Source organism: Yinghuangia aomiensis (assembly GCF_039542225.1).
Lineage (GTDB): Bacteria > Actinomycetota > Actinomycetes > Streptomycetales > Streptomycetaceae > Yinghuangia > Yinghuangia aomiensis.
Genome location: NZ_BAABHS010000011.1, coordinates 1 through 57,671, shown reverse-complemented (window position 1 = coordinate 57,671; position 57,671 = coordinate 1). Strand labels below are relative to the sequence as shown.

The 57,671-nt window shown below is 72.7% G+C and carries 47 protein-coding genes, 1 tRNA gene and 2 pseudogenes (1 of these 50 running past the window's edge); 29 read left to right on the top strand and 21 right to left on the bottom strand.

Translation table 11 applies throughout. The features are described from left to right. On the bottom strand, window positions 1-546 hold the 5' portion of the coding sequence (locus ABEA93_RS16830; RefSeq protein WP_345676373.1) for a bestrophin-like domain. Its footprint begins 213 nt before the window's first position; 546 of the gene's 759 nt are visible here — the first part of the coding sequence; its start codon is at window positions 544-546; its stop codon lies beyond the left edge, outside the window. An 82-nt stretch (window positions 547-628) separates the two neighbouring features. Continuing rightward, a complete protein-coding gene (locus ABEA93_RS16825; RefSeq protein ID WP_345676372.1) occupies window positions 629-1,264 on the bottom strand; it encodes a hypothetical protein in 636 nt (211 codons plus the stop codon). Between the two features lie 248 nt (window positions 1,265-1,512). On the opposite strand from ABEA93_RS16825, the gene ABEA93_RS16820 reads away from it, so the two are divergent. The 4 genes from ABEA93_RS16820 (at window position 1,513) to ABEA93_RS16805 (ending at window position 5,264) form a co-directional block, all read left to right on the top strand. Beyond that, window positions 1,513-2,928 carry a family 2B encapsulin nanocompartment shell protein gene (locus ABEA93_RS16820; RefSeq protein ID WP_345676371.1) on the top strand — a complete coding sequence of 472 codons (1,416 nt, stop codon included), beginning with the start codon at window positions 1,513-1,515 and terminating at the stop codon, window positions 2,926-2,928. Window positions 2,929-3,003: 75 nt separating this feature from the next. Further along, window positions 3,004-3,768 (top strand): bestrophin-like domain, encoded by a 765-nt coding sequence (locus tag ABEA93_RS16815; RefSeq protein ID WP_345676370.1) that lies wholly within the window; start codon window positions 3,004-3,006, stop codon window positions 3,766-3,768. 139 nt (window positions 3,769-3,907) lie between these two features. Then, window positions 3,908-4,417, top strand: a complete 510-nt coding sequence (locus tag ABEA93_RS16810) for a carboxymuconolactone decarboxylase family protein (RefSeq protein ID WP_345676369.1) — start codon at window positions 3,908-3,910, stop codon at window positions 4,415-4,417. A gap of 118 nt (window positions 4,418-4,535) precedes the next feature. Next, a complete protein-coding gene (locus ABEA93_RS16805) occupies window positions 4,536-5,264 on the top strand; it encodes a TetR/AcrR family transcriptional regulator (protein ID WP_345676368.1) in 729 nt (242 codons plus the stop codon). Between the two features lie 60 nt (window positions 5,265-5,324). Here the strand turns inward: ABEA93_RS16805 and ABEA93_RS16800 are convergent, their stop codons facing one another. The 3 genes from ABEA93_RS16800 to ABEA93_RS16790 all read right to left on the bottom strand — a co-directional run bounded on the left by ABEA93_RS16800 (window position 5,325) and on the right by ABEA93_RS16790 (window position 7,724). After that, entirely contained in the window at window positions 5,325-6,065 is a 741-nt protein-coding gene (locus ABEA93_RS16800) for a hypothetical protein (protein ID WP_345676367.1), read from the bottom strand. Window positions 6,066-6,174: 109 nt separating this feature from the next. Then, on the bottom strand, window positions 6,175-7,140 hold the full coding sequence (locus ABEA93_RS16795) for a terpene synthase family protein (protein WP_345676366.1): 966 nt from the start codon (window positions 7,138-7,140) through the stop codon (window positions 6,175-6,177). Between the two features lie 203 nt (window positions 7,141-7,343). Next, window positions 7,344-7,724 (bottom strand): DUF952 domain-containing protein, encoded by a 381-nt coding sequence (locus ABEA93_RS16790; RefSeq protein WP_345676365.1) that lies wholly within the window; start codon window positions 7,722-7,724, stop codon window positions 7,344-7,346. A gap of 31 nt (window positions 7,725-7,755) precedes the next feature. On the opposite strand from ABEA93_RS16790, the gene ABEA93_RS16785 reads away from it, so the two are divergent. Next, entirely contained in the window at window positions 7,756-8,160 is a 405-nt protein-coding gene (locus ABEA93_RS16785) for a PPOX class F420-dependent oxidoreductase (RefSeq protein ID WP_345676364.1), read from the top strand. Window positions 8,161-8,204: 44 nt separating this feature from the next. Here the strand turns inward: ABEA93_RS16785 and ABEA93_RS16780 are convergent, their stop codons facing one another. From ABEA93_RS16780 to ABEA93_RS16765, 4 genes are all read right to left on the bottom strand, one after another. Then, the gene (locus ABEA93_RS16780; protein ID WP_345676537.1) at window positions 8,205-9,266 is read right to left on the bottom strand and encodes a threonine aldolase family protein; all 1,062 of its coding nucleotides are present in this window, start codon (window positions 9,264-9,266) and stop codon (window positions 8,205-8,207) included. A gap of 74 nt (window positions 9,267-9,340) precedes the next feature. Then, window positions 9,341-10,126: an SDR family NAD(P)-dependent oxidoreductase gene (locus tag ABEA93_RS16775; protein WP_345676363.1), complete on the bottom strand. Its 786-nt coding sequence runs from the start codon at window positions 10,124-10,126 to the stop codon at window positions 9,341-9,343. A 53-nt stretch (window positions 10,127-10,179) separates the two neighbouring features. Beyond that, on the bottom strand, window positions 10,180-11,553 hold the full coding sequence (locus ABEA93_RS16770) for a DUF6421 family protein (protein ID WP_345676362.1): 1,374 nt from the start codon (window positions 11,551-11,553) through the stop codon (window positions 10,180-10,182). 200 nt (window positions 11,554-11,753) lie between these two features. Then, on the bottom strand, window positions 11,754-12,545 hold the full coding sequence (locus tag ABEA93_RS16765; protein ID WP_345676361.1) for a polysaccharide deacetylase family protein: 792 nt from the start codon (window positions 12,543-12,545) through the stop codon (window positions 11,754-11,756). A gap of 185 nt (window positions 12,546-12,730) precedes the next feature. Between ABEA93_RS16765 and ABEA93_RS16760 the strand changes: the two genes are divergently transcribed. From ABEA93_RS16760 to ABEA93_RS16750, 3 genes are all read left to right on the top strand, one after another. After that, window positions 12,731-13,231, top strand: coding sequence for a methyltransferase family protein (locus tag ABEA93_RS16760; protein WP_345676360.1), 501 nt, complete (start codon window positions 12,731-12,733; stop codon window positions 13,229-13,231). 120 nt (window positions 13,232-13,351) lie between these two features. Beyond that, the gene (locus ABEA93_RS16755) at window positions 13,352-14,644 is read left to right on the top strand and encodes a VWA domain-containing protein (RefSeq protein ID WP_345676359.1); all 1,293 of its coding nucleotides are present in this window, start codon (window positions 13,352-13,354) and stop codon (window positions 14,642-14,644) included. Then, window positions 14,641-15,465 carry a hypothetical protein gene (locus ABEA93_RS16750; RefSeq protein WP_345676358.1) on the top strand — a complete coding sequence of 275 codons (825 nt, stop codon included), beginning with the start codon at window positions 14,641-14,643 and terminating at the stop codon, window positions 15,463-15,465. Before ABEA93_RS16755 ends, ABEA93_RS16750 begins: the two co-directional genes overlap by 4 nt. Window positions 15,466-15,565: 100 nt before the next feature. Here the strand turns inward: ABEA93_RS16750 and ABEA93_RS16745 are convergent, their stop codons facing one another. Continuing rightward, complete coding sequence (locus ABEA93_RS16745; RefSeq protein ID WP_345676357.1) at window positions 15,566-16,447, bottom strand: LysR family transcriptional regulator; 882 nt, start codon at window positions 16,445-16,447, stop codon at window positions 15,566-15,568. 652 nt (window positions 16,448-17,099) lie between these two features. On the opposite strand from ABEA93_RS16745, the gene ABEA93_RS16740 reads away from it, so the two are divergent. Genes ABEA93_RS16740 through ABEA93_RS16710 form a run of 7 tightly spaced genes read left to right on the top strand, consistent with a single transcriptional unit; the run spans window position 17,100 to window position 35,086 of the window. Beyond that, window positions 17,100-24,653, top strand: coding sequence for an SDR family NAD(P)-dependent oxidoreductase (locus ABEA93_RS16740; protein ID WP_345676356.1), 7,554 nt, complete (start codon window positions 17,100-17,102; stop codon window positions 24,651-24,653). Further along, the gene (locus tag ABEA93_RS16735; protein WP_345676355.1) at window positions 24,650-29,698 is read left to right on the top strand and encodes a type I polyketide synthase; all 5,049 of its coding nucleotides are present in this window, start codon (window positions 24,650-24,652) and stop codon (window positions 29,696-29,698) included. The genes ABEA93_RS16740 and ABEA93_RS16735 overlap by 4 nt, the downstream gene beginning before the upstream one ends. Next, the gene (locus ABEA93_RS16730; RefSeq protein WP_345676354.1) at window positions 29,695-30,087 is read left to right on the top strand and encodes an acyl carrier protein; all 393 of its coding nucleotides are present in this window, start codon (window positions 29,695-29,697) and stop codon (window positions 30,085-30,087) included. The genes ABEA93_RS16735 and ABEA93_RS16730 overlap by 4 nt, the downstream gene beginning before the upstream one ends. 5 nt (window positions 30,088-30,092) lie before the next feature. Continuing rightward, window positions 30,093-30,944: an alpha/beta fold hydrolase gene (locus ABEA93_RS16725; RefSeq protein WP_345676353.1), complete on the top strand. Its 852-nt coding sequence runs from the start codon at window positions 30,093-30,095 to the stop codon at window positions 30,942-30,944. Next, the gene (locus ABEA93_RS16720; protein WP_345676352.1) at window positions 30,941-32,116 is read left to right on the top strand and encodes a glycosyltransferase; all 1,176 of its coding nucleotides are present in this window, start codon (window positions 30,941-30,943) and stop codon (window positions 32,114-32,116) included. The genes ABEA93_RS16725 and ABEA93_RS16720 overlap by 4 nt, the downstream gene beginning before the upstream one ends. Further along, the gene (locus ABEA93_RS16715; RefSeq protein ID WP_345676351.1) at window positions 32,113-33,987 is read left to right on the top strand and encodes a class I SAM-dependent methyltransferase; all 1,875 of its coding nucleotides are present in this window, start codon (window positions 32,113-32,115) and stop codon (window positions 33,985-33,987) included. The genes ABEA93_RS16720 and ABEA93_RS16715 overlap by 4 nt, the downstream gene beginning before the upstream one ends. Window positions 33,988-34,036: 49 nt before the next feature. Then, window positions 34,037-35,086 (top strand): hypothetical protein, encoded by a 1,050-nt coding sequence (locus tag ABEA93_RS16710; protein ID WP_345676350.1) that lies wholly within the window; start codon window positions 34,037-34,039, stop codon window positions 35,084-35,086. Here the strand turns inward: ABEA93_RS16710 and ABEA93_RS16705 are convergent. Further along, window positions 35,077-35,964 (bottom strand): LysR family transcriptional regulator, encoded by an 888-nt coding sequence (locus ABEA93_RS16705; protein WP_345676349.1) that lies wholly within the window; start codon window positions 35,962-35,964, stop codon window positions 35,077-35,079. The two genes, ABEA93_RS16710 and ABEA93_RS16705, sit on opposite strands and share 10 nt — an antisense overlap. Window positions 35,965-36,326: 362 nt before the next feature. On the opposite strand from ABEA93_RS16705, the gene ABEA93_RS16700 reads away from it, so the two are divergent. From ABEA93_RS16700 to ABEA93_RS16690, 3 genes are all read left to right on the top strand, one after another. Beyond that, the gene (locus ABEA93_RS16700) at window positions 36,327-38,009 is read left to right on the top strand and encodes a putative Ig domain-containing protein (RefSeq protein ID WP_345676348.1); all 1,683 of its coding nucleotides are present in this window, start codon (window positions 36,327-36,329) and stop codon (window positions 38,007-38,009) included. A gap of 98 nt (window positions 38,010-38,107) precedes the next feature. After that, entirely contained in the window at window positions 38,108-39,478 is a 1,371-nt protein-coding gene (locus tag ABEA93_RS16695; protein WP_345676347.1) for an MFS transporter, read from the top strand. Beyond that, window positions 39,475-40,488: a TolB-like translocation protein gene (locus tag ABEA93_RS16690; protein ID WP_345676346.1), complete on the top strand. Its 1,014-nt coding sequence runs from the start codon at window positions 39,475-39,477 to the stop codon at window positions 40,486-40,488. The genes ABEA93_RS16695 and ABEA93_RS16690 overlap by 4 nt, the downstream gene beginning before the upstream one ends. 34 nt (window positions 40,489-40,522) lie before the next feature. On the opposite strand, the gene ABEA93_RS16685 is transcribed toward ABEA93_RS16690, so the two are convergent. Both ABEA93_RS16685 and ABEA93_RS16680 read right to left on the bottom strand, forming a co-directional pair. Beyond that, complete coding sequence (locus ABEA93_RS16685) at window positions 40,523-40,843, bottom strand: helix-turn-helix domain-containing protein (RefSeq protein WP_345676345.1); 321 nt, start codon at window positions 40,841-40,843, stop codon at window positions 40,523-40,525. A 27-nt stretch (window positions 40,844-40,870) separates the two neighbouring features. After that, window positions 40,871-41,230 carry a type II toxin-antitoxin system RelE/ParE family toxin gene (locus tag ABEA93_RS16680; protein WP_345676344.1) on the bottom strand — a complete coding sequence of 120 codons (360 nt, stop codon included), beginning with the start codon at window positions 41,228-41,230 and terminating at the stop codon, window positions 40,871-40,873. A gap of 163 nt (window positions 41,231-41,393) precedes the next feature. Between ABEA93_RS16680 and hrpA the strand changes: the two genes are divergently transcribed. Beyond that, window positions 41,394-45,299, top strand: a complete 3,906-nt coding sequence (hrpA, locus tag ABEA93_RS16675; protein WP_345676343.1) for an ATP-dependent RNA helicase HrpA — start codon at window positions 41,394-41,396, stop codon at window positions 45,297-45,299. 76 nt (window positions 45,300-45,375) lie between these two features. Beyond that, complete coding sequence (locus ABEA93_RS16670) at window positions 45,376-45,861, top strand: low molecular weight protein-tyrosine-phosphatase (RefSeq protein ID WP_345676536.1); 486 nt, start codon at window positions 45,376-45,378, stop codon at window positions 45,859-45,861. Between the two features lie 63 nt (window positions 45,862-45,924). Here the strand turns inward: ABEA93_RS16670 and ABEA93_RS16665 are convergent, their stop codons facing one another. After that, window positions 45,925-46,575: a glycoside hydrolase family 113 protein gene (locus ABEA93_RS16665; RefSeq protein WP_345676342.1), complete on the bottom strand. Its 651-nt coding sequence runs from the start codon at window positions 46,573-46,575 to the stop codon at window positions 45,925-45,927. A 254-nt stretch (window positions 46,576-46,829) separates the two neighbouring features. Between ABEA93_RS16665 and ABEA93_RS16660 the strand changes: the two genes are divergently transcribed. From ABEA93_RS16660 to ABEA93_RS16650, 3 genes are all read left to right on the top strand, one after another. Then, window positions 46,830-47,267, top strand: coding sequence for a VOC family protein (locus tag ABEA93_RS16660; protein ID WP_345676341.1), 438 nt, complete (start codon window positions 46,830-46,832; stop codon window positions 47,265-47,267). 74 nt (window positions 47,268-47,341) lie between these two features. Next, on the top strand, window positions 47,342-47,755 hold the full coding sequence (locus ABEA93_RS16655; RefSeq protein ID WP_345676340.1) for a nitroreductase/quinone reductase family protein: 414 nt from the start codon (window positions 47,342-47,344) through the stop codon (window positions 47,753-47,755). After that, window positions 47,752-48,567 (top strand): HAD family hydrolase, encoded by an 816-nt coding sequence (locus ABEA93_RS16650; RefSeq protein WP_345676339.1) that lies wholly within the window; start codon window positions 47,752-47,754, stop codon window positions 48,565-48,567. The genes ABEA93_RS16655 and ABEA93_RS16650 overlap by 4 nt, the downstream gene beginning before the upstream one ends. A gap of 2 nt (window positions 48,568-48,569) precedes the next feature. Here the strand turns inward: ABEA93_RS16650 and ABEA93_RS16645 are convergent, their stop codons facing one another. From ABEA93_RS16645 to ABEA93_RS16630, 4 genes are all read right to left on the bottom strand, one after another. Next, window positions 48,570-49,049: a hypothetical protein gene (locus ABEA93_RS16645; RefSeq protein ID WP_345676338.1), complete on the bottom strand. Its 480-nt coding sequence runs from the start codon at window positions 49,047-49,049 to the stop codon at window positions 48,570-48,572. 95 nt (window positions 49,050-49,144) lie between these two features. Continuing rightward, window positions 49,145-49,657, bottom strand: a complete 513-nt coding sequence (locus tag ABEA93_RS16640; protein ID WP_345676337.1) for a hypothetical protein — start codon at window positions 49,655-49,657, stop codon at window positions 49,145-49,147. 202 nt (window positions 49,658-49,859) lie between these two features. Further along, window positions 49,860-51,383, bottom strand: a complete 1,524-nt coding sequence (locus ABEA93_RS16635; protein WP_345676336.1) for an MFS transporter — start codon at window positions 51,381-51,383, stop codon at window positions 49,860-49,862. A gap of 77 nt (window positions 51,384-51,460) precedes the next feature. Beyond that, on the bottom strand, window positions 51,461-52,063 hold the full coding sequence (locus ABEA93_RS16630; RefSeq protein ID WP_345676335.1) for a TetR/AcrR family transcriptional regulator: 603 nt from the start codon (window positions 52,061-52,063) through the stop codon (window positions 51,461-51,463). A gap of 187 nt (window positions 52,064-52,250) precedes the next feature. Here ABEA93_RS16630 and ABEA93_RS16625 point away from each other — a divergent pair, with 187 nt between their 5' ends. The 5 genes and pseudogenes from ABEA93_RS16625 to ABEA93_RS16605 form a co-directional block, all read left to right on the top strand. Continuing rightward, entirely contained in the window at window positions 52,251-53,093 is an 843-nt protein-coding gene (locus tag ABEA93_RS16625; RefSeq protein ID WP_345676334.1) for a helix-turn-helix domain-containing protein, read from the top strand. Next, entirely contained in the window at window positions 53,077-53,286 is a 210-nt protein-coding gene (locus tag ABEA93_RS16620; RefSeq protein ID WP_345676333.1) for a DUF397 domain-containing protein, read from the top strand. The genes ABEA93_RS16625 and ABEA93_RS16620 overlap by 17 nt, the downstream gene beginning before the upstream one ends. A 69-nt stretch (window positions 53,287-53,355) precedes the next feature. After that, on the top strand, window positions 53,356-53,952 hold the full coding sequence (locus tag ABEA93_RS16615) for a TIGR03086 family metal-binding protein (RefSeq protein WP_345676332.1): 597 nt from the start codon (window positions 53,356-53,358) through the stop codon (window positions 53,950-53,952). Between the two features lie 548 nt (window positions 53,953-54,500). Beyond that, the gene (locus ABEA93_RS16610) at window positions 54,501-54,995 is read left to right on the top strand and encodes a hypothetical protein (RefSeq protein ID WP_345676331.1); all 495 of its coding nucleotides are present in this window, start codon (window positions 54,501-54,503) and stop codon (window positions 54,993-54,995) included. Between the two features lie 135 nt (window positions 54,996-55,130). Next, window positions 55,131-55,322 (top strand): annotated as a pseudogene (locus ABEA93_RS16605) (hypothetical protein); the annotation flags it as partial. Here the strand turns inward: ABEA93_RS16605 and ABEA93_RS16600 are convergent. Beyond that, complete coding sequence (locus ABEA93_RS16600) at window positions 55,313-55,735, bottom strand: helicase associated domain-containing protein (protein WP_486394422.1); 423 nt, start codon at window positions 55,733-55,735, stop codon at window positions 55,313-55,315. The pseudogene ABEA93_RS16605 and the gene ABEA93_RS16600 sit on opposite strands and share 10 nt — an antisense overlap. Window positions 55,736-56,202: 467 nt before the next feature. Here ABEA93_RS16600 and ABEA93_RS16595 point away from each other — a divergent pair, with 467 nt between their 5' ends. Further along, window positions 56,203-57,012: an SEL1-like repeat protein gene (locus tag ABEA93_RS16595; RefSeq protein ID WP_345676330.1), complete on the top strand. Its 810-nt coding sequence runs from the start codon at window positions 56,203-56,205 to the stop codon at window positions 57,010-57,012. Window positions 57,013-57,219: 207 nt separating this feature from the next. Here the strand turns inward: ABEA93_RS16595 and ABEA93_RS16590 are convergent. Beyond that, a tRNA-OTHER gene (locus ABEA93_RS16590) sits at window positions 57,220-57,338 on the bottom strand. Between the two features lie 110 nt (window positions 57,339-57,448). Next, a pseudogene (locus tag ABEA93_RS16585) lies at window positions 57,449-57,671 on the bottom strand (IS5/IS1182 family transposase); the annotation flags it as partial.

Sequence of the window (57,671 nt, the reverse complement as noted above, 5' to 3'; positions counted from 1 at the left end):
GGCGACGAGGAGCACGTCGGGGGCGACCGAGTCGACGTCGGCGAGGCGGGCGTAGCGTTTGACGTAGAGGTCGTCGAGGGCGGCGGCGGTGGCGTCGTAGGCTTCGCCGCGGCGTTCCTTCGGGATGCCGTTGAACGCCGCCTGCACGGCGTCGAGCCGCCGCCACGCGGTGGGCGACGCCTGGTGCCGGGCCAGGTCGGGCCACTCGACGTCGATGACGGTGCGGGTGTAGTCGGTGATGCGCGCCCGGATCACGTCCCGGTCCTGCGGGGCGAGGTCGCCCGCCCGCGAGTAGACCTTCGCCAGGACGCGGGCCTCGTCGTGCGCATGCCCTCGCACCGTGGACTGGAGCGACCAGCCGCCGACGATGAGGAAGCCGGTGACCAGGATGAACGCCGACAGCACGACACTGCCCGCAAAGCCCACCGCCTGCGGGTTGAACGACCCGTCGCGGCTGCGCTCGCTGCGCCCGAGCCACAAAGCGGCGCCGACCGCCAACGCGGCACCGAACAGGGTGCAGGCGATCCAGAGCAGGGCGATGAGCACTGAGGCCTCCGAAAGGGTCGTGCGGGGCAGGGCGGGATGACCGGACGGCCGACCGGCCGACGGTGGTGGTGGGGCGGGTTCGTCAGCCCTGGCGGTGCGTTCCGCGGCCGCGGCTGTCGGCGCCGCGGCCCAGTGCGGCGAGCGCGGCGGGGACGATGGCGAGGAGCAGGGTGAAGCCGAGCCACGACATGAGATCCCACGGGCCGGCGGTTTCCTCGGGCTCCGGGCGCTTGGCGACCCGCCCCGGCGGGAGGACCTCTTGGACCGGGACGATCGGCAACTCGACGGCGGGCGTGGTCGCTTCGGGAGTCGGCGACGCGGGCGCGCGGGTCGGGGCCTTCGTCGCCGGGGGCGGGGCCGGGGTGCGGCTGGGAGCCGGGGTCGGCTTCGGCTTCGGCGGGGGTGTCGTGGCGGCCCGCGGAGTCGGCGGCGGTTTGGCCGGAGCGCGCGTCGGCGCGAGGTTGACGGTGTTGTTCTGGTTGACGGCACCGGAGCCGTTGCCGGTGTTGCTCTGCTGGATGACCGTGATGCCGGGGCCGGGCATCGCCGTCGGCCTCGCGGCGGGCGAAGGCGGCGGCTTGGGGCGGGAGTTGGCCGCGCCCGAGCAGACGCAGCACCGCGCTTCGCCGAACAGGGGCACCGCGTCGAGGGTGCGGACGACCACGGTCGTGACGTCACACGGCGGCGGCACCGGTAGGGCGAAGAGCGGGAGAACCATGCCCTCAGCGTGCGCGACCAACGGGGTGGCGGGAACGAGTTCGCGGCAAGATACCCCGTTCGTGTCATACGCGGAACGGATCCCCGGTTCGCCGACTCTGGCAACACGGAGAGCAGGGACCCACGTTCACCGGATTTCGGCGTTCTAGTCACACACTTTCGAGTAATTGATCACCCTCGTCCCCACTCCCAGGATGGTTGGCGCCGGCCCGAATTCCCGGGCCCGGCTGTTCAGGGGAGGCATGACTGATGACGGTCGATGCGGGTTACGACATCGAGGCGGACGGCGCCGACGGGCAGCAGAGTCTCGGCACGGCCGCGGCGCGGAACCTTGCGACGACGACCAAGTCCGCACCGCAGATGCAGGGCATCAGCTCGCGCTGGCTGCTGCGGATGCTGCCGTGGGTGCAGGTCGCGGGCGGCACGTACCGGGTCAACCGCCGGCTGACGTACGCCGTCGGCCGCGGTCGGGTGGGTTTCGCGCAGACCGCCGACAACGTCCAGGTGGTGCCGCCGACACTGCGCGAACTCCCGCTGCTGCGCGGCTTCGAGGACGAAGGCGTGCTCGCCGCGCTGGCCGCCCGCTTCACCCAGCGCGAGTTCGCCGCGGGCGACGTGCTGACCGAGGCGGGCGGCCCGGTCGACCAGGTGTTCCTGGTCGCGCACGGCAAGATCAACAAGATGGGCGAGGGCAAGTACGGCGACACGACCGTGCTGGGCGTCTTCGCGGACGGCGACCACTTCGGCGACGAGGCCCTCGTCGACGACGACGCCCGCTGGGCGTACGCGGCAACCGCGGTCACGTCCGGCACCCTCATGGTCCTGCCGCGCGCACAGTTCCAGTCGCTGGTCGACCAGTCTCCCGAACTCCTCGTCCAGATCGCCCAGTTCCTCGCCAGTGCCCAGCAGTCCACGAACAAGCACGGCGAAGCGGCGATCGAGATGTCCGCGGGCCACGAGGGCGAGATCGACCTGCCCGGCACGTTCGTGGACTACGAGCTGTCGCCACGCGAGTACGAGCTGAGCGTCGCGCAGACCGTGCTGCGCATCCACAGCAGGGTCGCGGATCTCTACAACCAGCCGATGAACCAGATCGAGCAGCAGTTGAAGCTCACCATCGAGGCGTTGCGCGAACGCCAGGAGCACGAGCTGGTCAACAACAAGGAGTTCGGCCTCCTGCACAACGCGGACCACGAGCAGCGGATCCACACGCACCACGGTCCGCCGACCCCGGACGACATGGACGAGCTGCTCTGCCGCCGCCGCGACACGTCGCTGTTCCTGGCGCATCCGCGCACCATCGCGGCGTTCGGGCGCGAGTGCAGCCGGCTCGGGCTCTACCCGGCCACCGTCGATCTGCAGGGCAGCCAGGTGCCGGCCTGGCGCGGGGTGCCGGTGCTGCCGTGCAACAAGATCCCCATCACCGACGGGCACACGTCGAGCATCATCGCCATGCGGCTCGGCGAGCACAACCAGGGCGTGATCGGCCTGCACCAGACCGGCCTGCCGGACGAGGTGGAGCCGAGCCTGTCGGTGCGGTTCATGGGGATCAACGAGAAGGCCGTCATCTCCTACCTCGTGAGCGCGTACTACTCGGCGGCGGTGCTGGTGCCGGACGCGATCGGGGTCCTGGAGAACGTCGAGATCGCGCGGCCGCGCGACTAACGGCCGACCGGCCGACATTCGGGGTACGGCCGGGGATGTCCCGGCCGTACCCCCGTACCGCCAGGGGGCGCTGCCTTGAGTTGGTCGGACATTCTCATCATCGTCGGCTCGCTGGTCGGCGTAGCCGCCTGCATCTATGTGGTGCAACGTTTCGTCCCGCATCCGCTGCGTGAACGGCACAACGACGTGGCGGGTTTCATCTTCGCCGCGGTGGGGGTGTTGTATGCGGTACTGCTCGCGTTCGTGGTGATCGCGGTGTGGGAGAACCACGACGCGGCCCGCAAGACGACGTTCCGGGAAGCGGACGAGCTGGCCGGCCTGTACTGGGTGTCGCGGGAACTCCCGCTGCCGCTCGGTGCGGAGCTGGAGCAGCAGACGCTGCAGTACGCACAGACGGTCATGCACCAGGAGTGGCCGCTGATGAAGGACCACAAATCCAGTCCCGCGGCGACGCAGTTGGTGTACAAGCTGCGTGCCGGGGTCATGTCCTACGCGCCGGGCAACGAGCGTGAGGCGGTGCTCTACCACAACGCGGTGGACCACCTGGAGAACCTCGCCTCCGCCCGCCGCGAACGCCTCAACCAAGTCGACGAGGACGTGCCCGCGCTCCTGTGGGTCGCCCTGATCGCCGGCGCCGTGCTCACCGTCGGCTTCACCTTCCTCTTCGGCTTGTCGAACACGCTCTCGCACACCGTCATGGTCCTCATGCTCACGGGACTGGTGGTGGTGTCGCTGGTGGTCATCAAGGAGATGGACTTCCCGTTCGCGGGCGTCACCAAGATCGATCCCACCGCCTTCGAAGTGTTCCTCGACCGCCTGCCACCACCGCGCACGATGTAGTGCCGAAACGCAGGGCGCCCGGTCTCGCCGGGCGCCCTCGCCGCGCGTCCGGCGGGGCACCGACCCGCCTTGCAACCTGACGAGCCGTCACTTACCGTCCGGACAACGGCACGGACGCGCAAGCACCTTGGAGGCACCGATGGCACGGATCGAGATCCCCGACGGCGACGGGCCCGAGGTGATGCGGGCGCTGACCCTGGTGCCGCACTTCGCGGACGCGGTCATGGCGTACGAGACCGCGGTGGCGCGCAGCCGCCTCGACCGCCGGCTGCACGAGCTGGTCCGCATGCGCATCGCGGTGATCAACGAGTGCGTGGTGTGCCTCAACTGGCGCAACGCGGACTGGGGCGCGAGCGAGGAGCAGCTGGCCGCCGTCGCCGACTATGCGGACAGCGACCTGTTCACCCCGGCGGAGAAGGCCGCGCTGGAGTTCGCCGAGCGTTTCGCCACCGACTCCGCCCGGATCGACGACGACCTGCTGGAGCGCCTGACCGGGCATCTGACCGCGCCCGGCGTCGTCGACCTGACCCTGGTCGCCGGGAAGTACCTGGCGCTCGGCCGGTTCATGCAGGTCCTCGGCCTCGATCAGGCGTGCAACATCACCTTCGACGGCAGCGGCGACCTGGTGGTGACCGGCGCGGAGAGCTGAACCGGCCGGAACCGAGCCCGGCAGGACCGCACCGGCCGGGACCGGACCGGCTGGAACCGAACCGGCTGGAACCGAACCGCAGGGAACTGAACCACACCGTTCAGTTTATAATGGGCGCATGGCGCCCACTCCCCCCTCTGGCACATCCGGCTCCACCGGTTCCGGCTCCGCCGAGCGGTCTCCGCACGGAGCCGTCGACGAGTTCGGCATCCCGGTGCTCGCCGAGCCCGTGAACGCGTCTCAGCGCAAGCGGGCCGCGATCATCGCCGCGGCGCTCGCGGTGTTCCTCGACGAGGGCTACACCGCGGCGTCCGTCGACGCGATCGCCGCGAAGGCCGGCGTGTCCAAGCCGACGATCTACAACCACTTCGGCAACAAGGAGCGCCTGTTCCTCGCGGTGATCGCGGGCACCCTGCCCACGTCCTTCGCGCCGCTCGTGGAGCCGCTCGCGGAGCTGCGGGCGACCGACGACGTGGCGGGCGGGTTCCACCGCCTCGGCCTGGCGATGGCCGTCACCGTCACCGACGACGCCGTGCTGCGGCTGCGCCGCCTGGTCATCGGCGAGGTCGACCGGTTCCCGCAGCTGGGGCACCTGTGGCACCGGCTCGGGCCGTCCTGGTTCAACACCGAGATGGCCGCCACGTTCGAATACCTGATCGAGCGCGGCGTCCTGCGGATGGACGACCCCGACCTGGCCTCGCAGCAGCTCACCGCGCTGACCGTTGGCGTCCCGCAGCTGATCCGCACGTTCCAGCCGGACGTCCCGCTGCCCGAGGAGACCGTGCGGCGCATGGTCGAGTCCGGCATCGAGGTGTTCCTGGCCGCGTACGCGGTGCCGGCGTCCTGAACTCCCCTGGCCGCATAATCCCGCCGGTCACGTGATCCGCCGGTCGTGTGCTGTCGGCGGTCAGGTGCCGTCGGCGGGCGGCTTCGGCGGCTCCGACGGCGGGTCCGGGCGTCCCGCGATGGCGTTGATCCACCGCTGCGCCCGGTCCCCCGCGCGCCGTGCCGCGCGGGCTTCCGCCTTGGCGAGTTTGGCGCTGCCGGGCTTGTAGAACCGGCGGGCCCACGGCGAGTGGGGCCGGGCGAGGCGCAGCGCGCCGACGAGCGCGAGGAACGGCACGACGATTCCGGCGACGCCGAGGAAGTACCGCCCCTTGAACACCGCGATGAGGGCGAAGACCAGGGTGATCACGATCGACACCGCCCACCCGCCCCGGCTCTCCCCCTTGTCGGGCGAGAACGGGTTGGAGCCGACGAAGAGGAACAGTCCGAGCCCCGCGGCGTAGACGACGGCGTCGACGGACTGGCGGCCCTCCTGGGTCCAGTACACGTCGTCGAGGTGCAGCCACAGCGCGAATTCGTCGAGGGTGAGCGCGGCGCCGACGGCGAACGCGCAGGCGGTGACGATGTGGCCGACGCCGTGCGGGTCGAGGGTGAAGCCGATCGTCGCGGAGATCATCATCAGGAAGATGCCGGGCACCAGGTGGTGCACGTGCACGCTGCCGACCTCGACGTTGCCGAACGGCCCGCGCCCCGACCGGATCAGGTGCACGACGAGCCGGGTGATGGCGAACGTCGCGATGAACGCGACGAGCATCCACAGCAGGGTGATGCGGGCGTCGTCGGCGGTGATGTGCACGTTCACGAGCGTCTCCCCGGCGGACGGTCACGGGATTTCGGTGCCGGACGGCCGGCCGGGTGGCCGGTCGAGCGACCGGACGGGTGGCCGGACAGCCGGCCGGGGACCAGGCGGTTCAGCCCACGGCCGCGGCCGCGGACATCGCGGCGGCGTCGCCGCGGGCCAGCGCGGCGGTACGGCGGTGCAGCGCGCACGCCCAGTCGCAGGCCGCGTGAGCCTGCCGGACGGTGCTCGCCGGGACGCCGGTCAGGTGTTCGATCTCCCGGATGCCGTGGTCGAGTTGGGTCTTCCAGGCGCCGAACAGCACCATGCCGCTCTGGAACGCGGCGGGTACCGAATAGCCGTACTCCCGCATCAGCACCGCGACCAGCGTCAGGCGCCCGGTCTCGACGGCCTGCCGGTAGCCGGCCAGGTCGGCGTCGACGCCGCTGAGCAGCGCGGCGAGTTCGTGCAGGGGCGCGACGCCGGGCGCGGGCGGCCCGGACGGTCCCCCGAGCCGCGGGTCCAGGCGGTGCAGCGTCGCGTACAGCGGCAGCGGGGTGCGGTCGGCCAGGTTGTCGAGGAACTCGGCGAGCGGCGGCACGGTGTCGGCGGCCCGCCACTCCTGCTCGCGGCGGCAGGCGCCCGCGTGCCGGTCGAGAGCGTCGGCGAGTTCGGGCAGCAGCGCGGCGCCGTCCAGGACGGTGATCCGCTCGTACAGGTCGGTCAGCGCGAAGTGCAGCGCGTCCGCACCGGTGGTGTAGCCGTCGCGCAGGACCCCCACGAGGGAGGCGGTGTAGGCGGGTTCCCAGCCGGACGCCTCGGCGCGTTCGGTGAGCACGCCGAGCCACGCGGCGAACAGGCTCGCGATGCGGAGCGCGCCGAGCGGGGCGTCGTGCAGGGCGTCGGCCACGGGTGCGGTCGGGAAGGTGCGGTCCACGGATCCGCCTTCGGCGGCCGGGTGCAGGCCGACGCGCTGCGCCCACAGGCGGGTCTCGATGGCCGCGGCCGCGGCGTCGGGGTGCGCGGGCGGCCGCCCGCAGCGCACGTCCGCGTGGGCGACGGCTTCGGCGACGAGGGAGGCGATGTCGCCGCGGGGCACCGCTAGCACCCCGCCCGGCGCGGCACGGCCTGCACGGTCTTGGGCCAGGTCATGCGCTTGGCTGTCCCACCCGGCCCGGGAAACCAAACGGGCGCGCGGCCGGATCCACCCGGCCGGCGCAACGGGGGCACCGGGTACGAGCGCCCGCCCCGATCAGCCCGATCAGCCCGATCAGTCCGGTCCCCGGTCGGTCCGGACCCGGGTCAGCCCTGCCGCAGGGTGTCGAGGGCCGCGGCGACGGCACGCGCCGGGCCGTCGTCCCGGCCGAGCAGCGCGTCGGAGAGTTCCACCGCGCGGGTGACGGCGGCCACCGGAAGTCCGGCGTACAGATGGGGGAACTCCGCGCCGCCGCGCGACACCTCCCAGCGCAGGGCCGGGCCGAGTGCCGCGGGGTCGACCACGAGGAGGGTCAGGCCGGTCCGTCCGGCGAAATGCCGGCGTGCGGTCTCCTCGACCTGGGCGGCCGTGGAGAAGTGGATGAACCCGTCCCGCGCGTCCACCTCGGACCCCGCGAACACGCCTGCGGTTTGGGCGGATTCCCACTCTTCCGCGGGCAGGAGCTTGTAGATCGCGGCAGGGTCCATGAGGGGAGCCTAACGGCGTAGGGTTCCGCTCATGGCATTGGACCCGGCGGAGATCGAGCGGCACGTGGCCCGGCTCGGTGCGGCGAAGTATCTGCTCCTGACCACCTACCGCAAGGACGGCAGCCCGGTGCCCACCCCCGTCTGGGTGGCCCGCGACGGTGCGTCGCTCGTCGTGTGGACGGTGACCGGCACGGCCAAGGTGCGGCGGCTGCGCAACGACCCGCGGGTCGAACTCGCCGAATGCACGTTCAAGGGCGCCCCGCTGTCGTCCGGCGTCGCGGGCACCGGCCGCGTCCTCGACGACGCGGGAGGCGAACGCGTGCGCCGCCTCATCAAGAAGAAGTACGGCCTGACCGGCTGGCTGACCGTGCAGGCCAGCGTGCTGCGCCGCGGCCGGACGGGCACCGTCGGCCTGGAGCTGACCCCGACCGGCTGACCCGCCGGCCGGGGCCGTCCCGCGGCACGCTCCGATGCGCCGGGTCAGCCGAGTTCTTCGCGGATCCCGGCCGCGAACGCGTCGATGTCCGCCTCGGTGGTGTCGAACGACGTCATCCAGCGGACCTCGCCGGTGTGCTCGTTCCACGTGTAGAACCGGAACCGCTTCTGCAGCCGCTCGGTCGCCTCGCGCGGCAGCACCGCGAAGACCGCGTTCGACTGCACCGGCCGGGTGATCTCCAGGCCCGGGACGCCGCGCACCGCGTCCGCCAGCCGCGTCGCCATCGCGTTGGCGTGCCCGGCGTTGCGCAGCCACAGGTCGCCCGCCAGCAGCGCCTCGAACTGCACGGACAGGAACCGCATCTTCGAGGTGAGCTGCATGGACAGCTTGCGCAGGTAGTCGATGCCTTTGACCGCGTCCGGGTTCAGCACGACGACGGCTTCGCCGAACATCAGGCCGTTCTTGGTGCCGCCGAACGACAGCACGTCCACGCCCGCGTCGGTGGTCAGCGCGCGCAGCGGCACGCCGAGCGTCGCCGCCGCGTTGGCCAGCCGCGCACCGTCCAGGTGCACGAGCATGCCGCGGTCGTGGGCGTGCCGACAGATCTCGGCGATCTCCTCGGGCGTGTAGACGGTGCCGAGTTCGGTGCTTTCCGCGAGGGACACGACGCGCGGCTGGGCGCGGTGCTGGTCGCCCCAGCCCCACGCCTGGAGGTCGACCAGTTCGGAGGTGAGCTTGCCGTCGGGGGTCGGGACGGGCAGCAGCTTGAGCCCGCCGACCTTCTCGGGGGCGCCGCACTCGTCGACGTGGATGTGCGCGGTGTCCGCGCAGATCACCGATTCCCACCGGTCGGTGACGGCCTGCAGCGCGACGACGTTGGCGCCGGTGCCGTTGAAGACCGGGTAGACGTGCGCGGTGGGGCCGAAGTGCGCGCGGAAGACGTCCTGGAGGTGCGCGGTGTAGGCGTCCTCGCCGTAGGACACCTGGTGGCCGCCGTTCGCCAGCGCGACGGCGGTGAGGACCTCCGGGTGCACGCCGGCGTAGTTGTCGCTGGCGAAGCCGCGGACGCCCGGGTCGTGGTGGCGTACCGCGGACGTCGCCGGTATGGGGGTGTACTCCGGGCCGCGGTTCTGGTCCTCCTCGGCGGCGGTGCGGGTGGAGGTTGCCGGGGTCTCCGGGGTTACTGCGTCAGGCACAGGCGCTTTCCGTTCACGTCGTCGTTGGGGCGGTCCCACAGGGCGGCGATTTCCTCGGCGAGGTCGGCCACATCGGTGTAGCCGGGGAACTTGGCGTCGGGCTTCTCGGCACGCAGCGCGTCCCACACGAGGGCCTTGACCACCAGGATCGCGGCCGCGGGGCCGTCGGAATCCACCGCGTCCCCATCTTCGCGCGGCGTCCCGACGGTGCGGGCCTTGCGGAACGAATCGGCCATCGCGAGCGTCCACGCCTCGGCCGCGGCCTTCGCCGCCGCGTAGCCGGCGTTGCCCGCGGTGGGCTTGCCGGCCGCGGTCGCGGAGATCAGCACGAACCGGCCGTGCGGGGCACGCGCGAGCGCGTCGTGGAAGGCCAGCGAGGTGTTCTGCACGGTGCGGATGAGCAGCTTGTGCAGGAAGTCCCAGTCCTCGAGCGTGTTGTCGGCGAAGACCTTGCCGCCGCGCCAGCCGCCGACCAGGTGCACGAGGCCGTCGATCCGGCCGTGCCGCCGTTCGACCTCCTCGGCCCACCGGCGGGTGTCCGCGGGGTCGGTCAGGTCGACGAGTTTGCCGTAGGCGCGGGCGTCGGCGGCGAGCGCGACGGACGCGTCGAGCCGGTCCTGGTTCGCGTCCGCCGCTTCGACGATCGCGCCCGCCTTCGTCAGCCGCGCCACGGCGGCCTGACCGGCGGGGCCGCCCGCGCCGGCGACGGCGATCACCGAGCCTTCGGGGAGGAGACGGACGTCGGGAGCGGCCGGGAATTCGGAAGTCATACCGTTCTCTCTCGGTTCTCGTGCGGCACGTCTTGAGTTCGGTGCGTGCCGGGTCACGCCGCGGCGTCGCCGACGATGCCGCGGGTCGAGGCGATCACCGACGCGAGCCGGCGCTTGAGGCCTTCGTAGAACATGCTCAGCGGGAACTCGTCGGGCAGCACCGCGTCGACGAGGCCCTTGGGCGGGCCGTCCAGCGGCAGCGCGTCGGGGCCCTTGGCCCACACCGACGCCGGATGCGCGGGCACGTAGGCGGTGACCAGGTCGTACGCGGCGATCCAGTGCGCCACCTTCGACCGGTCCACGCCCTGCCGGTACAGCTCGTCGACCTCGGCGCCGAGTGCGATCACCGTCTGCGTGGCCTTCGGCCAGTCCACTGTGAGCTTGTTGTCGTGCCACTCCACCGCACCCGCCTTGTGCAGGTACGCGAACAGCAGCTGCCCGCCGAGCCCGTCGTAGTTGCGCACCCGCCCGCCGGTGACCGGGAAGCGGAACAACCGGTCGGCCAACACCGCGAATTGCACGTGCCGGGCCGCGGCCACGCCCTGCTTCTCCAGGTCGACGGCCTCGCGGAACGCGGTGAGGTCGCAGCGCAGCTCTTCCAGCGCGTACATCCAGAACGGCTGCCGCTGCTTGATCATGAAGGGGTCGAACGGCAGGTGGCCGCGGGAGTGCGTGCGGTCGTGGATCAGGTCCCACAGCACGAACGCGTCCTGCGCGAGTGCCTGGTCGCCGATCAGCTCCTGCGCGTAGCCGGGCAGCTCCAGGCCCAGGCTGTCGGCAGCGGCGGCGGTGACCCGGCGGAAGCGCGCTGCCTCGCGGTCGCAGAAGATCCCGCCCCAGGTGAACCGCGGCACCTCGCGCACCGCGACGGTCTCCGGGAAGAGCACCGCCGAGTCGGTGTCGTAGCCGTCGGTGAAGTCCTCGAACGCGATCGGCACGAACATCGGGTTGTCGTACCGCTCGGCTTCCAGGGCGGCCAGCCACTCGGGCCAGACCACGCGTACCAGCACGGCCTCGACGTTGCGCGCCGGGTTGCCGTTCTGCGTGTACATCGGGAACACCACCAAGTGCTCCAGCCCGTCGCGGCGGGCCCGCTCGGGGCGGAAGGCGAGCAGCGCGTCGAGGAAGTCCGGCACGCCGAACCCGCCGTCGGCCCACCCGCCGAAGTCGCGCACCACGGCGTCGAGGTAGTCCCGGTCGTGCGGGAGCAGCTCGGCAAGCTCGCCGATCGCCGCGGTGATGTCCGCGACCAGGGCGCGCGCGGTGTCCGGATCCTGCGCCGCGGTGTCGAGCGAACCGTCCTCCGACTGCATCGTGCGCAGTTCGGCGACGGCCGCTTTGAGCTTCGGCCACGCCGGGTGGGCGGCGGCCGGCGGCGACTCGGTGGTGTGCGCCCGCGTGGGCCGCAGCGTCGTAGGTGTGACCATGACCCCTCGCAAGGAAACCGACAGATTCTCGTTAGGGAATCATAAATCCGGAGAATCTTCGGTTTCAAGTGGGCTTGACGACGATTCTTGCTGTCTCATCGGCTGTTGACCGACAAAACCACGCCACACGCTCCGGCCTTTCCGGAGCGTGCGCGGTCTGCTTCTCCCAGTGAACGTCCCCCGGCGGCGGCGCGCCCGCGCTAGGCACCCGTCGGAGCGAACAGCCCCGACGCGGTCACCGGCCGCAGGCCTTGGGCGCGCAATCCCGCCAAGATCTCCGGCAGCGCGGTGATGGTGCCCTCGTGCCCGCAGTGCAGGCTCACCACGTCCCCGGCCCGCACGTGGCCGAGCACGTTCCGGGTCACGGCCGCCGCGCCGGGGTCGGTGTGGTCGAGCGAGTCCAGGCTGTACGACAGCACCGTCGGGTACCCCACACGCGCGGCCTGGGCCTTGATGACGTCGTCCGCGTACTGCGTCTGGGACGGCCGGAACCACCGCCCGATCGACCCGGTGAGCGCCGACAGCCGGGTCGCGCACCCCTCGATCTCCCGGTAGACCTCCGCCTCGCCCATCGCCGGCATGTCGAGGTGGTTCTCGCTGTGGTTCCCCAGCTCGTGCCCGCCGTCCAGCACCCGCCGCGCCATCGCCGGGTGCTGCCCCAGCCATGCCCCCACCGCCAGCACGGTGACCTTCGCGCCGCCCTGCTCGGCGGCACCCAGCAGCCGCTCGACCTGGCCCGGCTCCCCCTGGCCGTGGAACGTCAGCGCCACCTCGGCGCGCCCGGTCGCCGCCCGGCCCACTTCCGCCGGCAGCCGCACGGGCGCCGCCGCCGACGCGCTCGGGGCCGCACCGGACGGCGCCGCGGCACTCCCCGCGGTCGGCGATCCGCCGGCCGCCGGACTCTTGTCACCCCCGTCCCCGCACCCGGTCGCCACAACCCCGGCCGCCACCCCGGCGGCTCCCTTCAGAACACTGCGCCGATCAAGCTCCATGCGGGGACGCTATGGGCCTTGCGGGCAGCGGTCGGGGCAGACACGCATGGAGGCTCGGGAAACCACCCGCGCCATCGACGGCGGCCGACCCGGCGGCGCGGCCGGACCCCGGGTCGCAGCCGGACCGCGGGCCGCGCGCACGCGAATCCCTGTCCCGCACGCCCGGAATCCGACACCCTCTCGTCATGAGGAAAATCAGTGCCGCCGCCGGCAGTTCCCTCTTTTTCGCGGTGGCACCCGGTGTGGTGGCGGGCGTGGTGCCGTGGGCGTTGACCGGTTGGCGTGCCGGTCACGCGGACGGGGCGTGGTGGTTGGTGCGCGGACCTGCGGCGGTGATGCCGGCGGCGGCCGGGGCGGTGCTCGTGCACGCGTTCGGCCGGTTCGTCGCCGACGGGTCGGGCACCCCGGCGCCGGTGGCGCCCACCGCGCACTTGGTCGTCGGCGGGCTGTACCGCTACGTCCGCAATCCGATGTATCTCGCCGTCGTCGCGGTGGTCGTCGGCCAAGCGGCTCTGCTGTGGAGACCGGTACTGCTCGGCTACGCCGCGGGGTTGTGCGTGCTTTTCGCGGCGTTCGTGCGCGGATACGAAGAGCGCACGTTGTCCCGGCAGTTCGGTGCCGAGTACGACGAGTACAAGGCAAGCGTGCCGGCGTGGCTGCCTCGGCGCCCCGCAGCAAAACCATGACAATTGCGGCCGTAGGCACAGGTTTTGCCGACATCAAGCGTGCGGCACGGGCGTTCGTGTCGGCGCAGGGGCATCCGCCGCTCAGCGGGCGGGTGGTGATGATCCGTAGGATCCTCCCCCGTGACGACATCATGGAAACGACGGATCGCGGCGGGCCTGGGCACTCTGCTCGTGGTCGCGGCGCTCGGCGGGGCCACTCCGGCCATAGCCGACCCCGACAACGGGGACGCGCCGCCGCCGAAGGTGGACCTGGTACTGGACCTCAGCGGGTCCATGAACAAGAACGACGCCGGCGGGCAGACGCGGATCGACGCGGCCAAGAAGGCGTTCAACGAGATCCTGGACGCGCTGCCGAACGAGGCGCTGGTCGGTCTGCGGGTGCTCGGCCAAGGCAACCCGGGGAACAACCAGCAGGCCGGCTGCCAGGAGACCCAGCAGCTCGCGCCGGTCGGAAAGCCGGACAAGGGCGCGATGAAGGTCGCGGTCGCGGCGCAGCGTCCGACGACCGGCTACACGCCGATCGGCCTGACGCTGCGCAAGGCCGCCGAGGACCTCGGCAACGACAAGGGCAGCCGCCGCATCATCCTCATCACGGACGGCGAGGACTCCTGCGCACCGCCGGACCCGTGCCAGGTCGCGCGTGAACTCGCCGCGCAGGGCCTGAACCTGGTCATCGACACGCTCGGCCTGGTGCCGGACGACAAGACGCGCGAGCAGCTGTCGTGCATCGCGGGCGCGACCGGCGGGACCTACACGTCGGCCAACAACGCCTCCGAACTCTCGCAGCGCGTCCAGCAGTTGGTGCAGCGCGCGGTGGTGACCGCGGCCGAGGTGACGACGCCGACGCCGGTGCACGGCAGCCCGAACGGCTGCGCGGACGCGCCGCTGCTGGGCCCGGGCGTCTACAACGACCGCGAGGAGTTCGAGCAGCACCTCTGGTACAAGGTGCCGCAGTTGCCCGGTCAGGAGCTGCGCGCGTCGGCGACGGTCGGCCTCGACCGCGCGGTGGCGCGCGACTACGACGTGACGATCACCGCCGTAACCGACGACGGCCGGGACCTGGCGCGCTACACGGACGCGGGCAGCGGCCGGATGGACCTCCAGTCCGCGGGCCTGCGCTATTCGCTGCCGAAGCACGGCGACGACACCCCGGACGCGAAGGACGCGAAGATCACCTGCCTGATGGTGAGCACCGCGTTCAACGTCCCGGCGGGCGGGGTCGCGAAGACCCCGGGCATGCCGGTCGAGCTTCTGGTCGACCTGGTGGCGGCGTCGGACGCGCAGGCGTCGGACACGCACGGGCTCGGGCGCGGCTGGATCTTCCTGGGCGTGCTGGCGGGCGTGGGCCTGCTCAGCGGTCTGCTGTTCGGCTGGATCGTCCGCTTCTTCGCGGGCATGCGGAGGGCTGTGTGATGCGCTCGTTCACGCGTACGCTCCGACGGGCCGCCGTGGCGGCCGCGGCACTGACGCTGGCGGCGACGCCGGCGATGGCGGCGTCCTCGACGGACTCCTCTTCGGGTTCGTCCGGTTCGGGCAAGGGCGCGGCTCCGGGGACGTCGTTCCTCACCGCGGGCAAGGCCGAGATGGACTCGACGTCGACCGCGACCGCGTCGACCGGCGAGTACATGTACTGGTCGTTCCCGGCGCTGTCGGGCCAGGACGTCACCGCGACGGTGACGCTGAAGTTCCCGACGCAGCGCTCCGCCGCGTCGACGTGGCGGGTCGACGTGTTCGACGGCATACGCCGCCACCAGCCGTGCGCGACCGGCCATCCGCAGAACGCGGCGGCGCCGGCCGCGACCGAGGTGAAGCTGGACTGCGGGCCGCGGACGGTCCGGCCGTGGTCGGAGGCGTGGGCGTCCGACCCGCTGCCGGGCACGTACTACGTGCGGGTCGCGGCGACGGACCTGTCGCAGAAGGACGTCGGCCTCAAGGTCGACGTGACGCTCGAACTGTCCGCGGAGGGCGGCGGCGACATCGGCCCCGACGCCGGGCAGGACGACGCGCTCAAGGCGCCGCTGGTGCCGATCACGCGCGGCGGGCAGGTGCTGCAGCCGGGCCAGGTCGCGGACACCCGCAAGGTGACCATGGACGGGTTCGACAACGGCGACGACCGCTGGCTGTCCGGCACCACCGGCCGGTGGGTCTGGACGGTCGGCTCGGGCATCGCCGCGATGCTGCTGGGCGTCGGCGGCTACATGTTCGCCCGGCATCCGCGCCGCTGGTTCCGCTGATCACGTACTGATCGGCACCGGTCCGGGCCGATGCACGCAACACCCGCGGGTGGGGAGCCGATTCCGGTTCCCCACCCGCGGTGCTTCCCCCCTCCGGGTGTCACGTGTCGTCGTCGATGCCCGCGAGTCGCGCGAACTCCAGGAACGTCCGCGCCGGGCCCGAGGGTTCGGCCGAGGCGTGGACGAGCGCGACGGAGCGCACCAGCGGCGGGCTGAACGACCGGATGGCGGCGGACTCCCCGAACACCGCTTCGGCGATGGTGCGGTACCAGAGCATCGAGCCTTCGCCGTTGAGCACGGACGCGATCCAGTGCACCCGGTCGTCGCTCTCCACCGCGGGCACCGGCCGCACCCACAGCGCGGCGAACATCGCCTCCATCTCGCAGCGGCGTCCGCTGCCGCGCGTCGGCAAGGCGAGCCTGATCCCGTCCAGGGCGTCCAGCGGCAGCGGGTCGGGCAGGTCTTCGGACGGCGGCGACACCAGGACGACTTCGTGGTCGGCCACGGGGTGCGCGCGCAGGTCGTCGGGCACCGGCACGTCGACCAGGCCGAGGGCGGCGTCGCCGGTGCGGACCGCGTCGAACACGCCTTCGCGGTCGCCGCAGCGCGCGACGTCGACGGCGACCTCGGGGGCCAGGTCCTCGAAGGCGGGGATGACGCGGCCGGTCAGGTCGACGGCGAGCGTGGGGGTGGTGGCGACGCGGACGCCGTGGGTGCGGGCGGCGACGGCGGCGCGGCCGACGTCCTCGATGGCGCCCACGGTCTCCAGGACGGTCCGGGCGAGGCGGACGACGCGCTTGCCTTCGCCGCTGAGCCGCACGGTGCGGCCGTCGCGGACCAGGAGTTCGGCGCCGAGTTCGTGCTCCAGGGCCTTGAGTGCGCGGGACAGCGCGGACTGCGCGACGTACAGGGCTTCGGCGGCGGCGGTCATGGTGCCGTGGTCGGCGATGGCGACGAGATAGCGCAGCTGCTGCAGAGTCACGCCCGCAGATTAACCCGCCGGGGCCCACGGAGAACCGTTTTCCGGGAATTCCCGTCTCCTTTACCGGATGCTCGGGTGGGGTTCGCCGAGCCGTCCCACCTGCGCGGATTCGGTGCGCCGCGGGGAAACCCCGGCGGGCCCGGCAGTCCTTTTCGGCAACGAACGATGCCCGGAATGCATAGATCGCGGGCCGCACGCCGCGACTGCTGTGCGGTACGGCGCTCCGCAACCGGAACGGTTACATACGCATGCGTATGGTCCGGGCCGCATTCCGCCAGCTCAGCGTACGTTTCCGCACCTTATCGGCCTCGTCACCGGCGAGCCGGGTCAGGTGGGGCGCGGCGCCGGGGGGCCACCGGCCCCGCGGTCGGCCGACGTCTCCCCAGGCCTGCAATGCGCCTTGACACCCCTCGGCGGCCCCCGCACGATACTGCGAGCCCGACCGGGACAGGCAATTCCGTTTTTCCGCCGACCCCGGGAAGGCGACGTTCCGGATATCGCGCACCATCGCTTCCGCAGTCGATTCCCGGGTGTTCGGGCCGAGTATTCCGGCATTTTCCCGAGGACCCGCCGCCCGCGTCCCCGCCGGCGTTTCCCGGAATATTCCGGGGCCCGGCGGGCGGCCGCGCCCGCCCCGGAAGGAGCCGCATTCATGGCGTCGCAGACCGACCGCCGCGACCTCGTCCTCGCGATCGGACCGTTCGAGGAGCCCAACGCCGCGGTGGCCGCGGCAGCACACCGGGCGGGGGCGCAGGGGGTCGTCGACCTCGGCCGGGACGCCGCCGCGGCCCGGGCCGCCCTCGCGGTCCTGGCGCGGCGCCGCGACCGGGCGTTCGGCGTGCGCGTGCCCTGCGGCTGCCCGCTCGTCCCGGCGGAACTCCCGGACGGCGCCGACGTGGTGGTGCTCGCCGCGGACGCGCCGTGGGCGGTGTCCGACGTCGGACCGGGGCGTCGCGTGCTGGCCGAGGTCGGCTCGCTCGCCGAAGCCCGCGCCGCGCGCGACGCCGGCGCGGACGGCCTGATCGCGGTCGGCCACGAGGCCGGCGGCCGGGTCGGCGGCACCACGACGTTCGTGCTGCTCCAGCAGCTGACCGCCGATCCCGGGCTGCGGCTGCCGGTGTGGGCGAAGGGCGGCATCGGCCCGCACACCGCGGCGGCCGCGGTCGCCGGCGGCGCGGAGGGCGTCGTCCTCGACACGCAGCTCGCACTCCTCGCGGAGTGCGCCGCGGCCTTGCCGGACCCGGTGGCCGCCGCACTACGGGCCATGGACGGCGGCGAGACCGCGCTGCTGGACGGGCACCGGGTGTTCACCCGGCCGGGTTTGCCGTTGCGCGAACTGGCCGACACCGCGGCGGCGTCCGGCGGAATCGCGACCGCCTTCGGGGCGCGCGGGCTCGACCGGCAGCTGCTGCCGGTGGGGCAGGACGGCGCGCTGGCCCGGCGGTTCGCGGAACGGTACGGGACGACCGGGCGGGCGGTCGCCGCGGTCCGGACGGCGATCGCCGAGTCGATCGAGGCCGCCGTGCGGCTGCGGGCGTTGGCGCCCGCCGCGGGGGACGAGCCGCGCGGCTCGTCCGCCGTGCGGCGCCCGCGGCTGCCGGTCGTTCAGGGCCCGATGACCCGGGTGAGCGACCGGGCGGAGTTCGCCGAGGCGGTCGCCACCGGCGACGGACTGCCGTTCCTCGCTTTGGCATTGCTCGACGGCGACGCCGTCCGCGCACTGCTCGCCGAAACGGCGGCGCGGCTGGGCGACAAGCCGTGGGGTGTCGGGCTGCTCGGCTTCGCGCCGCCGGAACTGCGGGAGCGCCAGTTGGCCGCGGTCGCCGAGGTGCGGCCGCCGTACGCGCTCATCGCGGGCGGGCGCCCCGACCAGGCGGCGCCGCTCGAAGCCGCCGGGATCGCCACGTACCTGCATGTGCCGTCGCCGGGGCTGCTGGAGCAGTTCCTGCGGGCGGGAGCCAGGCGGTTCGTGTTCGAGGGTCTGGAATGCGGCGGGCACGTCGGGCCGCGGGCGAGCTTCCCGCTGTGGGAGACCCAGATCGACGCGCTGCTCCGGCACGCCCGCAAGCACGGCGCGGCCGACCTCGACGTGCTGTTCGCGGGCGGCATCCACGACGCCCGCTCGGCGGCCATGGTCGCCGCCGCGTCCGCCCCGCTGACCGAACGCGGCGCCCGCGTAGGGGTGTTGATGGGAACGGCGTACTTGTTCACCGACGAGGCGGTGACGGCCGGGGCGATCCTGCCCGGGTTCCGGGATGCCGCGGTCGAGTGCGGCGAGACCGTGCTGCTGCAGACCGCGCCGGGGCACGCCACGCGATGCGCGGACACGCCGTTCGTGACGGCGTTCGCCGCGGCCCGCGCGGATCTCGAGGCACGGGGAGTCCCCGCGACCGACATGTGGGCCGAGCTGGAAGGGCTCAACCTGGGGCGGCTGCGTATCGCCAGCAAGGGCGTGCGGCGCGCGGGCTCCGACCTCGTCCGGGTCGACGACGCGACGCAGCGGCGCGACGGGATGTTCATGCTCGGGCAGACGGCGGCACTGCGCGGCGCGACCACGGACATCGCCGCGCTGCATCGGGAAGTGACCGACGGAGCGGTGGAGTTCTTGGCTTCCCGAGCCGCCGGGTTGGGGCTGGGTGCGGCGGAGGGCTCTGCTGCCGAGCCGCTCGATGTGGCGATCGTCGGGATGGAGTGCGTGTTCCCGGGGGCAGCGGATGCGGCCGGGTTCTGGCGGACCGTCGTGGGCGGCGCGGATGCCGTGTCCGAGGTGCCGCGGGAGCGCTGGGACCACGATCTGTACTACGACCCGGACGCGGTGCGTGATCCGCACGGCCGCACGCCGTCGAAGTGGGGCGGGTTCGTGCCGCGGATCCCGTTCGATCCGACGGCGTACGGGATTCCGCCGGCGTCCCTGGGGTCGATCGAACCGGCGCAGCTGCTGGCGCTGCATGTCGCGGCGCGGGCGCTGCACGACGCGGGGTACGGCGACGGGCGCGAGTTCGACCGCTCGCGGACGGCCGTGGTGTTCGGTGCGGAGGCGGGCACGGACCTGGCGGGGGCGTACGGCTTCCGCTCCCTGTACCCGGCCTACTTCGGCGCGCTGCCGCCCGACCTGGACGCCGAGTTGCCGATGCCGACGGAGGACTCCTTCCCCGGCGTGCTCGCCAACGTCATCGCGGGCCGCATCGCGAACCGCCTCGACCTCGGCGGGGTGAACTACACCGTCGACGCCGCGTGCGCGGCCTCGCTGGCCGCGCTGGACCTGGCGTGCAAGGAACTCGTGCAGGGCGGCGCCGACATGGTGCTGTGCGGCGGCGTCGACACGCACAACGGCATCAACGACTATCTGATGTTCGCGTCGGTGCACGCCCTTTCGCCGTCGGGCCGGTGCGCGGCATTCGATGGGGCGGCCGACGGGATCGCGTTGGGCGAGGGTGCCGCGTGCCTGGTGCTCAAGCGCCTGGCGGATGCCGAGCGCGACGGGGACCGCGTCTATGCGGTGGTCAAGGCGGTCGGCGGGGCGAGCGACGGGCGGTCCCTGGGGCTGACCGCGCCGCGGCCGGAGGGGCAGCGGCGGGCGTTGGAACGGGCGTACGCGAACGCGGGCGTGTCGCCGGCCTCGGTGGGCCTCGTGGAGGCGCACGGCACGGGCACGGTGGTCGGAGACCGCACCGAACTGGAGACGCTGACCGCGGTGTTCGCGGAGGCCGGTGCCGCGCCCGGGAGTTGTGCACTGGGGTCGGTGAAGTCGCAGATCGGGCACACCAAGTGCGCGGCCGGGCTGGCCGGGTTGATCAAGGCGTCGCTTGCGGTGCACCACGGGGTGCGTCCGCCGACGCTGCATGTGAAGCGTCCGAACACGGCATGGGATGCCGAGACCAGCCCGTTCTCGTTCGACGCGCGATCGCGGCCGTGGACCGAGGCGGACCCGGCGCGGCGCGTGGCGGGGGTGAGCGCGTTCGGGTTCGGCGGGACGAACTTCCATGCGGTGCTGGCCGGGCATGCCGGGCCCGTTCCGGTGGACGACCCGGACCTGCTGGGCAGCGCGGCGGTGGCGGAGTGGCCGGCGGAGCTGTTCTGCTTCGCGGGCGCGTCGCGGGAGGACGCCGAGGCGGCGCTCGCCAAGGTCGCGGCGTCGGCGGATGCTGCCGGGCCCCGGAGCCTGCGGGGGCTGGCGGCGTTCGCCGCGGATCTGCTGCCGGCCGGGGCGCCGGTGTGGATCGCGTTGGTGGCGGGCGATGTCGACGACCTGCGCGTCAAGCTGGCGCGGGCCCGGGACGGGGCCGAGGATCCGCGCGGGGAGATCTTCCGGCGGCATACCGACGAGGACGGGCCGGGGAAGGTGGCCTTCCTCTATCCCGGGCAGGGCAGTCAGCGGCCGGGAATGGCCGCGGACTTGTTCGTCGCGTTCCCCGGGCTGCGGGCCGTGCTGGGCGAAGCGCCGGAGTCGTGTGTGGCGGCGATGTTCCCGCCCGCGGCGTTCACCGCGGAGGACCGCGATGCGGCGCACCGGCGGATCACGGAGACCCGGACGGCGCAGCCCGCATTGGGGGTTGCTTCGGTCGCGGTGACGCGGTTGCTGGACCGGCTCGGCGTGCGGCCGGAGTTGGCGGCCGGGCACAGCTACGGGGAGTTGGTCGCGCTGTGGGCGGCCGGGCTGTACGACAGCGCGGCGCTGCTGCGGCTGAGCGCGGCCCGGGGCGAGGCCATCGTGGCCGCGACGGGCGACGACCCCGGCGCGATGGCGGCGGTGGCCGCCGGGGCGGACCGGGTCGCGGAGGTGGTCGGCGCGGGTTCCGACGGGGCTCTGGCGCTGCCGGGCCTGGTGGTCGCGAACCTCAACACGCCGAAGCAGACGGTGGTTTCCGGGCCGACCGCGAGCGTCGACGCGGCGGTGGCGCTGCTGGAGGACGCCGGGATTTCGGTGCGGCGGCTGCCGGTCGCGTGCGCGTTCCACAGTCCGCTGATCGCGGGCGCGGCGGAGACGCTGGCACGGGTGGTCGACGAGGTGGAGTTCGCGGCGGCGTCGTTCCCGGTGTGGTCGAACACGTCGGCGGAGCCGTACCCGCCGGATGCGGAGGCGGTGCGGCGGCTGCTGGCCCGCCAGGTCGCCGCGCCGGTGCGGTTCGTCGACGAGATCGAAGCGATGTACGCGGCCGGGGCGCGGGTGTTCGTCGAGGCGGGTCCGGGGCGGGCGTTGACCGGGATGGTGGGAGCGATCCTCGGGGACCGCCCGCACACGGCGGTCGCGTGCGACGTCGCGGGCGAGCCCGGGATCCGGCGGCTGCTGACGGCCTGCGCGGAGTTGGCGGTACGCGGTGTGCCGGTCGCGGTCCGGGAGCTGACCCGGGGACGGGTCACGCCCGCGGACGTCGAGCCGGGACGGCGGCCCGGGTGGGTCGTCGACGGTCAGCTCGTGCGGACGGCGGACGGGGAGCCGGTGGCGGGCGGGTTGCGGCCGGCGCGGGGGAGCCGGGTGGCGGAGCCGGTGCCGATGCGGGGGGCGGATCCGGCGTTCGGGCACGCCGCGGGCCCCGGCCGGGAGCTCGGCGCTCACCCGCGCGGCGGCCCGGACGCGCGTGGGCCCGGCGATCGGTTCGACCCGTTGACCGGCGGAACCGCCCCGTATCCGGGTTCGCCGCGGCTCGCCCCCGGCCCTGCGGTCACCGCCGCGACCGAGGCTTCCGGCGACGCAAATCCCCTCGGCCCCGGCGGGTCGTATCCGGCGTCGCCGCTCGTCCCTCCTGTTTCCCTGTCCCTCCCGATTCCCTCGGAGTCTGTCTTGGCCGGTCGATACCCCGAGTTCGCGGATCCCCGTGAGAACGCCGTGCTCGCCTACCTCGCCGGGACGCGCGAGTTGATCGCGGCGCAGCGGGACGTGCTGCTCGGTTTCCTGGGCGCGCCGCCGATGACGTCGCCTGTGCCTCAGCCCGCGGTGTGGGGCGGGGCGACGCCGATGACGCCCGTGGGGGCGGTGCAGCCGGTGTATTCGGAGACCGCGGCGCCGATGGCGTACGCGGAGGCGTCGGCGCCGACGGCTTACGCGGCGGAACCGGAGCCGGTCTGGGAGGTCCCGGCCGAATCGGCGGTCGTCGCGCCCGGGCCCGTGTCCGCACCCGCCGCACCCGCCGCGCCTGCCGCGCCGAGCCGTGCGTTGCCGAGCACGGACGACGTGCTCGAAGCCGTCCTGGACATCGTCGGCACGCGCACCGGCTACCCGCGCGAGATGCTCGACACCGACCTCGACCTGGAAGCCGACCTGTCCGTCGACTCGATCAAACGCACGGAGATCATCGGCGAGTTGGCGATGCGGCTGGACCTGCTCGACGAGGCGCTCGTCGAGCGGCTGGCCCGGGTGAAGACGATCAGCGGGATCGTGGAGGGGCTGGTGGCGCACGCCCGGGAGGTGGTGGGCGGCAGCGCTTCGAGTCGGTCGGATGATCCGACTTTTGATGGGGGTCCCCACTCCAACCAAGTACCGGATGCGGGGGGTGGGGCGCGAACGGTTGTCCACAGCCTCGACCAGTCGTCGGCGGACGTCCACGGCTCCGGCCTTTCGGGCGCGCTCGCCACGGGCTCCGCGTTCGACGCCGGCTCCGGCCACGCCCCCAGCCCGGCCCTCGCCGCCGGCACCGGCCCCGTCCCCGACGCCAACCCCGCCCGTACCCCCGAACCCCTGGCCCTCGCCCCCCAACCCCCCACCCGCCACACCGTCGACCTCGTCGCCTTCCCCTCCCCCGCTCACGACCCCGCCTACGTCGACGCCGCGCTCGCCGGCCGGTCCGTGCTCCTCGTCGCCGACCCGCACGGGGTCGCGCTCGCGCTCGCCGCGCTCTTGGAGCGCCGCGGTGCCCGGGTGAGGATCGCCGAGCCCGGGGTCACGCTCGGCGATGTCCCCGACGTCCTCGTCCACCTGGGCGCCCTGCGTGCCGAGGACGTCCCGGTCGTCCTCGACGACTTCCCGCTCCTGCGCGACGCCCTCCGCGGCGGGGTCCGCACCCTGCTCGCCGCCACCGGCTTCGGCGGCGCGTTCGGCCGGGACGCCGCCGCGCGGGCAGCCGGAGCCGCGGGGCTCGGGCTGGCCGGGTTCGCGCGGACCGCGGCCCGCGAATACCCGGACACCGCCGTCCGCGTCGTCGACCTCGATCCGAAAGCCGAGCCCGCGCACCTCGCCGAGCAGCTCCTGCCGCTGCTCGCCGAACCCCCGGCCGGCCCCGACGGCCACGTCGTCGTCGGGCTCGACACCGGCACCAGGCTGCGCCGGGTCCTCGACGCACGCCCCACCCCCACCGACCCCGGCGAACCCTCCGGCACCCGGCCGCTCGGCCCCGGCTCCGTCGTCCTGCTGACCGGCGGCGCACGCGGCATCACCGCGCAGGCCGCCCTCGGGTTCGCCCGCGCGTACGGCTGCCACATCGAACTCGTCGGCCGCACCCCCGCCCCGGGCCCGGAAGACCCCGCCACCGCCGCCGCGCCCGACCGGACCGCGCTGCGGGCCGCGCTCGCCGCCGCCCGGTTCGGGAAGCCCGCCGAGATCGAGACGGCCGTGTCCGGCATCCTCGCCGGGCGCGAGGTCGCCGCGACGCTCGCCGAACTCGGCGCGCACGCCGCGTCCGTCCGCCTGCACGCCACCGACGTCCGCGACCCGGCCGCCCTGCACGCCGTCGTCGCCGACGTGTACGCGCGGCACGGCCGCCTCGACGGCATCGTGCACGGCGCGGGCGTCCTCGACGACCGGCTCCTCGCCGACAAGTCGCACGACGCGTTCGCCCGCGTCTTCACCACCAAGGTCGCCGCGGCGCACACCCTCGCCGACGCGGTGCGCGGCCGCCCGGACGGCACCGGACTCCCCGCGTTCCTCGCCCTGTTCGGCAGCGTCGCCGGCGTGTTCGGCAACCGCGGGCAATCCGACTACGCGGCCGCCAACGACGCCCTCGACACCCTCGCCTGCCGCTGGCACCGTGCCGCCGCCGACGGCGCGCCCGACGCGGTCGCCGAACGCGTCGTGTCCGTCGACTGGGGACCGTGGGCCGCGTCCGGCGGCGGCATGGTCACCGCCGAACTCGAACGCCACTACCAGCGCCTCGGCATGCCCCTCATCGACCCGGACGCCGGCGTGGCGGCCCTGCTCGCCGAACTCGCGTCCGGCTCCACCGCCCCGCACGTCGCCTACCTGTGCCCGCCGCCCGCCGGAGACCACCGGTGACCGCCGACCGCGCCCGCCGGACCGGCGGGCCGCGGCCGACCGACGCGGCGATCGTCGGCATCGGGGCGGTGTTCCCCGGCGCACCCGACGCCCCCGCGTTCTGGGCGAACGTCGCCAAGGGCGTGGACGCCATCACCGACGTCCCGCCGCACCGCTGGGACCCGGACGTCTACTTCGCCCCCGGCGCCGCCACCGGCCCCGTGCACGCCGACCGGTTCTACTGCCGCAAAGGCGGATTCGTCGACGAGTACGCCGCCTTCGAGCCGACCCGCTTCGGCATCATGCCGTCGGCCGTCGACGGCGCCGAACCCGACCAGCTCCTCGCCCTGCGCACCGCCGCCGAAGCCCTCGCCGACGCGGGCGGCGAAGACCGGCTGGCCGACCGCTCCCGGGTCGGCGTCGTGTTCGGCCGCGGCGGCTACATGGGCGTCGCCACCGCCCGCCTCGACCAGCGGGTCCGCACCGCGCACCAGCTCGTCGCGGTACTCCGCGACGTGGCACCGGAGTTCGACGAGGAACGGCTGACCGCGGTACGCACCGCCTTCCAAGCCGCGCTCGGCCCGGAGCAGCCCGACGCGTCGATCGGCCTCGTGCCGAGCTTCACCGCGTCGCGGATCGCGAACCGGCTCGACCTCGGCGGCCCCGCGTACACCGTCGACGCGGCCTGTGCCACGTCGCTGCTGGCGGTCGACCACGCCGTGGCGGAACTCGCGTCGGGCCGCTGCGACGCGGTGATCGCGGGGGCCGTGCACCACTGCCACATCGCGACGCTGTGGAGCGTGTTCACGCAACTGCGGGCGCTGAGCCCCGCGATGCGGATCCGGCCGTTCGACCGGAGCGCCGACGGCACGCTGATCTCCGAAGGCACCGGCGCGGTCGTCCTCAAGCGCCTCGCCGACGCGGAACGCGACGGCGACCGCATCTACGCCGTCGTCCGCGGCGTCGGCATCTCCAGCGACGGCCGGGCCGCCAGCCTCATGAGCCCGCTCGCCGACGGCCAGGTCCGCGCCCTCGACCGCGCCTGGACCGCGGCCGGCCTCGACCCGCGCGCACCCGACGCCCTCGGACTGCTGGAAGCCCACGGCACCGGCACACCGGTCGGCGACGGCATCGAACTGGAGACCCTGGCACGCGTGTTCGGCCCGCCCACGGGCCGACCGGACGTGGTCGTCGGGTCGGTGAAGTCGAACATCGGCCACGCCATGCAGGCCGCCGGCATGGCCGGACTGCTCAAGGCCGTGTACGCGGTCCACCACGCCGTCCTGCCGCCCACGCTGCACGTCGACGCACCCCACCCCGCCCTCGCCCGCACCCGCATGCGGGTAACCGACGCGGCGGAACCCTGGGACGCGCCGGTACGCCGCGCCGGGATCGACGCCTTCGGCTTCGGCGGCGTCAACGCCCACGTCGTCGTCGAACAGCCGCCCGCGGGCCGGGCGGCGGCACTGCCGACGGGGGCGGGGCGGCTCGGGGACGCGTCCGAAACCGCTGCGTCGATGGTGTCCGAGGCCGCGGGTGCGCCGCTCGCCGCCGTGCCCGTCCTGCGGCTGGCCGCCGACAGCACGGCGGCCTTGGCGCTGCGCCTCACCGAGTACGCCGATTCCGCGGCCCGCAGCGACCGCCCCGAAGGGCCGCCCGACCCGGGCCGAGGCGCCTGCCGCCTCGCCCTGCTCAACCCCACGCCGAAACGGATCGACCTGGCCCGCCGCGTCCTCGCCCGCGGCGAGCCCTGGCGCGGCCGCAGCGACCTGTGGTTCACCCCGCGCCCGCTCCTCGGCCCGCACGCCGCCCGGCCGGGCACGGTGGCTTTCCTGTTCCCGGGTCTCGAACCCGGCCTCCAGCCAGAGCTGGACGACGTGGCCGACGCGTTCGGCCTGCCGCTGCCGTCCGGCCTCGGAACGGACGACATCGTCGGACGCGCCCTCGACGCGCTCGGCGCCGGACGGCTGCTGACCGCCGCCCTCGGCCGGCTCGGCATCCGGCCCGCCGTGCTCGCCGGACACAGCGTCGGCGAATGGACCGCGATGGTCGTCGCCGGGATGTACCCGGACAGCGCGCTCGACGTGTTCCTCGGCTCGCTGGGCCCAGGCTCGGTCGCCGTCCCCGACCTGGTGTACGCGGCCGTCGCCTGCGGCGCGCCCCGCGCCTCCGCGGCCTGCGCGGCCGTCGGCGGGGTCGTCGTGTCCCACGAGAACTGTCCGCACCAGTGCGTGGTCTGCGGACCGGAAGACGCCGTGGCCCGAGTCCTGGAGCGGCTGCGCGGCGAAGGCGTCCTCGGGCAGGAGATGCCGTTCCGGTCCGGCTTCCACACCCCGATGTGGGAACCGTACGTGGCACAAGTCCGGGCCGCCTTCGACAAGTTGCCGCTGCGCACCGGCCGGGTCCCGGTCTGGTCCGCGACCACCGTCGCCCCGTTCCCGGAGAAGCCGGGCGCGGTACGCGAGCTGACGATCCGCCACCTGCTGGAACCGGTCCGGTTCGGGGCACTCGCGGAACGGCTGCACGACACCGGAGTCCGCGCCTTCGTGCAGGTCGGCGCGGGCAGCCTCGGCGGCTTCGTGGACGACGCGCTGCCCGGCGCGGACATCCTCACGGTCTCCGCGCACGGCACCCGACGGCCGGGGCTCGCGGGAATCGCGGCGGTGGCGGCGGCGCTGTGGACGGAGGGGTACGAGGCGGCGCCGACTTCGGCGGCGACAACCGCCGCCGGGAAGTCGCGCGCCGACGCGGGCACGGCCACGGGCCCGGGGCCGGCCTCGAGCATCGCCGCCGCGGTGGCGGCACAACCCGGGTCGGCCGCCTCCCGCCGCCGTCCGGTGCCGGCGGTCCGGCTGAACCTCGGATCGCCCCTGATCCGCCTCGATCCGACCGCACTCGCGACGGCCGCCGGACCGTCCGCGGCGGTCCGGCCCGGGACGGTCCCGACCCTGGCGGCTCCCGGCCCCGCAGGGCCGCACCCCGCCGCGCCGCGCCGCGGCACCGGGCATCCCGGCACCGGCAGCACACGCACTCCCCCGGTCCCCCTCGTCGACGCGGCGTCGGCACCGACCGGCCCGCGGACCCGCACCGGTCCCTCCTCAGCCGTTCCGTCCGGCGCCGCCGACCTCGGCAATCCGGTCCTCGCCGCGTTCGCCGCGATCCTCAACGAGGCCGGGGACGCCGCCACCCGCGCCCGCCAGGCCTGGGCGAACCGAGCCCCGGCCCCGCCGCACCCGCACCCGCACCCGCACCCGCAGACGGTCCCGCCCACCGAGGCCCTCCGGCCGCCGACCGTTGTCGCCACGCAATCCGGGCAAGGCGTTTCCCGCCCCACAGCCCCGGCCATGCACCCGCGCGCCTCGGGCCCGGCCGCCGCGGCCCCGCACGGCCCGAACACCCCCGCGCCTCAAGCCCCCTCACGCCCCACAGGCCCGACCACGCCCACGCCCGGCCCCGCCGCCCCGGCCCACCGCTCTGCCGCCAACCACCCCATGCCCCGTCTCACCCGACGCCAGGAGTTCTCCCTGCGCACCCTCCCCTACGTCGCCGACCACTGCATCTACGAGCAGCACGACCGCTGGCCCGACGCGTCGGACCGCTTCCCGGTCGTCCCGATGACCACGCTCCTGCACCTCGCGGGGGAAGCCGCCCGGGCACTCGTGCCCGGGCGGGTCGTCACCGGCTACCAGGACGTCCGGGCGCTGCGCTGGCTGCCCGTAGCGCCGCCGACCGACGCCGAGGTCACCGCCGCGCGTCTGGACGCCGACCGCGTGCAGGTGTCCATCTCCGGATACACCACGACCGTCGTCGTCCTCGGCACGCGGCCGCGCCCGCCCGAGCCGGGCGACGACACCCCGCTGACCGGCGAAGGCCCGGCCCCCGTGCGGGCGGCCGACTTGTACGCGGGCCGGTGGATGTTCCACGGCCCCGGGTTCGCGGGCGTCGACGAGATCACCGCGATCGCCGACGACGGCATCCGCGGCGTGCTGCGCTGCCTTCCCGCGCCCGGGGCGCTGCTCGATGCCGCGGGGCAGTTGCTCGGCCACTGGATGCAGGTGAAGCTGCCGACCGACCGGCTCGTCTTCCCGGTCTCCGTCGACCACGTCCACCTGTACGGGCCGCCGCCCGCGCCCGGGGACCGGCTCGCCGCCACCGCGCGGATCCGCGACGTCACCGCCACCACGGTCCGCGGCGACGTCGAACTCCGCGGTTCCGTCGACGGGTTGCTGCGGGCCCGGTTGACCGGCTGGACGTACCGCCGGTTCGCCGCGGACGAACGCGTGTGGCCGATGAAGTTCACGCCGCACACCACCGGTGTCGGCGAACCGCAGCCCGAAGGCTGGTACTTGGTGCGCACCCGGTGGCCCGACGCGGCCTCGCAGGAGCTGGTGATGCGCCGCTACCTCGACGCCGCGGAACGTGCCGAGTTCGCCTCCGTGCCGCCGCGGGCCCGGGCCGGGTGGCTGCTCGGCCGGATCGCCGCGAAGGACGCCGCACGCGGATATCTGTGGGCACGCGGCGAAGGGCCGATGTACCCGGCGGAGATCCACGTGCGGAATCTCGACGGCGGGCAGCCCGCCGTGAGCCGCATCCCGGTCGCCGACGATCCCGACCTGCCGCCCTCCGACAGCCCGGCACTGCCGCACATCTCCCTCGCGCACAAGGACCGCATCGCCGTGGCGCTGGCCGGCCGCGGCCCCGTCGGCATCGACGTCGAGACCCTCGCCGACCTGCCCGACGCGGTCGCCCGCACCGCCCTCACCGACGACGAGCGGACCCTGCTCGCCGATCTCGCCGACGGCGACCCCGCCGCGCGCACCGCGTGGCTGGTGCGGTTCTGGTGCGCGAAGGAAGCCGCCGGAAAAGCCGACGGCACCGGCCTGGCCGGCCGGCCCCGCGCGTGGCGGGTGGTGCGCGCGGGCGGCGACACGCTCGTGCTGGCCGGCCCGTCCGGCGGGCACACCGTGCGCACCCGGGTCGTCGCGGACGGGCCGGACCGCTACGTCGTCGCATGGACCGTGCCGGCCGCCGCCCCCGCCCCGACCACCCCCCAGGAGTCCCCGTGACCAGCGAAACCGCCACCGGCACCCGTACCGCGCCCCCGTCCCGCCCGCGTGCCGCGGACCCGTCGCGGGCCGACGTGATCCTCGCCGAGGTCACCGCGATGCTCGTCGCGGTCGTCGGCGACGAACTCCTCATCGCGGGCGACGTCGAGCGCGGCAGTTCGTTCCACGACGACCTCGCCATCGAGAGCATCGAGTTCGTCGCCCTCGCCGAACAGCTCGAGGAACGCTACGGCGACCGCGTCGACTTCATGGCGTTCCTCGCCGAGCTGGAGATGGACGAGATCCTCGGGATGACCGTCGGCACCCTCGTCGACCACATCGCCGCCCAAACCGACGGGCCGTCCCCCACGGACGCGCACCGGAGCGCGGCTGCCGGACGGGGGGTGTAGCGGCGATGCACGTCGACGCCAACGGGCTCCGCTTCCACGTCCAGCACCTGCGCGGCGACCGGCCCGCCGCCGCGCGGCCGACCGTCGTCCTGCTGCACGGCCTCGTCCTGGACAACCTGTCCAGCCTCTACTACACGCTCGCGCCGCCGATCGCCCGGGCCGGCTACGACGTGCTGCTGTACGACCAGCGCGGCCACGGCCGCACCGACCGGCCGCCGACCGGCTACGACCTGGACACCGCCGTCGACGACCTGGCCGCCGTCGTCAAGGCCTGCGGCATCACCCGCCCCGTGCACCTGGTCGGCAACAGCTACGGCGGCCTCGTCGCCCTCCACACCGCCTACCTGCACCCCGAGTCGGTGGCGAGCGTCGTCCTCGTCGAAGGCCAGTCCCTCGACCCGCAGCACACCGGCGACCTCCCCGGCCCGGACGGTTACAAGGGCGGCTGGGTCGAATCGATGGCGAACACGCTCAACCTCGTCGCCCTCGGCCTCGAACGCAACCGCTGGGACGCCGCGGCGGCCGCCGCCGACCGACAGGCCCGCAAAGCCGCCCGGGTGCGCGCCGCCACCGACGCCCTGCTCAACGACACGACGCTCATCGAGGACGTCAGCACCGCCCGCCTGCTCACCCCCGGCCAACTCGCCGCCGTCCGCAACCCCGTGCTCGCGCTGTTCGGCGCCGAATCGGACCTCGCCGCGTCCGGCCCGCTGCTCGCCGACCTGCTGCCCGACTGCGACCTGGAAGTGTTCCCGGACGCCGCCCACGCCCTGCTGCGCGACGCACCCGACGCCCTGGTCGGAGCGGTTCTGCGCCGCCTTGACGCGCTGTCCGCGGCGGCCGGGAGCGCGGCATGAGATTCCTCTTCGTCATGCCGCCGTTCACCGGACACGTCAATCCGGCGGCCGCCGTCGCCGCCGAACTCGCCGCACGCGGCCACCGCATCGCCTGGTGCGGCCCGCCGGAGACCGCCGACCTGCTGCCGCCGGACGCCGAACTCCACCCGTCCGACGGCGGCCCGCCGGACGGCTACGCCGCCCTGCACGGCGCCTGGCAGGGCCTGCGCGGCGTCGGCGCCCTGCGCTTCCTGGTCGCCGACGTGCTGGTCCCGCTCGCCCGTGCGATGCTCCCGGCCGCGCTCGCCGCGATCGACACGGTCAAGCCGGACGTCGTGGTCGCCGACCAGCAGGCGTTCGCCGGGGCCGTCGCCGCCGAACTGCGCGGGGTGCCGTGGGTGACGTCGGCGACCACGTCGGTCGAATTCACCCGGCCCTTCGAGGGGTTCCCCAAGGTCCACGCGTGGGTGCGCGACCAGGTCTGCCGGGTCGCCGACGACGCCGGACTCGGCCCGGGCTGGGACGCCCGGTTCGCGGCACCCGCCGCGCTGGTCTTCTCCACGCCGGAACTCTCCGGCACCGGACCGGACGTCCCGCCGCACCACCACTACGTAGGCCCGGCGTTCGGCGCCCGCCCGACCTCGGCCGGCTTCCCCTGGGAACGGCTCGCGTCCGACCGCCGCCGCGTGCTGGTCTCGCTCGGCACCCTCAACCGGGACGCCGGCACCCGCTTCTATCCGGCGGTCGCCGATGCGTCCCGCGCCCTCGCCGACCGCGCCCAGATCGTCATGGCCGCACCCGACGGGATGCTGTCCGCCGCCGGGAACGAGCACGTGCTGCGGCAGGAGCACGTACCGCAGCTCGAACTCCTCCCGCACATGGACGCCGTCCTCACGCACGGCGGCCACAACACGGTCTGCGAGGCGCTCGCGTTCGGCCTGCCCCTCGTGGTCGCGCCGATCCGCGACGACCAGCCCCTCGTGGCCCGGCAGGTCGTGGACGCGGGAGCGGGCGTGCGGGTGCGGTTCGGGCGGGCGCACGTCCCGGAGATCCGGGCGGCGCTCGAAGCCGTCCTCGACGATCCGCGCCATCGGGAAGCCGCTCTGCGGATCCGCGCTTCGTTCGCGAAGGCGGGCGGCGCCCCGGCCGCGGCGGACCTGCTGGAGCGGATGCCCGCGGAGGTGTGCGGATGAACACGGGCTTCTCGCCGTTCCCGTGGCTGGCCTTGCTGCTGCTCGCCGCCGTGCTGTTCGGCACGCTGCGGTCCCGGCGACGGCTGCGGCACATGCCCGTCCTCACCTCGGGAAGCCCGGCGCGGCCAGGCGAAGAAGCAGACCGGGAAGCCGGCCCGCGGGACTTCGCGTGGCTGACCGTCGCGGGAATCGCCGTCGACCGGGAACTGGAGCATTCGGCCGTCGAGTTCGCGACCGCGCAGGGGCTGCTGGTCTTGGACCTCGTCCCCGGCGACATGCCCGTCGAGCCGCTGCTGGATCTGCTGCACGAGTTCGACCCGACCGCGTTCCGCACCGACCCGGTGGCGCGCGGCCGCGGCGCCGAGCACGCACTGCTGGTGCACACCGACGTGCTGCGGCGTGCCGGGGTCTCACCCGCCCGTGACCTCACCCCGGCCGGACTCGCCGACGTGACAGCCCGGTTGAAACGCTACGCGGCGCGTTCCACCGGACATGCGATCGCGCCCGGCCTGCGCGGGAACCCGCCGGACGCCCGCGCGTACAAGGCGCTGACCGCGGCGCGCGGCGGGTCGCCCGCCGGCTCACTGGGCGGGCTGCTCGGCGAGACGGCCGCGTTCGCCGGCGCCGGGTACGGCACGCCGTTCTGGGGCCTGCTCGCGTTCGCCGCCTGGTGGGTGCAGCCGTACGCCGTCGTCGCGGGCAGCGCCCCGGTACGCCCGCGCGACGCGGCCGTGTCGACGCTGGGGCGTCCCGTCCTGGCTGCCGTCCGCTGGCTGCGGGCCGCCGCCGGACCCGCCGCGCCCGCCCGGTGGACACCCGCGGAAGACGCCGCCCGCCGCTCCGCCTACGCCGCCGAACTCGCCGACGGCACCGACCGGTTCTTCGAGCCTCGCGCCACCGCCTGCCCGTGGTGCGGATCGGACCGACTCCGGGTGCGGCTCCGCACCAAGGACCGGCTGCAAGGCAAGCCCGGCCGGTTCGTCCTCGACCGATGCCGGGACTGCGGGCACACCTTCCAGAACCCGCGCCTTTCCCTCGACGGACTCTCCTTCTATTACCGCGACTTCTACGACGGCGTCGGCGCCGACGGGGCCGAGTCGATGTTCGCCGGCATGACCCGCCACTACCGGAACCGGGCCCGGCTCGTCCGGCGGCACGCGGAGCCCGCCCGCTGGCTGGACGTCGGCACCGGCCACGCCCACATGTGCCTGGTCGGGAAGTCCGAACTCCCGGACACCGCCTTCGACGGCCTCGACCTCGGCTCGGGCGTCGAGGAAGCCGCCCGGCGCGGCTGGATCGACCACGCCTACGTCGGCCAGTTCCCCGACCACGCCGACACCCTCGCGGGACGCTACGACGTGGTCAGCATGCACCACTACCTGGAGCACACCCGCGACCCCGGCGCCGAACTCGACGCCGCCGCCAAGGTCGTCACTCCCGGCGGCCACCTGCTGATCGAAGTGCCCGACCCGCAGTGCTGGTACGCGCGCCTGCTGCACCGGCGCTGGCACCCGTGGTTCCAGCCCCAGCACCAGCACTTCGTCCCGCTCGGCAACCTCACCCAGGCGCTGACGGCGCGCGGCTTCACCGTCGCCGAGGTCGAACGCGGACCCGCGCACCAAGGACAGCTGTTCATGGCCGCGGCCACCGCGACGCTGGCCGCCGTCGCCCCGGATCCCCGGCAGCCGTGGGCCGTGCCCCGGTTCGCACCGGCCCGGCGCGTGTGGCGCGGGGCGGCCGCGGCCGTGTTCGTGCCCGTGTTCGCCGCGGCGGCCATGCTCGACCTGCTCGGGTCCGCCGCCGCGCGCACGCTGGGCCCGGCGGGCGGCAGCGACGCCTACCGGGTGCTGGCCCGCAAGGAACCCGGGTGACACCCGCCCGGGCCGCACACGCCTCCTGTCCGTTCCCGAAAGGACGTCCATGGCTCTCGTCGACCGCCGGGACGCGGCACCCGTCCTGCGCGTCGTGCCGTTCTCGTTCGCGCAGGCCTTCGGGCACGCCCCCACCGGCGTCTGGACCGCGCCCTACGCCGTCCGGCTGGCGGGCGTGCCCGGCCGCGAAGGCATCACCGTCCCGGTGGGCGCGAACGTCGTCATGGCGGCCGCACCGCGCACCGACGGCATCCTGCGGATCGGCTCGCTCGACCGGCCGCTCGAATCCGTCGAAGTCCCCGTCCACGGCACCGGACACCACGTGCCCGGCTGGGCGGCTCCGATCGTCGAGACCGCACACGCCCTCGCCCGCCTCGGCGGCCCCGGGCCCGGCGCCGACCTGCTCCTGCACGCCGACCTGCCCGACGACACCGGCCTCGCCCCGTCCGTGCCGCTGTCCAGTGCCACCGCACTCGCCTGGACCGCCCTCCACGGGCCGCGGCTGACCGCCCTCACCCTCGACGCGCTGCTCCGCAACACCGTCGACCCGCCGCACGACACCGCGGACGGCAACGCCCTGCGCAGCGCCGCACTGTGCGGCGGCGACGGGCACGCCCTGCTGGTCGGCTCGGCCGGCCCGGTCGGCGAGCAGCCGTGCGACCTGGCGGCGGCCGGGCTGCGGATGATGCTGATCGTGCCGCGCGAACAGCCGCCGGCGCGGGGGGCGGCGGCATCGGTCGCGGCGTCGCTGCGCAGTGCCCGCGACGAGGTCCGGCGGGCGGGCCGGATGGCCGCGCTGCTGCGCGACGGGCTCATGGCGGAGGCACTGGCCCTGGTGACCGCGACGCAGCGGGCCCGGGTGCCGGGCTACGGCGGCAGTTGGGCGGACACCGACCCGGTGGTCGCGGCGGCGTGCCGGGCCGGCGCGTTCGGCGCGCGGGCGGCGGGCGGCGGGACGGCGGTGGCCGCGTTCCTGCCGGTCGCCGCGGCGGTCCGGGTGCGGACGGCGGTGGCCGCGGTGTTCCGCGAGCAGGGGCGTCCGGTGCCGCGGTTCCTGACGATGGTGGGCGGGGCCGCGGCCGGGGCCGCTCACGCGTAGTCGAGTTCCCGCACCCCGTGCATCCGGGCGTACGCGCACAGCGCGCGGATCTGCGGCGTCATGGGCTTGCGCAGCCACGCCAGGCCCATGGTGCGGGTCAGCGGCGGGGAGAACGACCGGACGCCGATGGTGCCGGTGAACCGCTGCGCGAGGTCCGCGTACCACAGGGCGGAGCCGACCCCGGCGGCGACGCAGGCCAGCCACGCGCCGCGGTCGTCGGTCTCCATGGCCGTCCGGGGGCGGATTCCGTGGAAGTCGAACAGCATCGCGAAGTCGCGGCCGCGCGGCGAATCCGCGGGCGGTTTGATCATCGGCAGGCCGTCCAAGGCACGCCACGGCACCGGGTCGGGCAGCGGCGTGTCCGGCGGGGACACCAGGACCACTTCGTGGCGGCGCAGCGGATGCACCCGGAAGTCGGCGGGCATCGGCAGGTCGGCCAGGATCAGGTCGGCGTCGCCTTTGCGCAGGGCGGTGAACAGGGCGTCCCGGGTGGGTTCGCAGTCGACGGCGACGTCGATCTCCGGGCGCTTGGCACGGAAGCCGGGCAGCAGACCGCTCATGAAGTCGATCGCCAGGGTCTGGGTGGTGGCCAGGCGCAGCGCGCTGCGGCCGGTGTCCGCGTCGGCGGGGCCGACGGAGTCTTCGATGGCGCGGACGCCGTCCAGCACCCGGCGGGCCAGCGCGGCGACCCGGACGCCTTCCGGCGTGAGCGCCATACCGCGTCCGGAGCGGACGAACAGCTCCACTTTCAGCTCACGTTCCAGGGATTGGAGGGATCGCGACAGCGCCGGCTGGACGACGAAGAGGGCCTGTGCAGCCGCGGTCATGCTCCCGTGCTCGACAACGGCGATGAGGTAACGCAGTTGCTGGAGAGTCACATTCCGCACCGTACCCCTGCGTATGGTCCGGGTCACCCTATCCGCCCGGTTTCCTTGTCCCGCATCCGCCAAATGGGCGTCATCGGTTGACCATCCGCAGGCAAAATCCGCGGCAAACCGGAAGCGGCACGCACCGTTTCGGCATCGGTCCATGTCGGCTCGGTCGGATTGCGCCACCGCCCCGGACAAACCCGCAGGCCACCGGTACCCCGCCGACTCGCCCGCAGATTCCGCGCGTTGTGACCTCCGGCGCGGCACCGCACGATGCCCCGCGGCCGACTCGGCCGGCACCACCGGAACGACCCGGATCTCCCGAAAGCGGATCTCCCGACCAGGATCTCCCGACCAAGGAGGGCCCCATCGTGCCGCACCTCGCACGCCGGCCGTGGACCGCGGCGGTCGCCGCGCTCTGCGCCGGCGCCGCGGCCGCGGCGACCGCAGGCATCATGGCGCTGAGCGCCACACCCGCCTCGGCCGCGGCACTACCGAAGTTCGACCACGTCGTGATCGTCGTCCACGAGAACACGAACTACGAAGACGTGGTCGGCAACGCACAGATGCCCTACATCAACTCGCTCATCAGCGGCGGCGCCTCGTTCACGAACTTCCACGGCGAGTCGCACCCCAGCCAGGGCAACTACTTCGCGATGTTCTCCGGCGCCACCCAAGGCGCCACCTCGGACTCCTGCCCCGAACCCGGCCAGCCGTACAGCGCCGACAACCTCGGCAAGCAACTCCTCGACGCCGGGAAGACCTTCGGCAGCTACAACGAGGACTGGGACGGCAACCCGGCCACCTGCACGACCGCCAAGTACGCGCGCAAGCACAACCCGTGGTTCGCGTTCTCCAACGTGCCCACCAGCACCGCGCACAAGATGAGCGACTTCCCCACCGACTACACCCAACTGCCCACCGTGTCCTTCGTCGTGCCGAACCTGTGCAACGACATGCACGACCCCGGATGCACCGCCACCGGCGACACCTGGACCAAGAACAAACTCGACGGCTACGCCCAGTGGGCCAAGACGCACAACAGCCTGCTGATCGTCACCTGGGACGAGGACGCGTTCCGCTCCCAGAACCAGATCGCCACGGTCTACTACGGCGCGAACGTCAAAACCGGGACCTACGGCACCAACTACAACCACTACAACACCATGCGCACCCTCGAGGACATGTACGGGCTGCGCACCTCCGGCCAGGCCTCCAACGTCTCCGCGATCAGCGAAGTGTGGAACGGCGGCACCAGCTCGCCGCCCGCCGTCGCCAACCCCGGACCGCAGGCATCCGTCGTCGGCCAAGCCGTCAACGTGCCGCTGTCGGTGAGCGGCGGAACCGCGCCGTACACCTGCACGTTCACCGGACTCCCACCCGGCCTGTCCAACCCGTCGAACGGCTGCGCGGTGCAGGGCACGCCGACCGCACAAGGCACCTACAACGTGTCCGCCACAGCCAAGGACAGCATCAACCAGACCTCCGCGGCCGTGTCCTTCACCTGGACGGTCAGCCCGAGCGGCGGAGGCGGGACCGCACCCGCCGTCACCAACCCCGGCAATCAGAGCACCCCGACCGGCACTGCCGTCAACCTGCAAGTGCAGACCACCGGTTCGCCCGCACCCACCTGCACGGCCACCGGGCTGCCCGCCGGCCTGTCGATCAGCTCCGGCTGCCTCGTCACCGGCACCCCCACGACCGCGGGCACATCCAACGCGACCGTCACGGCGACCAACTCGGCAGGGACCGCCTCCACGTCGTTCACCTGGACGGTCACCCCGCCCGCGAGCGGCCTGCGCGTCACCAACCCCGGCAACCAGAAGTCGACGTTCAACAAGAGCGTCAGCCTCACCCTGCAAGTCGCCGGCGGCACCGCGCCCTACACCTGCTCCGCCACCGGCCTGCCCACCGGCCTGTGGATGAACCCGACCAACTGCCAGATCAGCGGCAGCGCGTGGAGCACCGGCACCACCAACGTGTCCGTCACCGCGAAGGACGCGGCCGGCGCCACCGCAAGCATCTCGTTCACGTGGACGGTCGCGTGGTTCTGACCCTCCGCCCCTGACGGGCAACCGTCCCGATGACCGGCCGGTGCGCGGACCCCATTCCCCGGGGCCCGCGCACCGACCCCGTCCACGCAGGAGCTTGCATGTACCTGTCGACCAGCCGCGGCACCGACATCTCCGGCGGCATCCGCGCCTCGCCCGCCACCCCGCCCGGCGGCAGGCCGCCCCGCGGACGCCGCGCCGCCCGCGCCTTCCGCACCGTCCCGCCGAACGTGCTGGCCCTCGGACTGGTCTCCCTGGTCACCGACATCTCCAGCGAGATGGTGACCGCCATCCTGCCCGTCTACCTCGTCCTCGGCCTCGGCCTGTCCCCGCTCGCGTTCGGCATGCTCGACGGCCTCAACAACGGCGCCACCGCCGCCCTGCGCATCGCCGGCGGCCACGTCGCCGACCGCACCCGCCGCCACAAACCCGTCGCCGCCACCGGCTACGGCCTGTCCGCCGCCGCCAAACTCGCCATCCCCGCCGTGTCGTCCGTCCCCGGCATCGGCACCGTCATCGCCGTCGACCGCGCCGGCAAAGGCATCCGCACCGCACCCCGCGACGCCCTCATCTCCCTCTCCGCACCTGCCGACGCCCAAGGCCGCGCCTTCGGCGTCCACCGCGCCCTCGACACGGCCGGCGCCCTCCTCGGCCCGCCCGCCGCCCTCGCCGTCCTGTGGTTCGCCGCCCAGGCCTACGACGCGGTCTTCGTGGTCAGCTTCTGCCTCGCCGCCTTCGGCGTCCTGCTGCTGCTCCTCTACGTCCGCGAAGTCCCCACCGGACCCGCCGGACCCGCAGGACCGGCCGCACCCCGCGCCCGGATCCGCGACGCGCTCGCCGTCCTCCGCGTCCCCGGCTTCGCCCGCGTCTGCGCGTACGCCACCGTCCTCGGCGCCGCCACCATCGGCGACGGCATGGTCTACCTCCTCCTCCAACGCGCCGTAGACCTGCGCCCGCACCTCTTCCCCCTGCTCCCCTTCGGCACCTCGCTGGCGTTCCTCGCCCTCGCCGTCCCCGTCGGCCTCCTCGCCGACCGCTGGGGCCGCCTCCGCGTCTTCCTCGCCGGCCACGCCGTCCTCTTCGCCTGCTACGCCGCCCTCGCCACGCCCCTCCCGGCGGCCGCCGCGATCGCCCTCCCCCTCCTCCTGCTCGGCGCCTTCTACGCCGCCACCGACGGCGTCCTCATGGCCCTCGCCGCGCCCCTCGCCCCCGCCCACCTCCGTGGCGGCTCCCTCGCCCTCGTGCAGACCGGCCAAGCCGCGGGCCGCGCCGCCGGCGCCGTCGCCTTCGGCGCGGCCTGGACCACCTGGGGCCCGCACACCGCGCTGACCGCGGCCGGGACGGCCCTGGCCGCCGCCACCGGCACCGCCTGGCTCGTCTCGCGACGGCACCCGATTCCCGCTCCGTCCCCGGCGCCCGCTGCCGCTTCCGCCCCCGCTGCCCCCGCTGCCCCCGAGGAGACCGCCGGATGACCCGGACCGCGCGCTTCGCCGTCCTCGCCGTCGCCACCGCACTCCTGGCCGGCATCGCCGTCGCCTACACCTGGCACGCCTCGGGCCGTGCCGGCCAGGGCCCCGAGCAAGCCTTCTCCGACGTCGCCCTGGACCCGCCCGGCCGCATCCTCTTCCGCACCACCATGGCCGGCTCCGGACGCGACCACGTCGCCGCCCTCGACCTGTCCGCCACCGGCACATCCGACGGCGACGACGGCCGCGCGATCTCCCCCACCGCCTGCCTCGTCTTCCACGCCGCCCACGGCACCGGCGTCTGCCTCAAACTCGCCAACGCCGCCCTGCACACCTACAACGCGGTCATCCTCGACGACCACCTGCGCCCCATCGACACCCGCGAAACCGCCGGCACTCCGTCCCGCGCCCGCGTCTCCCCCACCGGCAACCTCGCCGCCTGGACCACCTTCGTCGGCGGCGAGTCCTACGCCGGGATCGACTTCGCCACCCGCACCGCCATCCTCGACCGGCGCAGCGGCACCCTCTACGACAACCTCGAGAACTTCCGCGTGATCCGCGACGGCAAGCCCTACCAAGCCGCCGACATCAACGTCTGGGGCGTCACCTTCGCCGCCGACGACAACCGCTTCTACGCCACGGTCGCCACCGACGGCCACCGCTACCTGGCCGAGGGCGACCTCGCCGCGCGCACCCTGCGCACCCTCCACGACAACGTCGAATGCCCGTCCCTCTCCCCCGACGGCACCCGCATCGCCTACAAGAAGCGCCTCCCCGACGCCGACCCGTCCCGCCCCTGGCGCCTCTACACCCTCGACCTCCGCACCGGCACCGAGACCGCCACCGCGGAAACCCGCACCCTCGACGACCAAGCCGAGTGGCTCGACAACACCACCGTCCTCTACACCCTCCCGGGTGACCTCCGCGCCGACATCTGGTCGACCCCGGCGGACGGCGGGGGGAAGCCGAAGGTGCTGGTGAAGTACGCCTTGTCGCCGACGGTCCTCCGCGGCTGACCCGCGGCTGGGGCTGGTCTGCGCCCGTTCCCGCCTACGCCGCGCGGCGCTCGAACCGCGCCGTCACGCCAGTGGCCGACCACGTCAGCGTGACGTCGGAGTCCAAGGCGCGGGCGAGCCGTTCGAGCAGTTCCGGAGTGGGCACCGTGCCGCTCTCCTCCGCGCACACGATGTCGTCCTCGACCAGCCCGGCGCGCTCCGCCAACTCGGCCTCCGACCACCCCGCCGCCTTGCGCGCGTCGTAGACCGCCTTCGCGAACGCCATCGCCGCTGCCGCGTCCGCCCGCTGCCGCCGCGCCTCCGCATCGAACGGCTCGACCGAACCTGCCAGCAACGCGTCCCTACGCCGCCTCATAGCGGATCGCGCATCCATGAATGAAGGCTACTCCCGGGTGAATACGCCGACCGCGACATCGTGCTCCTCCGCGCAGACCTTGCGGGCGAGCTTCGCCCGCTCCACCTGCCGGGTCTCGCGGTCGCGGGTTTTGGCGAAGACGGTCAGCAGCACGACGCGCCGCTGGGGTGCGATCCAAGAGGTGATCCGCATGCTGAGCGGGTGCAGCCGGATCCGCAGCTCGCGCACGCCGTCACCCAGTGATTTCGCGTACGGCTCGTCCAGCGTCGTCGCGTTCTCCGCAAGCAAGTCGGCCAGCTCCGCAACACCCCGATACTCGGCAATCGGCAGCGACTCGAGCCAACCGCGCACTTCGGGCTCGAGTTCGATCACATACCGTTCGATCACGGTGGGGAGTCTCGCGCTTACAGAGCATGACCGAAGGCGAGTTCCGGATAGTCATCTCATCCGACCCCGCAGAGCACCCGGCCGCCTCCGTTCCCGCACGCCGGGCGGCTCCCCGATATCCGCTGGTCACCCCACCCCCCGCCATGCCTATCCTGGACGGCGTATGGATACGCCGCCCGTCTCTCCGCTTGCCGCTTTGCGGGACCGTTTGTCTGGTGTGACCCTGCGTGACGAGCGTCGGTTGGCGCGGCGGATCGACGGGGCACGCCGGATCCGGGATCCCGAAGCGCGCACAGCCATCGCCGCCGACCTGGCGGAAGCCGTGGAATCCGCCGAGCTGAAGGCGGACCTGCGGCGCGCCGCCGTGCCGCGGATCGAGTACCCCGAACAGCTGCCGGTCTCGCAGAAGAAGGACGAGATCCTCGCCGCGATCCGCGACCACCAGGTCGTGATCGTCGCGGGCGAGACCGGGTCGGGGAAGACCACCCAGCTCCCGAAGATCTGCCTGGAACTCGGCCGCGGCATCCGCGGCCTGGTCGGCCACACGCAGCCGCGCCGGCTCGCCGCGCGGACCGTGGCCGACCGGATCGCCGAGGAGCTGAAGACCCCGCTCGGGTCCACGGTCGGCTACAAGGTCCGGTTCAACGACCAGGTCTCCGACGCGTCGCTGGTCAAGCTCATGACCGACGGCATCCTGCTCGCCGAACTGCAGACCGACCGCGACCTCCTGCAGTACGACACGCTGATCATCGACGAAGCCCACGAGCGCAGCCTCAACATCGACTTCATCCTCGGCTACGTCAAACAGCTCCTCCCCCGCCGCCCCGACCTCAAGGTCGTCATCACCTCCGCGACGATCGACCCCGAGCGGTTCTCCCGGCACTTCGGCGACGCGCCGATCGTCGAGGTGTCCGGCCGCACCTACCCGGTCGAGGTCCGCTACCGCCCGCTCGTCGCCGACAGCGAGGCCGAGCAGGACGACCGCGACCAGGTCCAGGGCATCATCGACGCGGTCAAGGAGCTCCAGGCCGAAGGCCCCGGCGACGTCCTGGTCTTCCTGTCCGGCGAGCGCGAGATCCGCGACACCGCCGAAGCGCTCGGCAAGCAGCAGCTGCGCAACACCGAGATCCTGCCGCTGTACGCGCGCCTCTCGTCGGCCGAACAGCACCGCGTCTTCCAGGCGCACTCCGGGCGGCGCGTCGTCCTCGCCACGAACGTCGCCGAGACCTCGCTGACCGTCCCCGGCATCAAGTACGTCGTCGACCCGGGCAGCGCCCGCATCTCCCGCTACAGCCACCGCACCAAGGTCCAGCGCCTGCCCATCGAGGCCGTCTCCCAGGCGTCGGCGAACCAGCGCAAGGGCCGCTGCGGGCGTACCTCCGACGGCATCTGCATCCGGCTGTACTCCGAGGACGACTTCGTGGCCCGCCCGGAGTTCACCGACCCGGAGATCCTGCGCACCAACCTGGCGTCCGTCATCCTCCAGATGACCGCGATCGGTCTCGGCGACATCGCCGCGTTCCCGTTCATCGACCCGCCGGACCGCCGCAACATCAAGGACGGCGTCGACCTCCTCCAGGAACTCGGCGCGATCGACCCGGCCGCCACGGACGTCCGCAAGCGCCTCACCCCCGTCGGCCGCCAACTCGCGCAGCTCCCCGTCGACCCGCGCATGGCGCGCATGGTCCTGGAAGCCGACCGCAACAACTGCGTCCGCGAAGTCATGGTCATCGCCGCCGCGCTGTCCATCCAGGACCCGCGCGAACGCCCGGCCGACAAGAAGGAGCAAGCCCAGCAGCAGCACGCCCGGTTCGTCGACAAGGAAGCCGGTTCGGACTTCCTGACGTACCTCAAGCTGTGGGACTACCTCAAGGAACAGCAGAAGGAACGCTCCTCGTCGGGCTTCCGCCGCATGTGCAAGCAGGAGTTCCTCAACTACCTGCGGATCCGCGAGTGGCAGGACGTCTACAGCCAACTCCGGCAGACCGTGAAGCAGATGGGCATCAGCATCGGCGACCAGCCCGCCGACGCGCAGCGCATCCACACGTCGATCCTCATCGGCCTGCTGAGCCACATCGGCCTGTACGACGCGGCCAAACGCGAATACGGCGGCGCGCGCGGGACCCGCTTCGCGGTCTTCCCCGGGTCGTCGCTGTTCAAGAAGCCGCCGCGCTGGGTGATGTCCGCCGAACTGGTGGAGACCAGCCGCCTGTGGGCGCGCGTCAACGCCCGCATCGAGCCGGAGTGGATCGAGCCGCTCGCCGAGCACCTCGTCAAACGCAGCTACAGCGAACCGCACTGGGAGCAGCGGGCGGGCGCGGTCATGGCGTTCGAGAAGGTCACGCTGTACGGCGTGCCGATCGTCGCCCAGCGCAAGGTCAACTACGGGAAGATCGACGCCGAGCTGTCCCGCGAACTCTTCATCCGGCATGCGCTGGTGGAAGGCGACTGGCGCACCCACCACGCGTTCCTGAAGGAGAACCGGGCGCTGCTCGAAGAGGTCGAGGAGCTGGAGCACCGGGCCCGGCGCCGCGACATCCTCGTCGACGACGAGACCCTGTTCGACTTCTACGACCGGCGCGTCGGCAAGGACGTCGTCTCCGGACGGCACTTCGACTCCTGGTGGAAGAAGGCCCGGCACCAGCAGCCGGATCTGCTGAGCTTCGAGAAGTCGATGCTCATCAACGACCGTGCGGGCGGCATCGACGAGGCCGACTACCCGGACTTCTGGACGCAGGGCGACCTCAACCTGCCGCTGACCTACCAGTTCGAGCCCGGCAACGCGGCCGACGGCGTCACCGCGCACATCCCGCTGGCCGTCCTCGGCCAGGTCGTCCAGGACGGCTTCGACTGGCAGATCGCCGGTCTGCGCGAGGAGTTGGTCACCGAACTGATCCGCTCCCTGCCGAAGACGCTGCGCCGCAACTTCATCCCGGCACCGGACGTCGCCCGCGCCGCGCTGGCCGCCATGAAGCCGCGTCAGCAGCCGCTGGCCTTGGCCCTCGCCCGCGAATTGCAGCGGCTCAAGGCCATCCCCGTGCCGCCGGAGAGCTGGGACTTCAGCCGGATACCGGAACACCTGCGGATCACCTTCCGGGTCGAGGACGACCGGGGCCGCATGCTCGCCGAAGGCAAGGACCTCGCCGAACTCAAGCTGCGTCTGAAGCCCAAGTCGCAGGCCAAGCTGTCGCGCGCCGCGGATTCGGTGGAACGCACGGGGCTGAAGGAATGGGGCGACCTGGGCACGCTGCGGCGCACGTTCGAGACGACGCGCGACGGGCACCCGGTGAAGGGTTATCCGGCGCTCGTCGACGAGGGCGACAGCGTGGCGGTACGCGTGTTCGAAACGGAGGCCGAGCAGGCCGCGGCGATGTGGCGGGGCACCCGCCGGCTGCTGATGCTGGGTGTCAACTCGCCGGTCAAGGCGATCTCCGGCCGCCTCCCCAACCGGGCGAAGCTCGCGCTGAGCCACAACCCGCACCAGAACATCGCCGACCTGTTCGACGACTGCGTGGCCTGCGCGGTCGACAAGATCATGACGGACGCGGGCGGCCCGGCCTGGGACGCGGAGTCCTTCGGCAAGCTCCTCGCCCGCGTGCGGGCCGACCTTCCGGCGACCACCGAGGACACCGTCGTCAAGGTCGAGCGGATCCTCACCGTGCACCATGCGCTGGAGGTCAAGCTCAAGGGCACGACGAGCCTGGCGCTGGTCCCGGCCCTGACCGACATCCGCGCGCAATCGGCGGGCCTGGTCCACCGCGGCTTCGTCGCCGAGGCGGGCTGGCGCCGGCTGCCGGACGTCCTGCGCTACCTGCGCGGCATCGAACGGCGCCTGGCGAAGCTGCCGAACGACCCGCACGGGGACCGGCATCGCATGCTCAAGCTGACCGACTTGCAGGAGGCGTACGCGGCACGCCTGGCCGCGGTGCCTGCCGGGCGCACGGTGCCGGACGAGCTGACGCAGGTCCGGTGGATGCTGGAGGAGTTGCGGATCAGCTACTTCGCGCAGTCGTTGGGGACGCCGTACCCGGTGTCGGACAAGCGGATCCTCAAGGCGCTGGAGGGCTAGGTCCATGACGGGGACGGTCGACGGGGAACCGGTCGACAGGGAACCGGTCGGCGGCGGATCGGTCGGCGCCGAACCGGTGTCCTACCGCATCACCTTCGTCTGCACCGGCAACATCTGCCGCTCGCCGATGGCGGAGTGGGTGTTCCGGCACCACATCACCGAAGCCGGCCTCGCCGACACGGTGATCGTGGACAGCTCCGGCACCGAAGGCTGGCACCACGGCAAGCCCGCCGACCACCGCACCGACGCCACCCTGCGCAAGCACGGCTACGCGACGGGACACGCGGCACGCCCCTTCGACGCGCGCTGGTTCCCGTCCTACGACCTCGTCATAGCCCTGGACTCCGACCACCACCGCGAACTCCGCCGCCGCGCACCGGACGACGCCTCGCGGGCCAAGGTCCGCCTGCTCCGCGAATTCGACCCGACCGCGCCCGACTTGGACGTCCCGGACCCCTACTACGGGGAGCTGGACGGCTTCGAGGACGTGCTCCGCATGATCGAGTCGGCCACGCCGGGCATGCTGGACGAGGTCCGGCGGGGGTTGGCGGAGCGGGCGTAGGTTCGGCCTGGGGACCACGTCCGGTGGAGCGTGTTGGCCTCGTCGCCCCTCGTACCGTGCCGGTCAGTCGTGGTGGCCGATCGACCGTCGATGTCTGGCGCTCATGGTGTGGAAAACCTTCTTCGTTTCCCAACGGGTTTCATCGAGCATGCGCACGACGCCGTAGGACGCAATATCGCGGTCGAGGGGTTTGTCGTAGTTGGCGAAGGAGAACCACAGCGCGGCATCGACACCTTCGTCCTCGAAGATGTCCAGCAGTTCGTCGAGGTAGCGCGCTTGCTCGTCCTCGTCCGGGATCGCTCCCGGTGGCGGTTGCCAGGCCATGCCGCCCAGGTCGCCGGCACCGCGGTAGGCGCACGTACCGTACTCGGTGATGGCGACCGGTTTACCGTGGGAGCGCAGTTCGCGCAGGTACGTGCGGAAGTCTCCGGCATTCCGCGCGTCTCGATACGCATCGACGCCCACCAGATCGAACGGTTCCCAGTCGACGGGCTCCCAAGAGCCGGCGGCATAAGTGACCCTCCCACCGAAGTGGGCGCGCACCGTCGTCGCGGCTTGGACGAGGAAAGCGTTGAGTCGTTCCGGGATCGGCCCAAGGGAGGTCCACCACTGCAGATCGGCGGTGGCCATGGCGCGGAGGCGGTCGCGGTAGGTCTCACCGGGGAGGAACCCGTAGGCGAAGGCACTGAGTTCACAGCCGGCGACAAACACCACCTCCGCGCCTCCCTCGCGCAGGGCCTCAGCGCGACGGGCGCAGTCGGCGAAGAACGGCAGGATGCCACCAGCCGCCGCGCGACGAGGTAGCCCGATCCGAAACTGTGGCTCAGTCCGCGACGCCGCACCGACTGACGGTCGCCGAGCGCGGACACACCCACGCACCACCGGCCTCCCTCAATCCGCGGCACCCACCGATTACTGTCGATTCCCCGCCCGACTCCCCCGACTCTCCCGACTCTCCCGGAGCCCCCATGCCCCGCACCGTGCAGATCACCTTCGACTGCGGCGACCCCGCCGCCCTCGCCGCGTTCTGGGCCGAGGCCCTCGGCTACCAAATCCAGTCCCCGCCACCGGGGTTCGCGTCCTGGGATGCCGCCCTCGAAGCCTGGGGCGTGCCGCCCGAGCACCGCAACGACGCCTCCGCCGCCGTCGACCCCGAAGGCTCCGGCCCGCGGCTCTTCTTCCAGAAGGTGCCCGAGGGCAAGCAGGCCAAGAACCGCGTCCACCTCGACGTCCGCGCGGCGCCCGACCTCCAGGGCGACGCCCGCATGGCCGCGCTCGAAGCCGAGGCCGAACGCCTGTCCGGGCTCGGCGCCACCCGCGAACAGCGGTTCGAACCCGAACCCCCGATGGGCGCCGGGCATATCGTCATGCGCGACCCCGAAGGCAACGAGTTCTGCCTGGACTGAGGACGAATGTCACAGAGAACCGGGGACAGTCGTCACACAGAACCGAGAACCCCCCTCACGCAGATGGGACCAGCATGTCCGAGCGCCTCCAGCTCAACCAGAAGGTCATCGACGAGTTCCGCGCCGCCGCCGGGATCGTCGGCGGCGACTTCCAAGGCGTCCCGCTCCTCCTCACCACCACCGGCGCCCGCACCGGCACCCCGCGCACCATGCCCGTGACCTACCTCGCCGACGGCGACCGCCTGATCGTCTTCGCCGCCAACGGAGGCCGCCCGAACCGCCCGGGCTGGTACCACAACCTCCTCGCCGCCCCCACCGCCACCGTCGAGGTCGGCACCGAGACGTACCAGGCCGACGCCACGGTCGTCGAGGGATCGGAACGCGATCGGCTCTGGGCCCGCCAACTCCCCCACACCCCCTACTTCGAGGACTTCGAGACCCGCTCCGGCCGCCCGATCCCGGTCATCGCGCTGACCCGAATCGCATGACGACCGGCCCCGCCCCGGACCCGACCTCCTCCCCCGGCCCGGGCCCGCCCCCCTCACCCGACCCGGGCCCCATCCGCGGAATCCTCTTCGATGTCGACCGCACCCTCTTCGACTACGACACCTCCGAAGAACACGGCCTCCTCGCCCACCTCGACGACGAAGGCCTCATCGGTCACTTCCCCACCCCCGCCGCCGCGCTCCGGCTCTGGCGCGAGATCCTCGACGAGGCCTACGCCGCCTACCTCGCCGGCGCACTCACCTTCGCCGAACAACAGCGCGTCCGCACACGCCGGTTCCTCGCCCGGATCGACCGCTTCCCCGCCGACGGCATGTCCGACGCCGACGCCACCGCCTGGTTCGCCGGCTACGCCGCCCACCGCGACGCCCGCTGGGCGGCCTTCCCCGACGCGGAGCCCCTGCTCCGCGCCCTGGCCCCCGCCTACCGGCTCGGCGTCGTGTCCAACTCCGCCGTCGCCCACCAACGGCGCAAGCTCGGCATCATCGGCCTGCTCCCGTACCTTGACACGGCCCTCATCTGCTCCGAAGACCACGGCGCGCCCAAACCCGACCCCACGATCTTCCTGGCCGGCTGCGCCGCCCTCGGCCTCCCGCCCTACCAAGTCCTGTTCCTGGGCGACAACTACGCCGCCGACGCGATCGGCGCCCGCGACGCGGGCCTGATCCCCTGCTGGCTCGACCGCAACGCCACCGACGACGGAACCGCCGCACGCGACGGCATCCCCGTCATCCGCACCCTCGCCGAACTTCCGGGCGTGCTGTCCCGCACCCGGCACCACACCAATGGCAGCTGAAATCAGCCGAGTTCGCCCCCCGCTGGGGCCGCGGCGCGGCCCCACACCAGCCGCACCCGGTTCCTCCGCCCCGCACCTCTCGGACCCGCCAACCCGATCCGCGCCGCCGGCTCGCGGACATCCGCCTCCCCCGCCGACGGCGCGAGCACGAACCGCTGTCGCTCCACGACGGCTTCGACCCGCACCCACCCCCACCGGCGCCACAACGCAGGCCGCAGCACGATCAGCTCGTCGACATCCCCCAGCGCGACCACCCGCTCCGGCCTGCGCCCCACCCGCATCCCCAGCCAAGGTGCGTCGACCGCCACCACCGACCGCACCCGCACGAACTCCACAGCGGCAGAACCGAGCTGCACCAACGCAGCCGCCAACGCCACCCGCCCGGCGGATATCCCCCACATCCACACCGGCCCCGTCACCGCCAGGTACGCGAACGGCACCACCGCCCAGTGCCGCAGCTGCAACACCGTGACCGCGGCCATCCCCCGCACCGACGTCCGCGGCACACTCAACGCCGAAGCCGCCCGGAACGCCGCTCCCCCTCAGCCGAAATCGACAGAAGGCACGCCATCGCGCGCTAGTCCGCCGTCGTCACACACGGACCGTCCCCCTCGTCGAACCACCGGTGTTCCGCGGCGGCTTCGACCAGTGGACGCCAAATCTGCCGCGCACCGCGCGCGGCTCCCGGATGCTCGCGGATCATGCGGGCAACCGCACAGCACAGGGCGATCTTCCGGCCCGCTGCCACCGCGACACGCTCGAAGCCGGGAAACGGCTCGTAGCCGAGCATGTGCTCCAGCAGGGAGGCCGCTCCCGCCGCGGCTGCCGGAGCGGCGAGGTCCGCAATGTCCAGCAGAATCGGCGCGGCGGCCACGGCCGTCGGGTACACCGTCGCACTGTGCAGGTGGACGATGCCGCCGGACTCCAGCAGAGCCAGCGATTCGCGCGTCGCGGCCGCGTCCTCCGCCACCGCGAGCGCCCGCAGCGCGGAGCCGCAGTCACCCGGCCGGTACACACCATTCGACGGCCCCGGCACCGCGTTCCACCGCATCAGATCGACAGCCCGCAAAACCCTGTCAAGCTCCCCCACACAGCCCCCGCAACCGCCAACCCCGCCAACCCCGCCAACCCGACGGTCAATTCAACCGAGCCGCCAGCCCACGGCGCAATCGCCGAGGACGCAATCATCGGGCAAACGCAAGTGCCCGGTGCCTCGGAGAATCCTCCGAAGCACCGGGCACCAGTCGGGTCCGCCGGCCGAGCCTCCGGGCCGCAGCCCCCTGGGCCGAGAATCAGCCCATGTGCACGGCACCCTCGCTCGGCAGTGCGTCCTTGCCCGCGTTCACCAGGACCGCCGCGAGAATCGCGCCGACCACCATGATGGCCGCGGCCCAGGCGAAAGCCGTCGTGTAGCCGTCGAGCTGGCTGTCGAAGAACAACTTCTGCTGGACGGCAGGGTCGGCGAGCTGAGCGCCGAGCGAGGCCTTCTTGTCGGCGATGAAGCTGTCGGTCGCCGAGGTCGCCACGCTGTTGAGGAGCGCGGTGCCCAGGGCGCCGCCGACCTGCTGAACGGCGTTGATCGAGGCGCTCGCCGCACCCGCGTCGTGCTCGCCGATCCCGATCAGGGCGGTGCTGGAGACCGACGTGAAGACCAGCCCGAGGCCCAGTCCGATGAGCACCATGCCGGGCAGCATGTGCGTGACGTACTGGCGTTCCACCGTGATGAAGGTGAGCCAGAACGTGCCGCCCGCGGCCAGCAGCGATCCCACGAACAGCGGGATCCGCGGACCGATCTTCGGCAGCAGCGCCGCCGACGCGCCCGCGGTGACCAGCACGCCCGCGGTGATGCCGAGCGCGCCCGCGCCGGCCTTGACCGCGCCGTAGCCGAGCACGATCCGCATGTAATAGATCATGAACAGCGTCGACCCGATGAAGGCGGCGCCGACCAGGAGCATCACCAGCAGCGCCCCGCCGCGGTTGCGGTCGGCGACGATGCGGAGCGGCAGTAGGGCGTGGTTCGTGCGGCTCTCGATGTAGGTGAAGACGACGAGCAGCGCAACGCCGATCACCAGCATCGCCACGGTGAGGCTGTCGGTCCAGCTCTCCTCTGCGGCGCGGGTGAAGCCGTACACGAGGGCGGCGAGACCGAGGGTGACGGTCACGGCGCCCGGGATGTCGTAGCGCGTGTCGCCGTGGGCACGGCTCTCACGCATGATCGGCATCGCCGCCACGATGGCGAGGATGGCGATCGGGACGTTCACCAGGAGGCACCAGCGCCACGACGCGTACTCGGTGAGCACACCGCCGAGCAGCAGGCCGATGGCCGCGCCACCCGCGGAGATGCCGCCGTAGACGGCGAATGCCTTGGCGCGTTCCTTGGCCTCGGTGAAGGTGACGGTGAGCATGGCCAGCGCGGCCGGGGCGAGCAGCGCGGCGAACACGCCCTGGAGGGCACGCGAGCCGAACAGCATGATCTCGTTCTGCGCGGCACCGCCGAGGGCGGACGCCAGCGCGAAGCCGATCATGCCGGTGACGAACGCCTTCTTGCGGCCCCAGAAGTCGGCGATGCGTCCGCCGAGCAGCAGGAGCGCGCCGAACGCGAGCGCGTAGGCGGTCACAACCCACTGCTTGTTGGCGTCCGACATGCCGAGGTCGGCCTGGGCGTCGGGCAGGGCCACGGTCACGATCGTCGCGTCGAGGACGACCATGAGCTGGGCTATGGAGATGATGACAAGCACCCACCAGCGGCGCTTGTCGGCGTCCCCGCCGGGTGTACCCCGGGTGCCGGGGGCTTTGTCGAGAGTGGTTTGGGACATGGGGGTACCCCCGTAAGAGGTTTTCGGACGTACGGAGTCCGCAGGTTGGCTGCGTGGACGACTCGCGCCGCGGAAACTCAGCTGTTTCTGAGCGACGGCAGGATGACGGTGTCGACGAGGCCTTCGAGGTACTCCAGCGTGCAGGCGGTGCCTTCGCAGACCGGACGGTTCGCGACGGCTTGCACGAGCAGCGGCCCGCAGTAGGCCAGCGAGGCCGGGACCCGCTCGAGTTCGCCGCGTTCCACGGCACGCATGACGATTGCTTCGAAGGCCCGGCGTTCGGGCTCGATCAGGACTTCACGGAAGACGGCGGCCAGTTCGGGGTCGCGCGTGACGGCGTGGCCCATGGAGGTCAGCAGTTCGCCGCCGTCGCGGGCGACCTCGGCGAGGGTGCGGGCGACGGTGTGCAGGTCGCCGTCGAGGGTGCCGGTGTCGACGCCCGTGTCGAAGATCGAGTTCAGGTGGCGGAGGGCGGTGCTCACCAGGGTGGGCTTGTTCTGCCACTGGCGGTACAGGGTCGCCTTGCTGGTACGGGCGCGGGCGGAGACGGCGTCCATGGTCAGGGCGTCGTAACCGACCTCGCGGAGCACCTCCACCACGGCGGCCAGCAGTTCGGTCTCGCGCTCGGGCGAGAGCCGGCTGCTGCGGCGCTCGGGTTGCTCGGCTACGGCTGCGGCCACCGGAGGGGTCTCCCATTTTCGGAACGATACGGTTTCGTTTTCTTCAGCGTAGACCCTAACACCATCGAAACGAAACCGTTTCGTACGACCCACAGGATCTTCTCAACAAGTCGCATGTTGTAGTCGAACAGGCACACGGAGTGATTCTGCGCGGGTAGCGTGAGGGCCTCGTCCTGAGGGGGTTTCGATGCCTGGCAGCAAAGACCTTGACCCGTACGTCTCCGCGCGCGCGTTCTATGGGGCCGAGCTGCGGCGCCTGCGCGAGGAGGCGCGCTTGTCGCAAGACGGTTTGGGGGAGCAGGCGTTCTGTTCGGGCGCCTACATCGGACAGTTCGAGGCGGCGGTACGGCGGCCACAGCCGGAGCTGTCGAAGATCTTCGACTTCGTGCTCGGGAGCGGTGAGCACTTGCAGCGACTGTGTCGCCTGGCACGGGAGAGCAAGCACTCCGATTACTTCGCGGACGTGGCGGACTTGGAACCGCTGGCGGCGACCATCAGTGAGTACTCACCAATGCTGTTGCCAGGAATCCTGCAAACCGCTGCATACGCGCGGCGCATCACGCAGATCAGCCACCCATTCGCCGCCGACGACGAGATCGAGAGGTTGGTCGAAGCGCGCATGGAACGCGCGGAGCGGCTGACCAATGCCCGCCATCCGGAAATCTGGGAGGTCGTTCACGAGGCTGCGCTGCGCACCCGGGTGGGGAGCGTCGCAGTCATGCACGAGCAGTTGTTGAATATCGCGGCTGCCATCCGGTCACGGCGCCTGGTCGTCCAAGTGCACCCGAACGACGCCGAGGCCCATCCGTTCATGTACGGCCTGACCTCGATCCTGACATTCGCTGAGGCTCCGGCACTCGTGTATGTGGAGGGCGCCTACAGCGGTCAACTCATCGATGAGCCCAGGCTGGTCGCCCGCTACCAGGCGTCTTACGATGTGGCCAGGGCCACCTCGCTGTCCTTCGAGGCGTCCCTTGACCTGATCGAGTCGATCGCAGAGGGCTACGCAATCCATGATCCAAACGCGTGAGTTGGGCGCAGCGGTTTGGCGCAAGTCGTCGTACAGCAACGGCGACGGCGGCAACTGTGTCGAGGTCGCCGGCAGCGTGCCCGAGGTCGTCCCGGTCCGCGACAGCAAGATCCACGACTCGCCCGTCCTCCTCTTCTCCAACTCCGGGTGGACGTCGTTGGTCGCTTCGGTGAAGTCTTCGCTGGGGAGCTAGGTTCCGCTCCTTCGGCCGCATGGCGCCCTATCCTGGGGGCTCGATCTTGCTCTCCGGGAAGGGCGTTCCATGGCTTCCGTCGACGGCTTCAAGCTGCTCGCCGACGCGCACGACTACCTGCGTACCGTCGTCCGCGGCGTGCCCGCGGACGCGTGGGGGAATCCCACGCCCTGTGCCGAATGGACGGTGCGTCAGGTCTTCAACCACGCCCGCCTCGATCAACTGGCGCTGGTCATGCAGCTCACCGACATCGGTCCGCTGAGTGACCCCTTCTCACCCGACGACGCCGTGGGTGGGGACCCGCTGGCGGATCTCGGGAGCGCGCTGCTGACCGCGACGACCGCGTGGGAGTCGGGGCGGCAGGCGGAGTTCGTGCCGACGCCGATGGGACCGATGCCCGCGTCGGTCGGGGCCGCCGCGGGCGCGCTCGATGCCGCGCTGCACGCGTGGGACATCGCCGTCGCCACCGGCCAGCGCGAGTCGGCGCCACTGAACGACGAACTCGCCTCCGGACTGGAGGACATCGCGAACCAGATCGTCGACTTCGTCCGCAACTCGTTCGGCAAGTACGGCCCCGTCGTCGAGGTCGGCTCCGACGCCTCCCCCGCCGCCAAGCTCCTCGGCTTCTCCGGCCGCAACCCCGCCTGGACCCCCGCCGCTCCCTGATTTCCCTTTCCACAAAGCCATTCCGCGAAAGCCCTCGGCAAAGAGCCCTCCCTGCTCCCCTCATGTCCGGGAGTCTCACGTCGAGGGCCCCGTCACCGCGCACGAGGTGACCACGCCGGTAGGCGGGCTGCGATCGGCGGGGAATCCGCAGCGCCGCCAGTTCCGTGAGTCGCACCGGCGCCCCGGTGTCGGGGCGTGTCAGGTCCACGCCGTGGAGGTGGCAGTGCAACCGCAGCCCGGCGATACCGGAGACCGCGTCGCGCGGGTCGTCGGCCGAATCGTCAAGCCACCGCGCCCACGACTGGCCCAGCGACCAGAGCACGCACCTCCACGACTTCCCCACGGAGAACGACTGGTGGTTCAGCCGGAAACGAGGCGTTCGCGAATTCATCTCGCTGAGACTTCAGTTGCTATACAGTTCGCCGAAGTCCCTGAGCAACCAACGCTCGACCAGTTGGACCCAGAAGCATGGTGCCGAATCGGTCAGGATGCTTCGCCCTCTGTCGAGCGCACCGGCCGCTACACACGGCACAAGGAGGAGGGCTCGTATGAGCAGGCTTGTCTATGGGCAGGCAGGCAAGCAACTAGCCAAGGCGACCAAGCCCCTCAGTGAAGAGGCGACACGGCCCCGCCAGGAGGCAGATACACACGGCACAAGGAGGAGGGCTCGTACGAGCAGGCTTGTCTATGGGCAGGCAGGCAAGCAACTAGCCAAGGCGACCAAGCCCCTCAGTGAAGAGGCGACACGGCCCCGCCAGGAGGCAGAGGCGAACTACCGGGAAATGCTGAAGACGTGGGCGGATGTAAACCTGTCGACCCAGGACGCGCTGACAGACGCTCTCCCGGAGAAGCCCCGTCCCGAGATCATCAGAATCAGGGAATCAATCCCCTACATCAGGGAATTGACGGCCGCTACGAAGAGCGCGCGAGAGGAGATGGAGACGGCGATCGCGGCGGAGCGAGCCCCGAAGCGTGCCGCGCAGCACGCTATCGCCGCGAGACTGCGGGCGCGGCAAGAACGTCGGCTGATGCTCGAACTGTGAAGGCATCGGTCGCACACTCATAGCGCATCGTCGACCGCCTTCACCCGATCCCCAATGATTCGCGGCGTATCGCATCGGGTCGGCGCGGCTACGTCGAGATGAAAGCGCACTTTGACTGAACCATGCTCAAGACCTGTGGATCGGCCCCAGGTGATCGGGCTTGTACCGATCCCTGCGCACCCGCACCACCAGGCCGCGCCGCCGCCGCGCGCCTTACCTGCCGACCAAGCCCGGGAGCTGCTCGCTACGCGGATCCTGCCGACGTGGACAGCGGCCGCCCCGGCGCAACGGACGCCGGTGGTCGTGCTGGTAGCCGGTCAGCCGGGCGCGGGCATGACCGTGGTCGGTGATCTGGTGCAGGGCGCGGTGGATCCGCCTGCAGGAACGCCGAAGGGGGCACGGCAGCCTTGGCTGCTGTCGCGTCCGTGGATGGTCACCCCGGGTATCAGCTCGTCCAACTTCGCTCCGGCGGTGAGGGATTCGCGTACGCCGGCGTAGTGGCGCTGCCAGTCGAGCGGCCAGGCAGGGTTCCAGTCCGGTTCGATCGCCGCCAGGGCCTCGGCGCGTTCGGGGTGGCCGGCCAGGAACCCGGGGCGGCGTTGGTTGGACAGCCACTGCCCGACTGGCCTGTCCGGCGCGGTGGCGGTCTGCGGGGCGGCGAGGGTGCCGTGGTCGGCGAAGTACGCCCGCGCGGCCGCCAGGCCCTCGTCGAAGGCCTCGTCGGCGTAGTCCCAGACCATGCCCAGCCCCTCGAGGCGCTGGACCCGCAGCCCGGTCAACGTGCCCGCGGCGTACACGGTCCGCTGCCGGTTGATCCAGATCCCCAGCGGATACGACCGCCGCGGAGGCCCCGCCGGCCGGGGCGGTGAACGCGCACGGGCAAGCAGCGCGTGAAGGCAGGCGCCGACCATCATCAAGCACATGCTGACCGCTTCCTGCTGCCGGCCGCCTACCTGAAGGAGGCCGGGTGGACTGCTCTGGCGAACCCGGCACAGCCGAGAGAAGCCGCTGACCTACCGGGCCATGCGGCGGATCGGTCGGCACGCGAACGTCGGACTCGGCAACAGCTGGACGCCGCACGACCGCCGCCACACCGCGGCGAGCGGAATCACGTCGACTTTCTTCCCCATCCCCCTCCCACCGGCCCGTCCGACCGTCGATCATGGTGGGGCGCCGCGATCGCGCGCCGGGTGGGGGAGAAAACAGGGTGGGTTCCGTGATGGGGGTATTCCGGCGTGCGCGGAGCCGGCGCAGCGGCGGATGGCGCGCGGTCATCGGCTTCCGGCACGACGCACTCCGGGGGCGCACCGGGCCGGACGATGCCGAGGCCGCGTACCAGCTGGGTGCGCAGCTCTCCCACGCCGCGACCCGAAGCGAGCCGGCCAAGCGCGCCGGCCACGCCAAGCAAGCCAAAGCCGCCGAACGCTGCCTGCGTTCCGCCGCCGAAGCCGGGCACGGCAGGGCCTGCTACACGCTTGCCCTGCACCTCGCGTCCCGCCGCCGGTTCGCGGACGCGCTGCCGTGGATGCGCAAGGCTGCGGCGCACGACATACCCGAGGCCTGCGAGTACGTCGAGTTCTTCGCGACACTGGCCGGCGTCGCACCCGACCCCGCCGTCCCCGAACTCGCCACGCCGCCGGCCGGGCTGACCGCGTCGTACCTGCTGCTGTGGGGCAAGGCCCAGCGCGGCGACACCGAAGCCATGGCGCAGTTGGGCTTCGGCCTCGCCCACACCTCCCCGCATGCCGCGGTCGGCCGGGCGTGGCTGGAAGCATCCGCCGAGCGCGGCCACCACGCGGCCCTGTACGACCTCGCCGCGCTCGCGTTCGGCAACGGCGACGACAGCAAGGCCGGTTACTGGTCCCTGCGCGCGTCGGCCCGAGGCCTCGTGCAGGCCGACGAGATCCTCCGCGCGGTCCTCCCCCGGCTCCAGATCCTCGCCGCCCGCGAAGAACTCGACATAGAATCCCGCCGCCTCCTCAACGAACACCGCGCCCGACACGCCACCGCGCCGTAGGGCGCGTCTGGTGGATATGCGCGCCCCTCACGGCGTCTGGTGCCGTGCCTCGCAAGGCGCGACCCGTTCAAGTCCTCCCTCGACGACCGCTGGAACCGGGGCCGCACGAGCGCCGGGGACGTCGGCGTCTGCTGGGGCCTTGCCGGCCTGGCCTTCCGCGCGTTCGGCGTCTGAACTCTTTCGCCCCCAAGACGTCCGGGTGGGTTGCGGTGCCGGCGGGATTCGAACCCGCGGACGGATAGGGGCAGGCCCGCCCCGTCTCCATCAGTCGACGTGGGAGGGGCCTCACCCACGCCGATTGCCATGGGCCGCTCGGCCACGGCACCGCAACCTGCGGGAATGCGCGCACACCCGCTGCACGCAGGCTAGGCCTCATTCCCCGGTGCGGGCGAACCCCGGACCACGTGCGGGCGCTAGGGCGCGTATCTGGTTGTGATCAACGAGTGGCTCGGGTGAGGTCGTTGATCCAGATCATGGAGGCGCGCAGGTGGAGGCCGGCGAGGTAGCTTTCCGGGGTCTTGTCGTACCGGGTCGCGATGCCCCGCCACGCCTTCAATCGGTTGATCAGGCGCTCGACGGTGTTGCGCTCCTTGTAGAGGTCGGTGTCGTGGGTGACGGGCCTGCCGCCTCTGGAACCCTTCTTCCTCCGGTTGGCGGCC

Excerpts from the sequence above, each read along its gene's own strand:
- ABEA93_RS16625 (WP_345676334.1), top strand. The coding sequence starts at position 52,251 with ATGCCTGGCAGCAAAGACCTTGACCCGTACGTCTCCGCGCGCGCGTTC.
- ABEA93_RS16620 (WP_345676333.1), top strand. The coding sequence starts at position 53,077 with ATGATCCAAACGCGTGAGTTGGGCGCAGCGGTTTGGCGCAAGTCGTCG.
- ABEA93_RS16725 (WP_345676353.1), top strand. The coding sequence starts at position 30,093 with ATGCACGTCGACGCCAACGGGCTCCGCTTCCACGTCCAGCACCTGCGC.
- ABEA93_RS16685 (WP_345676345.1), bottom strand. The coding sequence starts at position 40,843 with ATGAGGCGGCGTAGGGACGCGTTGCTGGCAGGTTCGGTCGAGCCGTTC.
- ABEA93_RS16790 (WP_345676365.1), bottom strand. The coding sequence starts at position 7,724 with ATGGACCCTGCCGCGATCTACAAGCTCCTGCCCGCGGAAGAGTGGGAA.
- ABEA93_RS16785 (WP_345676364.1), top strand. The coding sequence starts at position 7,756 with ATGGCATTGGACCCGGCGGAGATCGAGCGGCACGTGGCCCGGCTCGGT.
- hrpA (WP_345676343.1), top strand. The coding sequence starts at position 41,394 with ATGGATACGCCGCCCGTCTCTCCGCTTGCCGCTTTGCGGGACCGTTTG.
- ABEA93_RS16805 (WP_345676368.1), top strand. The coding sequence starts at position 4,536 with ATGGCGCCCACTCCCCCCTCTGGCACATCCGGCTCCACCGGTTCCGGC.
- ABEA93_RS16720 (WP_345676352.1), top strand. The coding sequence starts at position 30,941 with ATGAGATTCCTCTTCGTCATGCCGCCGTTCACCGGACACGTCAATCCG.
- ABEA93_RS16660 (WP_345676341.1), top strand. The coding sequence starts at position 46,830 with ATGCCCCGCACCGTGCAGATCACCTTCGACTGCGGCGACCCCGCCGCC.
- ABEA93_RS16650 (WP_345676339.1), top strand. The coding sequence starts at position 47,752 with ATGACGACCGGCCCCGCCCCGGACCCGACCTCCTCCCCCGGCCCGGGC.
- ABEA93_RS16710 (WP_345676350.1), top strand. The coding sequence starts at position 34,037 with ATGGCTCTCGTCGACCGCCGGGACGCGGCACCCGTCCTGCGCGTCGTG.
- ABEA93_RS16695 (WP_345676347.1), top strand. The coding sequence starts at position 38,108 with ATGTACCTGTCGACCAGCCGCGGCACCGACATCTCCGGCGGCATCCGC.
- ABEA93_RS16740 (WP_345676356.1), top strand. The coding sequence starts at position 17,100 with ATGGCGTCGCAGACCGACCGCCGCGACCTCGTCCTCGCGATCGGACCG.
- ABEA93_RS16610 (WP_345676331.1), top strand. The coding sequence starts at position 54,501 with ATGAGCAGGCTTGTCTATGGGCAGGCAGGCAAGCAACTAGCCAAGGCG.
- ABEA93_RS16715 (WP_345676351.1), top strand. The coding sequence starts at position 32,113 with ATGAACACGGGCTTCTCGCCGTTCCCGTGGCTGGCCTTGCTGCTGCTC.
- ABEA93_RS16770 (WP_345676362.1), bottom strand. The coding sequence starts at position 11,553 with ATGGTCACACCTACGACGCTGCGGCCCACGCGGGCGCACACCACCGAG.
- ABEA93_RS16775 (WP_345676363.1), bottom strand. The coding sequence starts at position 10,126 with ATGACTTCCGAATTCCCGGCCGCTCCCGACGTCCGTCTCCTCCCCGAA.
- ABEA93_RS16645 (WP_345676338.1), bottom strand. The coding sequence starts at position 49,049 with ATGGCCGCGGTCACGGTGTTGCAGCTGCGGCACTGGGCGGTGGTGCCG.
- ABEA93_RS16765 (WP_345676361.1), bottom strand. The coding sequence starts at position 12,545 with ATGGAGCTTGATCGGCGCAGTGTTCTGAAGGGAGCCGCCGGGGTGGCG.
- ABEA93_RS16690 (WP_345676346.1), top strand. The coding sequence starts at position 39,475 with ATGACCCGGACCGCGCGCTTCGCCGTCCTCGCCGTCGCCACCGCACTC.
- ABEA93_RS16825 (WP_345676372.1), bottom strand. The coding sequence starts at position 1,264 with ATGGTTCTCCCGCTCTTCGCCCTACCGGTGCCGCCGCCGTGTGACGTC.
- ABEA93_RS16810 (WP_345676369.1), top strand. The coding sequence starts at position 3,908 with ATGGCACGGATCGAGATCCCCGACGGCGACGGGCCCGAGGTGATGCGG.
- ABEA93_RS16820 (WP_345676371.1), top strand. The coding sequence starts at position 1,513 with ATGACGGTCGATGCGGGTTACGACATCGAGGCGGACGGCGCCGACGGG.
- ABEA93_RS16615 (WP_345676332.1), top strand. The coding sequence starts at position 53,356 with ATGGCTTCCGTCGACGGCTTCAAGCTGCTCGCCGACGCGCACGACTAC.
- ABEA93_RS16760 (WP_345676360.1), top strand. The coding sequence starts at position 12,731 with ATGAGGAAAATCAGTGCCGCCGCCGGCAGTTCCCTCTTTTTCGCGGTG.
- ABEA93_RS16600 (WP_486394422.1), bottom strand. The coding sequence starts at position 55,735 with ATGGTCTGGGACTACGCCGACGAGGCCTTCGACGAGGGCCTGGCGGCC.
- ABEA93_RS16635 (WP_345676336.1), bottom strand. The coding sequence starts at position 51,383 with ATGTCCCAAACCACTCTCGACAAAGCCCCCGGCACCCGGGGTACACCC.
- ABEA93_RS16655 (WP_345676340.1), top strand. The coding sequence starts at position 47,342 with ATGTCCGAGCGCCTCCAGCTCAACCAGAAGGTCATCGACGAGTTCCGC.